Here is a 52,626-nt window from a genome sequence, read left to right as displayed (position 1 = left end):
CGATACCCAGCGGGCACGGCTGGTGGGAGTGAAGTGTTCGGCCCTCTGAAAAGTGCCGAGTACCAACGTTTCCTGGCCCGCTGATGCAGCCTGCATCTCGAGGGACGTGCTCATCGCGACCAGTAAGCGCTTGGTGCTTCGCGTAGCGATCTTGCCTGCGGCCGCGATGGCGTACGGCGATTCCATAGCGATCGCGGGAGTGCTCCAGGTGGGGAACGGGGGCATCACTTCGGCGGCGTCGGCCGGAAGCTCTTCGGTCGACGATGCGGCCGGGTACAGCTCGCCCACCCCGTACGTCGCACCGAGTCCGAGTGCGCGGCTGCGATGCAGCGCCGTGTCGACTCCGCTGGCGACGACCACCGCGCCCGTTCGTTCGACCTGGGCCGACACGGCGTGGGCGGTTCGCGCGGTGGACAGGCCGGGTCGTGTGGACACCATAGTTTCCGCGAGGATGATCACGTCCGGTTCGATGAGCGGGAGCAGTGTCATCGATTGCGGCCGACGACCGACGTCGTCGACGGCGATCACCTTACCGTCGCGCCGGGCCTTGTCGATCGCCGCGAGAGTACGAGCGGGGCTGTCCACGAGCGCCGCTTCGGTGACGACGACGATGTCGCGGCGGAGTTGCTCTTCGGTGGCGGAGTCGATGGCGGCGAGCGAGCCGACATCCATCGAGACGAGCATCGGCAGTCGCACCGCCTGCTCGAGTCGGGCCACTCCCCACGCCAGTGCGTCGAGTTCACGCTTGGCGTCCATTGCTCTGGCGGCGCGCTTGAGGGCGTCGGCCGAGGCGAGTGGGCCACCTTCGGGGCCACGTAGTTGAACTTCGATCGCTGCGAGCGCGCCGTTGTCCAATCGACAGACCGGGGCGAAATACGGCTGCACCGTCAACTCTCCCGTGTCCGTGTCGACTGTAGATCCTGCTTCGGCCAGCGCGAACGTCACACCACAGTTTGACACGAAAAGTCGACCCCCGTCCGGCGGGGGTTGGCTGGTCTTCAAACCTGATTTTCGTAGTTTCTTCTCGCTGAACCCATGGTGGACGACGAAGGTGTCACGGGGGTCGTCGCAACCATCTCGTTTGGGTAACTTTGTATAACGCTCCGATAACGAGACGCGAGCTCGTTCCGAATGCCGCCTCGACCCCACCGACTTCGTCGAACCGGGCCGAAAACCCATGATGCAGTTGACTTTCGGAATCGAAGCCGAATTACGTTACTACGGCGAACAACAAACGTACCGACCGTATTGTGACTTGTCACAGAGTTGAAATGAAACAATTCCGACATACGTTTCGTCACCCTAACGTCCCTCCTGGCTACCGGAGTTCCGGTGCCACCGGCTGCCCCGAGGGGGCTCCGGAGCCGCTTCTGGACTTGGAGGACCGATCGATGACGCTCAACCCGCCGACCCGCTCTCGTACACTCGCCGCCGTACTCGCCGCAGTAGCCATCACCGGGGCGACAGTCGGTGCCGCCAGCGCCAGTGCCGCCACCATCTCACCTGCAGGAACCGCCTTCACTGCACCCGGAACAATCGTCGTGAGCACGCCGGCCTCGTTCGGAGTGCCGGTGAGTTGCTCCATCAATCTCATCGGTGCCACCAGCGCCGACGGCTCCTCGGCTTCGATCACCGACGCCAAGATCAGCGGCTCCAACCGTCTGTGCAACCTGCCGCAGCTGAAGAACCTGCCCTGGACCCTCACCCCCACCAGCGCCACCACCGGCGAAGTGTCCAATGTGGGCTTCTCGCTGGTCGGTTACAACTGCGGCCCGGCCACCCTCGCCGGTTCGTTCGACAACATGACCAACACCCTCACCTCGACCAACCAGCCGATGTCCGGTAACTGCACGGTCAACAGCCTGTCCGTCCAGCCGAACCCGGCCTTCACCCTGTCCTGATTCTCGACCTCGTCCGACAAACAAACCGACATTCGAAGGAAACCACGTGAAGATCCGCAACAAGACTATCGTCACCATGGCGGCACTGGCCTCGTCCGTCGCACTGGCGACGATGGTGGCCGCCCCGGCCAACGCTGCCGACACGCTTCCCATCACGTTCCAGGCAGACACGACGACGATCATCGCCAAGACCGGTCAGCCGGTCGTGTTCCCGACTACCGACCTGGTCACCGACGTCGACCTGGTCGGCGGAACGGTTACCGGTTCGCTCGCCCTCCCGCAGGCATCGGCGAACCTCAAACTCGGCCCCGCAACGCTGGCCAATTTCACCATCTCGATCATCGACGCGACCCCGGTCTCCGGCACCCTCACCCAGGGCGGCCCCGCCGAAGCACCCACGTTGGATCTCGACGTTCAGCAGAGCTTCAAGATCCGGATCGACTCGGTGAAGCCCCTGGGCATCGACACCGGGTCGGCGGGCTCGGCGTCGGTCGACCTCATCCCCGCGGGCGCCAATTGCGTCACCGCCGAAACCACCGCCAACCTCACCGGTTCGCTCGATGCGATCGACCTGATCCAGAACAACCAGACCGACTCACATGTCAAGGGCACGTACACGATTCCGCAGTTCAAGAACTGTGGCGCGTTCACCTCGGTGCTCAATGCAATCATCGCCGGCCCGGGCAACACCCTCGACGTGCACCTGACCAACCCCGTCTTCGACGTCGGAACGCAGTCCGCGATCGCGGCCAAGGTTGCCAGCTAGAAGTACGCAGTAGACCCATCGTGGCGTCGACCGGTTCCGGATTCGGAATCGGTCGGCGCCTCACTTCCGTTCGTCGACGGGTCGGCACTCCAGAGAATCGTCCACGTACTGCGCGACGCGATTGCCGCCCAGTCCCTTGGCCTGATACATGGCCTTATCGGCGCGGCTCAGCAGATCGTTGATGTCGGCCTCGATTACCCGCGTCCCGACAGCCGCCTCTGCGATGCCCAACGAGGCGGTCAGTGGGGACCGATCCGTGTTGTCACACAGTCGGATTCGTAGCAGTTCGGATCGTTCGATCATCGAATCGAGACCGCCGACGCAGACGACCGCGAACTCTTCGCCGCCGAGTCGAACCGTGACAGCCGGCGCTGGGAAGACCTCGAGTATTCGGTTCGCGGTCAGTCGTATGACGGAATCTCCGTGCTCGTGTCCGTACCTGTCGTTGACCGCTTTGAAGTTGTCGATGTCGATCACGACCGCGGTCAAGGACGCGAGGGAACCGGATCGAAATTCGAGGTTGCCGATTGCCGCGTCGAATCCCCGCCGGTTCTGCATTCCGGTGAGGGGGTCGTAGAACGCGCCGGTTGCGTCGCGACGAAGCATCAAGAGAAAGGCGTGGCAGATCAGCGGGGCCGAGAACATCACCAGTATCAGCATCACGAGGTAGAGGTTGGTCTGCAGACGCTGCTCCGGGCCGTCCATCAGAGCCGAGACGTAGAGGGCAGCGGTGGTGACCAGCGCGAACATGTAGTGAGCCGTGAGCAGTTTGGGGCCGTGAAATCCCACGACATAGCTTCCCATGACTGTGAACAGGGCTGCCATGGGCAACACCATGGACGGTTCGTCGGTGGTGAGGAGAACAGCGGCAAGCAGAACGTCGGCGTACAGAACGAATGCAATGGACAGCTGCCAGCTCGGCCAGCCACCGAGCACCCAGGCCAGCCCCAACGGTGCCGTCGAGACAACGGTGACCCACAGGGGCCAGTTGCCGAGGCTACCGTCGGCGAGAGCCGGAATCGTCAGGGCGATCGCTGCAGCAACGCCGTACAGCCAACACCAGATTCCGATGAAAACCCTGGTGACGCGCAACGCGCGTTGAGATCGTGCGTATGCGACGTTCCACCCGTAGTCGACCGGAAGCGACCACCATTGGCGAAGACTGTTCACAATGCAGAGCAGCTTTCCTCGTATCCCGACCTGGAGCGACAAGTCAACCACAGACGAAACCACCTGGTCCGCAAAGTCGTGAACTTCCCGACCACGGGCTAACCGCGCATACCGTCGGCCAACTCGAGCACCCGGCCCGCATAGGTCGTGACGTACGCGTCGAGGGCTTGCTGGGACAGCTCGGGGCACCCGGCCCTACGGAAGAAGTGCTCGAGATCCACCAGCCGGGCCCCGAGTCCGACCCGCCGGCGGTCCAGCGCCTCCAGCTCCGCGACCAAGACCTCGAGTTCCTCGGCTTTTCGCATTACGTCATCCATCGGATCACCGTCCACTTCGCTGAAGCTGTGCACAGATTGGGCGGCGGAGCCGGGCTTCCCTCCCAGCCCCGCCGAGCGCAACTCTACGCCGAATCGAACATGTGTGCGAATCCAGCAAGCTCAGCGGTTTTGTACCACTCATACTGTGCACAATCAGCGGAGGTGGCCTACAGTCTGTGACATGCTCCAGATGAGGGGTCCGAACGGGGTTCGACCGCCAGGCTCGACACATCCTGTTCACGTGGCGCTCTTGGTAATCCTCACGATTACTATGGTCGCTCTGGTCATCCTTGCAATCCATGAAGGTCGCCTCTGACCTCGGACCTTCGTTACCGCTGACTCACGGCCGCACTTCGGGCACGATCGTCACCCGCGCCCCCGGGTCCGCGGCGAGTACCGCCGTCCGCAGCGCGCGCAGGTATTCCAGATATGCCGGGTACCCGCGCAGTTGTCGCGGGCCGATGGGCGTCACCGTTCCCGATGCCGGGTTGCGAACGTACTGCTCGATCTGTGAACGCGCCTGTGCACCATCGAGTCTCGTATCCGCGATGACCAGGAACCGCATCACCGTCTCGCGCTTCCTCCCCAAACCACGACGGTGCACTCCGAACCAGAGGCGAGTGCCGTCCGGACCGAGATACTCGATACCCCATCCACCGACGCTACGTTCGGCGGCGTCGACGACCATTCGGGCGAGATCCTGAACGGTCATCGTCGACGAAATATCGATGCACGCGTCTTGACGACGTGTGGTCATGTACTGCCAGCTTCCTGCAATTCCACCGAATAACTCCCCGACATTCGGTGCAGATCGGCGAATCCAACAGCTCACAGGGAGTTCGGCACGACGAATCGCGCAGGCAGCGGCGGCATCCGCTGCTGCGGCAACCTCGGCCACCACCCTCGGTCGCGAGGCCGCGTCGCCACACACCAGCTTCCACCGCGACTCGACTGCCGCAATGGAGAGTCGGGATGTTGTACAAATTTTAGAATTTGTACAACAGGATGACAAATCCGGTGTATTGTCCATTTCATAGTGATCGGCCTTACACGAGGAGTGACGATGACCGCATCGAACGTCGACAACCATGCGCTGGCACCGGTTGCCGAGTGGCACGACCGAAAGCGATACCTCTGGCTGATGGGATTGATCCCGCCCACGGCGGTGTTCATGGCCACCGGCCTGGTCTGGGCCTTCAACCAGCTCGGCTGGAACTCGGTGTCCCCGGTCTGGTGGTGGATCGGTGCGCTGCTCGTCTACGGATTGCTCCCAATCCTCGACCGCTTCTTCGGCCCCGACGGTGACAACCCGCCCGACGAGGTGATGAAAGCGCTGGAGGAAGACAAGTACTACCGGTACTGCACCTACGCCTACATTCCGTTTCAGCTCGCCAGCCTTGTGTTCGCCTGCTATCTCTGGTCGGCCGACAACCTGTCCTGGCTCGGAATCGACGGGGGTCTGGGACTGATCTCGAAGATCGGTCTGGCAATCAGCATCGGCGTGATGGGCGGCGTCGGTATCAACACCGCCCACGAGCTCGGCCACAAGAAGGACAGCCTCGAGCGCTGGTTGTCGAAAATCACACTGGCGCAGACGTTCTACGGCCACTTCTACATCGAACACAATCGCGGCCACCATGTTCGGGTCGCCACTCCCGAGGATCCGGCGAGCTCGAAGTTCGGCGAGTCGTTCTGGGCATTCTTGCCACGAAGCGTGTGGGGCAGCCTGAAGTCGTCCTGGGAACTCGAGAAGACTCGCATGGAACGACTGGGCAAGCGCACCTGGAGCCTCGAGAACGACGTACTCAACGCGTGGCTGATGTCGGTGGTTCTGTACGCGGTACTGATCGCGGTATTCGGTCCGATCGTGTTGCCGTTCTTGGTCATTCAGGCAATCTACGGATTCTCACTGCTCGAGACGGTCAACTACCTCGAGCACTACGGCCTGCAGCGCCAGAAGAAGGACAACGGCCGCTACGAGCGATGCACCCCCGAGCACAGCTGGAACTCCGATCACATCGTCACCGACATCTTCCTGTATCACCTTCAGCGGCACAGCGATCACCACGCCAATCCCACCCGCCGCTACCAGACCCTGCGCAGCATGGATGGAGCGCCCAACTTGCCGAGCGGGTACGCGAGCATGATCTCGCTGGCGTACTTCCCGCCCGTGTGGCGCAAGGTGATGGACCACCGCGTTCTCGATCACTACGACGGTGACATCACGAAGGTCAACATCGCGCCGTCCAAGCGGGAGAAGATCCTCGCCGCGCACGGAGCCAAGTGATGGCTGCCTTCGAGTGCCCGGTGTGCGAGTTCGTGTACGACGAGGCCAACGGCGCTCCGCGCGAGGGCTTCCCGGCCGGCACCGCATGGGCCGACGTACCGGACGATTGGCCGTGTCCCGACTGCGGTGTCCGCGAGAAAATCGACTTCAGGAGTAAGGCATGAAGCTCTACCGCTGCGTTCAGTGCGGTTTCGAGTACGACGAGGAACTGGGCTGGCCCGAGGACGGAATCGAGCCCGGCACACGCTGGGACGATATTCCCGACGACTGGTCGTGCCCCGATTGCGGCGCTGCCAAGGCCGATTTCGAGATGGTCGAGGTCGAACGCGGGTGAATACTGGGCAACCCGAGAACATCGTGATCGTCGGCACCGGCGCCACCGGGTACACCGCCGCCAAAGTGCTACGCGCCGAGGGCTTCACGGGTTCCATCACGCAGATCGGAAGTGAGCAGGAGGCCACCTACCGTCGTCCTGCGGTCTCCAAGGAGCTGCTGCTGGGCACCAAGTCGGTCGATCAGGTCCGGTTGGGTGCACCCATCGACGGCGTGGACGTCCGCGCGGGCGTCACGGCTGTCGCCGTCACCGACTCGGCCGTGCAGCTCGACGAGGGCGACCCGGTTCCGTACGACGCGTTGCTGCTCGCAACCGGTTCGCGGGCACGGCAACTCGACCTGCCGAGCTCGGCTCACGTGTTCACTCTCCGCACCGTCGCCGATGTCGCACCGCTGCATGCCGACATCGAGCGCACCGGATCACTGTTGGTGATCGGCGGCGGCTTGATCGGGTGCGAGGCGGCGGCAGCAGCCCGATCGCTCGGTGCCGAGGTGACAGTGCTCGAGGCAGCATCGGCTCCGCTGAACCGGATCGCACCTGCCGCGATATCGCAGATGTATCGAGACCTGCATGCGGACAACGGCATCGAGATGCACACCGACGTCATCGTGACGACCCTCGAGGAGCGCGGCGAAATCCTGGTGGTCACCTCTGCGGACGGCCGCTCATGGTCCGCCGGCACCGTTCTGGTATCCGTCGGCGCGGTCCCCAACACCGAGCTCGCCGCGCAACTCGGTCTCGAGATCGGCTCCGGCATTCTGGTCGACGCGGGGATGCGCACCTCGACACCGACCGTCTACGCCGCGGGAGACGTCGCCGAAGTGCCCAACACGATCCTCGGCGGCACCTATCGGAGTGAGCACTGGAACGGTGCCGTCGATCAGGCCACTCGGGCCGCACGGTCCATTCTCGGTCTCGATGTCGGCAGTCTCGATGTGCCGTGGGGCTGGTCCACTCAGCACGGCGTCAACCTGCAGTTCGCGGGGTGGACCGGTGTCGACGACGAGTACGTCGTGGTTCGCGGCTCCATCGAGGACCGCCGCTTCACCGCCTGTGCGCTGCGCGGCGACACCCTCGTCGGGGCGATCGGTGTGGGCTACCCCAAGGACATCCGACAGATCAGATCCCTCATCGCGCACGGAGACCGCGTAGACCGGGAACTCCTCGGAGAAGATTGGCTGGATCAGCCGCATGCGGTCGTTCGATAGAGTCGTGTTCATGCCCGCAGCCGAACAGACATCGACCCCCGGTCGATACCGTGAAGCCGCGTCCACCCTTGCCCGCGATACCGCACTCGATGCGTTGCGCGAGTTGTTGCACGAGCGCAACTGGCGCAACGTCACGATGAGCCACATCGCCAAGGCGGCAGGGCTGAGCAGACAGAGCCTGTACAACGAGTTCGGTTCACGGCGCGGCGTCGCCCAGGGGTACGCCATCAGATTGACGGACCTCTTCGTCGCCATGTGCGAAACGGCGCTGTATCAACACGAGAACGACGCATCGGCCGCTCTGCGCCAGGGCTTCTCGTCGTTCTTCGAGCTCAGCGCTCTCGATCCCCTCGTGCGATCACTGCACGGTGGCGACGCACCGGAGGATCTTCTGCGTCTGATCACCACCGACAGCGAAGTACTCATCGACCGCGCGGGTGAGCGTCTGGCGGAGACATTTCAGCGCGGGTGGGTGGGCGCTAGCCCACGACAGGCCGACGTCGTCAGCAAGGCCATCGTGCGCCTGGCCCTGAGCTACATTCCAGAGCCGCCCGATGACATCACCGCAGCAGCCGATGATCTGGCGCTGCTACTCACGCCGTTCATCGACTCCATCACCGCCGACAGCTGACCTCGACGTCCACAGTTCGCCCTGGCCCGTACTCCCTCCGCCGCTGCTCCGCCGCCGCTGCTCCGCCGCCCCCCGATTCTGGCAAACGCGCGCGCGTTTGCCAGGTGCGCGCAAAATAGGCCCGGATCGGTGGCGAAACCGCACGCGTCTGACGAATGCGCGCGCGTTTGCCGACGCACAGCCGGATCAGTCGACGTCCACACGGCTACGCGGTGGGCCAGTGGGGGCACTTCTCCCGCCGTCGCGCAGCGCGACCACTGTCCATCCCGCTCCGACCAACGACAAGGCCAATACAGCTCCAATTGCGATCATGCGATAACAATGGACTGCTTTCGTGGTGAATAGTGCAGTCCAGTGTGCAAGAGTGGCCTGTATGGATCCTTTCGACGCAACGGCGATCTCGGCCCCGGAGTTGGCAGCGCGGATCGGCCCGTCGACGCTGCGGAACAGATCCGGCGGTCCGCTCTACCTCGAGATCGCCGACGAGTTGCGGCGGTTGATCGAGAACGGCGAGGTGTCGGCTCAGACGCGGTTGCCCGCCGAGCGGGCGCTGTCGATCAGTCTCGATGTCAGTCGGGTCACGGTGGCGTCGGCATACAAGCATCTACGCGAGGGCGGGTGGATCAGTGCCCAGCGCGGTTCGGGCACATACGTTTCGTCTACCCGTTCGCTGCCGTCATGGGGTTCGCTTGCGGGCGATCGGGAGACTGCAAACTTGGAGTTCGTCAACGCCTCCCCCTCTGCATCGCCCCTACTGTCCGATGCGTACGGTGTTGCGGCGGAAGAGATTCGAGACCGTTTCACCTTAGGCGGCTATGCTCCGTCAGGTCTGTTCGAGCTTCGCGAATCCGTTGCCGCGTACTACCGAGGGCGCGGAGTACCGACCATTGCCGACAACATTCTCGTCACCTCCGGTGCCACCGATGCCATCCACGCGGTGTTGGCGACATTCACCGAGCCCGGTGCCCGAGTATTGGTCGAGCACCCGACGTATCCGGGTGTCGTCGAACTCGTTCATTCACTGGGCGGCCGATGCATCCCGGTGGCCATCGACCCGGACGACACCGACGAATTCGTGACATCGGCAGACCGAGCCGCTCGGCAGAGCGCTCCCACGCTGGCGTACTTCATGCCCGATTTCTCCAATCCATCCGGTGCTCGACTCCCCCTTCGCACTCGCCGGCAACTGTCGGCCACCATGCATCGCCATGCAGTACTGACCATCGTCGACGAGGTAGCAGCGGACTTGTGCCTCGACGGGTCGCCCGACGTCGAACCCTTCGGCGCGGCAACCCCGGACGTTGCGACGGTGACGATCGGTTCGACGAGCAAGACCGTGTGGGGAGGGCTGCGAGTCGGCTGGGTTCGAGCCGAGGCAGGTCTGTTGGCGAGAATCGCCGCAACCTATGCGCGACGCCAACTTTCGGTGTCCGTCATCGATCAGTTGGCCGCGACGGAGTTGCTGGGCCGATACGACGAGGTGCGTCGGGTGCGCGCAAACACGTCGAGAATCGCACGCGATCACACCGTCGCGCTGATACGAGATCGATTGCCTGATTGGCGCTTTCGCGTTCCGGACGGAGGCCTGGCATTGTGGTGTTCCCTTCCCGACGGCACCCGATCGAGTGCACTCGTCGCCGAAGCCCATTCGCACGGTTTACTGCTGGCACCCGGATTGCGATTCGGAACGGGATACGCCTTCGACGATCATCAGCGCATTCCCTTCACCCGTTCACTGCCCGACATCACCTCAGCCGTAGAGATCCTTGCTCGCCTGAGTTCGGCGGGTACGCCGACACCATCGATCGCGTCGAACAGACCCGCAGCGGTGGTCTGAGCCCCGACGCCGCAGGGCCTTCCCCGGTCTCGCGTCTACCCCCGCCCCCGCAAACGCGCGCGCGTTTGCGAGACGCTCGCGAATTGGTCACCTGTTCGCTAGCTGAAACGCGCGCACCTGCCGAATGCACGCGCGTTTGTGCCACCGACGCCCAACCTGCGATGTCCGAAGACCTCAGCGAACCGACTTCTTTTCGTAGATCGCCATCGCCCAGACGTACCCCGCCAGAGTGATCACTGCGCACCAGGCAAGTGCCAGTGGCAGATTCGCGCCCAGCGGCTCCCCCGCCAACAGTCCGCGCAGGGTTTCGACGAACGGCGTGAACGGTTGATAGTCGGCGAACCATCGCAATCCCGACGGCATCGTGTCGGTCGGGACGAACCCGCTTCCCAGAAAAGGTAACAGCAGCAACAGCATCGGCAGATTGCTCGCGGTTTCCACCGACTTCGACGCCATTCCCATCGCCACCGCGAGCCAACTGATTGCAAACGCAATGAGCACCACCATCGAGCCGGCCAAGATCCATTGCAGCAAAACTACATTCGGGCGAAAGCCCACAGCGACTCCCACTACCAGCACAACCACCACTCCGAGAACAGCCTGCACCGTATTGCCGAGAACGTGGCCGGCCAGAACCGCAGCCCGCGAGATCGCCATCGTTCGGAACCTCGCGGTGATGCCTTCGGTCATGTCCATTGCGACGGTGGTTGCCGTCCCACCGGCTGTGCCGGCGATCGTCATGGCGAGGATGCCAGGCATCACATACGGCAGATACGCAGTGCGTCCACCTCCGGAATCCACACCGGGAAGCCCTGCGCCGAGCGTTCCCCCGAACACGAAGACGAACAACATCAGAAACACCACGGGTGCTCCGACGACGAACATCGTCAGACCCGGATACCGCACGATGTGCAGCAGATTTCGGCGGAGCATCGTGATCGAGTCGCCGACCGTATACGTGATCGTTGTGGTCATGACGCTTCCTTGCTGTCGGTCCGCCCGGTCAGTGCCATGAACACGTCATCGAGGTCGGGGGTATGGATACTCAGGTCGTCGGCCTCAACGCCGGCGGAGCCAAGTCGATCCAACACCGCCTGCAGTGTTCGGACGCTTCCATCCGTGGGTACCGACAGCGCAAGGCTGTCAGCGTCGACCACCGCATCACCGAATGCGCGGGTTGCGTCGTCGAACGCTGCGACATCGGCGAAGCACAATCGGATGTGGCCGCCAGGTATGCGACGCTTCAGCTCGTCCGGGGTACCGTCGGCGACGATCCGGCCGCCGTCGAGTACTGCGACACGATCTGCGAGTTCGTCTGCCTCGTCGAGATATTGGGTGGTGAGCAGCACTGTGGTGCCGTCCGATACGAGGGATCGGACGATGTCCCACATGGTGCGTCGGCTTCGTGGGTCGAGACCGGTGGTCGGCTCGTCGAGAAAGATCACGCGTGGTGGAGCGACGAGACTCATCGCGAGATCGAGCCGGCGTCGCATACCACCCGAGTACGTGGACAACGGCTTTCGACCGGCCTCGACGAGATCGAACTGCTCGAGCAACTCCGTCACCCGCGGTGTGGATCGCGAGCCGAGATGACGCAGTCTGGCCATCAACATCAGGTTCTCCTCGCCCGTCAGGAGGTTGTCGACCGCCGAGAACTGACCGGTGAGACCGATTGCTGCACGAACGCCGTCAGGATTTTCGACGACGTCGCAGCCTGCGACTGTTGCCGAACCACCCTCCGGCCGAACGAGAGTGGACAGAATATGGACGGTCGTGGTCTTGCCTGCCCCGTTGGATCCCAGCAGAGCAGTAACGGTGCCGGCGTCGACGGCGAGGTCGACACCGTCGAGTACACGTTTGTCGCCGAAAGACTTTCGCAGTCCGCGGACGTGAATCGCAGATGTATTCATGGGGTGCCTGTCCTTCTCAGCTGTGCCGGACGGCAATGTCGCCGTATCGCGTTCGAGCGCGAATCGTCACGCTTTCCTCCGTCTCGTCGGGTGCGCCTTCGGGCGTGAGTTCGTTGCGAACGTGACCGTCCTTGGACGACAGATCGAGCCACGCGGGCACGCCGCGCCGAACACCGACGGTGACCTGCCCGTATCCGCTCTCGACTTGGATTGCGCCACCGGTCACTTCGTGGAGAGTGATGCTGCCGTATGCGGTCTTCGCACTCACTCCGCCGAGTGACCTCTCGACATCGAGATCGCCGTAGGAGAGCTTGGCATCCAGTTCGGTGCCCGACTCCCGCACCATGATCGAGCCGTGCGACGCCTTGAGCGCCGCATCACCGACGACCGTTCCGAGTCGAATCTGGCCGTGGTCAGCGGTGATATCGATACTGCCCAGTGCAGTACCGACGGTCGCGTTACCGTGCCCGGCGCGCACCCACAGGTCCACTGCCGAATCCACTTCCACCGGGCCCATCGAACTCTTGATCCGCACGGCACCGAGATCGCCCACGGTGCGTAGGCTGCCGGCTGCAACCTCCGCAGTGACTCGAGATCCCTGCGGTAGTTCGACTTTCACCTCGACGGACTCTGTCGGTCCGAAAAAGCTGATACGCGCCTTGGGGCCGATGACGGTGAGGCGTTCACCGTCGAAGTCGACCTTGGTGTTCTCGGCTCCCTTACGATCGACGGCTTTGGACGGGTTGGTGGGAGTGACGGTCACGACGGTGTCAGTGCGTTCTGTCGCAACGACTTCGATGCTGCCGACCTGCAGATCGATGGCCAGGTCGATCGGCGTCGGGGTAGCGAATTCGGGCATGGCGATGCCTCCTATGGGCATGGTTGTGAAACCCTGCTCGGTGCAGAGCTACTGAGAAGCTTTGGCAGAAGGGGGGATCAGCGCGCCCAGCCGGCGAAGTTGTCACCGGTACGAACCGTTCGTTGCGCAGCACGGCGCTGTTTGGGTTGAAGAGCAGTGGCGACGGCCCGCACCAACCAGGTGTTCACCGACATACCGTCCGACGCCGCGGCCTCGTCCACCCGCGATTTGAGCGCGTCCGGCAGTCGAAGAGTGGTGCGGGATGTGCTCGTATCGTCGAGTTCGATGCTGGGAGGAGTTTGTTCGTCGTCTTCCGGTTCCGAGACAGGTGCAGCCACGACGAATTCGATCTCACGTCCGCGGAGCCTGATGTCCACGGAACCAGGGGCAAGGTCGCGGTTGATGTCTCCTACCGCGGCCGACAGCACGTCGAGCATCACCAGACGCGTCGCCGCATCCATGCCGTCGACGAGTCTTTCAGCAGCGGCACGAGTGTTCTCGTCTCCGGTTGCTGCCGACTCGACCAACCGACGTTGGAGATCGTTGACGTACTGCCCAAGTTCCATGGTTCAACAATGACACCACAGTGGTGTCCCGTCAAGGCCAAATGGTGTCACGATGGTGTACGGCGGGCTTTACCGCAGCCTGTGGCACCCTCGCACCGCGTGGCCTCAGGGCCGAAGGGACTGGACGATTGCCGCGATACGACGCTCGCGGGTCTCGTCACGTTTCGCGTCAGCGACGGACCTTGCATGCTCTTTTCGCGTAGACGGTGCCAGCGCATCGAATGCTGCTCGGACAGCGAGATCCGCGTCCAAAGCTGTCGCCAGCGCCGGCGGTACCTCGATCACCTGCGGGAGCCGAGGGACGCAACCTGCTCGTCACTGAGCACGATCGCTGCCGCCGGGCCCCGCGATTCGAGGACCGTCGATACCCGCAGAACCGTTGCTGCCATGCGGGCAGGCTATCGGGCACGGGTGCGATCGGTGTCCACAATTCGCGTCGAGAGGCGGGATTCCGTCATCGGCCTCGAATAAAGGACAGCCAGCGCACCTGGCCGACAGTAATCAGACCTCGGCTTCCACGATCCGCTTGATTGCCGCCAGAGTACGAGGGATGCCGTCGAGGGCCGCCTGGCTACGAGTGTCGATTTCCTTCTGCGCGTCGTCGCCGAACTTGCGATGAAAGTGGGCGATGCCGCCGGGTAGAAAGTTCCAATTCTCGGTCAGGCGTGTGCCACCGTCCACCGACTCGAGGGTGTAGCCCCAGCGGACGAAGTTGTCGCCCACCACCCAAGCGAACTCACGGCCGGGTTCGGCTACAGCCACCGTCGACACGGTCTCCCATGTCCGACCCGGCACCACGTTTCGGCCGGTGAACGTCGATCCGACGCCGCCGCCATTGGCTTCGTTCCACCAGCATTCCTGGCAGATCGGACTCCATTCGCCCGTTCGGGTGATGTCGGAGACGACGGCGTACACGTCGTCGACCGACGCAGCGACGACGGTGGATTCGGAGAACTCGAGTGCGGTCATCTCACCATTGTCCCTTTGGGCCCCACGAAGCTGTGAGCAGAGTCGCTGCCCACAGCAGAACACCTGGTGTGCAACCGAATTCGGACTCACACTCGACTCATGAGCGAATCACCTCGAATGTTCCCGCCCGAACTTCGCAACCAACTTCTACGGCACCGAGTCCTGGTGCTCGACGGCCCCCTCGACGACGACAACGGCACCGTCCTCACCACTCACCTGCTGACGTTGGCAGCCGAGAATCCCTCCGCCGACATTGCACTGTGGATTCACTCCCCGGGAGGCTCGGTTCCCGCGATGCTCGCCATCCGGGACGTGATGCACCTCGTCCCCTGCGATGTCTCGACACTGGCGCTCGGGTTGGCCTGCAGCGCTGGTCAATTCCTCCTGTCCTCGGGTACACGCGGAAAGCGGTACGCTCTGCCGCACTCGAGGATCTTGATGCATCAGGGCTCCGCCGGCATCGGAGGGTCGGCCGTCGAAGTGGAGGTGCAGGCCAACGATCTGCGGCACACCCGCGATACCGTTCTCGGTCTCATCGCCGACGACACGGGGCAGACGCGCGAGCAGATCTTCGACGACTCCCTGCACGATCGCTGGTTCACCGCGGAGGCCGCACGTGAGTACGGGTTCGTCGACGCAATCGTCGACTCGTTCGATCAGGTCATGCCTGCGCGACGGGTGTCCTTCGGAATGGAGATGGCCCGATGAGCTCGTACACGATTCCCAATGTGATCACGCGAGATTCCCGCGGCGAACGCGTCGTCGACGTCTATTCGCACCTGCTCAGCGAGCGCATTGTTTATCTCGGCACCGGCATAGACGCCGGTGTGGCGAATGCAATGATCGCGCAACTGCTGCACTTGGAGGCCGACTCCCCCGACCAAGAGATTTCGATGTACATCAACTGCGAGGGCGGTGACACGGCCGCGATGCTGGCCGTCTACGACACGATGCAGTTCATCGGATCACCTGTTGCCACAACGTGTGTAGGCCAAGCCGTTGCAGCTGGTGCAGTGCTACTCGCCGCCGGGGCACCGGGGCGACGCTCTGCGCTGACCCACAGTCGGGTGGTGTTGCATCAACCTGCGGCGCAGGGACGCGGCACCATTCCCGATCTCATTCTGGCTGCCGACGAGGTCGTGCGCGTTCGGGCCGAGATGGAATCGATCCTCGCAAAACACACGGGACGCGACGTCGAGAAGCTTCGCCATGACACCGACCGCGATCTTGTGTTGACGGCCTCTGCCGCCCGCGAGTACGGCGTCGTCGACCAGGTACTCGAGGGTCGTCAGGCAGCCATCAACGTCGCATCTCCTCGCGACAGGTCGTGATGCGCCAGGCGTGAGATGTCCGCCATCGACGTGCCCAACGCACCGACGACGGCCGCAAGGATTTCGCTCGACGGGTCCTTGCGGCCGCGTTCGAGCTCCGACAAGTACTGCGGCGCAATGCCTGCGCGTGCAGCGGTATCGGCCAGAGTGTCGCCACGGGCGTGTCTGCGCTCGCGCAACCTTCGACCGACAACCTCGCGCCACAACGGTTCCACTGCGCGCGCTGCTCGACGTTCATCGATTCGTATGACCTCGCCCATGATCGGAGCCTAGGCCTCGATTCCGTGAAGGGTCGTCGATTCTGCTCAGAGCAGAGAGCCTGGTAGCACGAACGTCTTCGCAAAGCGCTTCTGCCAGGGCGTTTCCATGGCTCGACGCGAGTAACGTCGCCGGACGTAGTCGATGGCCGCGCCGCCGGGCACACCGTCGAGCGCGACGAGACACGCCAGTGCCGTGCCAGTGCGTCCGACGCCGCCTGTGCACGCAATCTCGACTCTCTCGGTTGCGCAGCGTCGCAATGCTTCTCGTAGTACGACCTCGAGGTCATTCGAGCTGGACGGGAGCCAGAAGTCGGGCCACCGAACCCACCGGCTGTCCCAGTCGAACTCGCCAGGATCCCTGCCCTGCAGGTAGACCCCGAGATCTGGCGAAGGTCCGTCCGGCATCGGGTCACGCAAGGCGCGTCCACGAACTACGCTGCCCGACGGCAACTGCAGCACGCCCGGGCTGTGTTCGTCCCACATTCGGTGCCGAGGGTCGGCAGTCACCTGCGTGCACCCGGCTTCGTCCACTCGATCGTGTGTCGAAACCCTATGCGGTGTTGCATCTTCGCACCCGGTAACAACTTGTCGACCATGTCCTTGATCTCGTCGAAACCCACCACGGGGTCCTTGACCGGGAACGGTGCAGGCGGTGCTGTCACCGGACTCGGCCACGGGCGGTGGAGAAATCCGATCAACGGATTGGTCACGATGGAGACGGCATCCCACAACAGATCTCGTACGCTTCGCGGTGGCGCAAGCCCGACGATGAGCACGCGTCCGCCCGGCGCGAGAATTCGTTCGACATGGCGCAAGGCATCGTCGATATCGAGGTGATGCAGGACGGCGACCAAGGTCACGAGATCGATGGAATCGTCTGCCCAGGAGTCGAGTTGGCGATCTGAAATCGACACATTGTGCACGTCGGCAGAGGTGATCTCTGCGATACGGCGCATCTCCGAATCGCGATCCGCCCCGGAGACCTGGTCGAAGTGCGGAGCCAGCGCACGCACCAGACCGCCTCGACCACAGCCCATGTCGACTGCACAGCCACGCCGGTCCGGCAGATTCGCCAGAATCCAACTGTGAAAGTAGTCGTTGTGACTCCATGGGTGTCGCTCGTTCAGCTCACGAACCCACTGGGCCCCTCTGCCTCCGATAAAGGACGTTCCCATTCGTCTCAGCACCACGGGATCCAGTATCCACGAAGCACGCCCGCGACGGCTGGATGAACGACGTCAACTGGCCAGCTTCACGATCAAGTTTCCACGATGGTCACCTGCCAGGAGTTCGTCCAGCGCAGTCATCGTTCGGCTCAGCGGCCCCTCCAGCACAGTGTGTGGAAAGGTGATCGCGCCCTGCGAGAACGAGGGGATGTAGTGGCCGATCCAAGCCCGGATCTGTTCGGGGGTATGCATGGTCGTGAACGGCCGGATCTGAATTTCCTTGACGATCGCGGTCATGATGTCCAAACGCGGATGTCCGCCGTGACCGCCGCCGATCTGTCCGGCGAGCGCCCCGCACAGCGCGAATCGCGCGCCGAACGCTGCGTGTCGGACGGCAGTCTCGAACTGCGTGCCGCCGATGGTGTCGAAGAAGACGGTGATGCCCTCCGGTGCGAGTTCACCGAGACGAGCGTCGAGATCCTCGTTCTTGTAGTCGATCGCCGCATCGAAGCCGAGCTGCTCGGTGAGGTAAGCGCATTTGTCCGGACCACCCGCGATACCGATCACCAACGCGGCGCCCTGCGCCCTGGCGATCTGTCCCGCGATCGACCCCACTCCACCTGCCGCGCCGCTGACCAGAACCACATCGCCCGTGCCAACTCCTACGATGTCGACCATGCCATGAAACGACGTGACACCTTGATTGAGCATGTACTCGGGGCCGGGGAACACTCCGTCGGGAACGGGAAATATCGCGTTCGACGCGATCGCGGTCAGGTCCCTCCACCCCTGGTTGTGCTGCACGACGGTTCCGAGCGCTATCTCCGATCGGGATTCCACGACCCGCCCGATCGCCGGCCCGTACAGGGGAGCACCGACCTCGAAGGCCGACAGCGGGAGACCCGGGTTCTCGAACATCAGGTCGGCATTCACAGCCACGATCTGTTGAAAAATGTTCTCTACGAGCACTTCTCCATCCGCGATAGGCCGCTGATCCGCGACTCGAACTTCCAGCAGCTCGGACGGCCGCTGACCCACATCGGTGCGGTGCGCGCGCAGAACTACCGCTGCAGTTTCGGTCGAATTCATCTCTGTTCCTCTCGACGGCGTGCGAGACCCGGTCTTCCAGGTGCGATGCCGACGGTAGGAACAGATGCGGACAGCTTCGGTCCTCTTGACCGATGGCCCGAATCACGTTGACGCCAACCACGCATCCAAGGCCTGTTGGACGCGTGATGGAGCTTCGAGCGGACTCAGGTGCCCCACGCCCGGAAGAGTGATCACCTGCGATCGCCCCGGCAACAACCGTCGCAGTCGATATGCCTGTTCGACGGGAATCCAGGGGTCTTGTTGACCCCATCCGATGGACGTGTCGCAGCGGACTAGGGGAAGTGCGTCGACGATCGGTTGCGTGTCCTCGGGCCGCAGTTCGGCGATCTGTCGGTAGAAAGCAGGCTGACCCTCGTCGGATATCCAGGGTTCGGTCAACATCGCCACGGCATCTCTGTGTAGTCGGTGATGTGATGCTCCTGCAATGTATTCGGAGACCAACGCCTTGTGCAGGGAAGCCGGCAACGCAGCGAAGACCTCACTGTTGTCCGCCACGAGCCTGAAGAATTCGGATCCCCACGGGTCCAGAGTCACCACGTCCCACAGGAACAAACTGCCGTAGTCGCGTCCGTGTATCAGGTGGGTGCCCAGGGCGACTGCACCGCCGATATCGTGCGCGACGACGAAGGGCTGCTCCAACTTCCAGTGGTCGAGCAACATCGCGAACCGTGACATCTGCGTGGCCAGGTCGGTCCGCACCCGAGATCCCCGTGCGGAGCGGCCGTATCCGGGCATGTCCCACAGGTAGACCCGATGCCCGACGCCGACGTGGCGGGCGGCCTGCGCCCAGACCTGCGCCGACCATGGAGTTCCATGGCAGAACACAACGTCAGCGGATGGCACGTCCACGTCGGGAGTCAGCTCGTAGGTCGCTACCGAATCGCCGCCCACGGACACGAAGACGGGCGCTGGTAGATCGAATCTGTCGATCGTCATGGCGATGAACGTAATACTTCAGGTTGACCTGAAGTCAACGTGAGAGCATCGGCGGGTGAAGATCGGAGAAGTTGCGCGGGCGCTCGACGTTCCGACCCATGTCCTGAGACATTGGGACGACGCCGGTGTTGTTGTGCCCGAACGCCTACCGTCGGGCCACCGTGACTACAGCGAGGAACATGTACGACGACTGCGGGTGTTGCGAGCCTGTCAAGGTGTTGGAATCAGCTTGGCCGATATTCGCCTGATACTTCATCGAGACGAGCCCGAACGAACCGCAGTCATCGAAGAACAACTGGCCCGAATACGACGGCAACAAGCCCAACTCGACGATGCCGAGCGCTTCCTCGAGCACGTCGTCTCGTGTACACATGATCTGCTCACCCGATGCGCGCAGTGCAGCGAGTACTCGACAGTGTCGATTCGATCGAAGTGAGACGGTGACATCATGAGCGGACCCGATTCATTCTCGGCGGTGGGTCCGTCCACTCGTGCATGGGTGAGTCGACACCTGAACGCCGGTGAACGAATCATCGAATCCGACACGCTATCCGGCGGTATCACTGCAGAGATGTGGAAGCTGACCGTCTCGACCAAAGTTGGATTCAGTCGCAACCTGGTGTTGCGTACCTACACGGATCCAGCCGAACTGCGCCATGCAGAGGATCGCTTGATGCGGGAAAGTGCAGCCCTGACAATGCTTTCGGGCTCGGCCGTGCAGGTCCCCGAACTGGTGGCATTCGATCCCACTGCTGCTCATTGTGAGTACCCGTCGCTCCTGATGACCCATCTGCCGGGTTCGACGGTTCTCTCCGACCCGGGCGTGGCCGAGCGGGTTCCGCTTCTCGCTCGGCAACTCGTCGAAATTCATGCGGTGAAGGCCGAACGCAGACCCCGTGAGTATCAGGCGATGACGACTGCAGAGTCCGTCGTGGTGCCCGTTGGGGCCGACGCGGAAGTATGGTCCGCCGCGATCGACGTACTACGCGGGCCTGTACCGACATACGAAGGACGAGTCCTGCATCGAGACTTCCAACCCGGGAACGTTCTGTTCGACGTATCGCAGAACGCCACGCCTCGAATCACCGGAGTTGTCGACTGGGCGGGGGCATCGTGGGGTCCGGCGGACCTCGACGTAGCGCACTGCTCGACCAACCTGGCTCTGCTGCACGGGCCACAGTGGGGACAGCGGTTCGCCTCTGCCTACGAAGAGGCCGGCGGCGTGTTCTCCGAAAGCGCACAAGCGCGGCACTACTGGCGCGTGCGCGACGCGCTGGCCTGCTCTGAGGAGTTGCAGTTGTGGGCTGCCCCGTGGCGCGAAGCGGGCCGCACCGACTTGATGGCACACGTTGTGGAGGATCGATTGGACGCGTACATCTCGACGCTGATGGACGCGCGTGGTCAGTGAGCTTCCAACACCTCCGCGAGTCTCTTCAGGTCTTCGGCGACAATTTCGAGATCGCGCTCGAATTCTTCGTCGCTCAGCTCGATCTGGCGGACCGTGAACAGTATTTCCGCACCATTCGGATGACTCAGTACCCGTACGGGATTGTTCACAACGGTCCCGGACGGCAAGGTGACGTCATGATCGAGAACGCCGAGGTCGTTGTGTGGCACGAAGCGGACTGTCACCTGCCCCATCGGCGATTCAGCGAGAAGTCGGTCGCCCTCGATGGTCACGGGACTGTTCGCCAATCCTGCTGCCCATCTCGGGAGGTTCGCCGGGTTCGCCGCGAACTCGTACACCTCCTCGGGTGTGCGCCTTATGACTCGACTGACGTGTCGACTTGCTACAGCGGGTTCGTGGTTCATACCAGTGACGCTACGTACGAGGAGCTTTCGCCGCGCGAGAATTGCGCCACCAGCATCCTCACCTGAGGAAGACCGGATCAGATCCACGCATACGTCGGAAACGATCAACCACCGGTCACCCAGGCGAGATTCCCGCTGTCGACATCGGCGATGACCTGGTCGAGCCATTCAGCGTCGTGGGCGAGCTTCGAGCGCATGTAGTGAGCTTCGATCATGTGCAGCCGGGGCACGTCGGTCTTGCTCAGCACATCGTCCAGTCGAGCAACTCCGGCCCGGACCGCTGAGGCTCGCGCGGACAGCAACTCGCGGGCGTCCTCTTTGTCGAGAATGCCGACATACGCAAGTGCAGTCGTGAATGCGTGTCCGTTCGTGAGTTCCGAATCCATGACTTGTCGAATCACGTTCTGCCTGAGTGCTTCCACACCCTCGGGAGTTATTTCGACGGTTGGAGGCGTTCGAGAGTCGTCGTTTCGAATCCAGCCTTCCGCGCGGAGCCGCTCGATCAGCGTGTAGACAGTGCCGTTTCGCACGGTCATGTGCGCGTGACGAGACCGAAGCTCGGTGAAGATCGCGTACGAGTGCCGGGGTTCTTCGACGAGCAACCCGAGGATCGGTAGGACCAGCGGATTCAGCAGAGCATTGGTCGGCACAGATCCAGAATAGACACAATGACCGTATACGGCTACCGTTCTCGAGGAATTGACCGTATACGGCTAAGGGGAACCGATGATCTTCGGCATATGGCCCGGCGTGGTGAACGCGGATTTGGTGACATTTCAGTCTGTCGACGCCCCGCCCGAGCGGCCGGATGAAACACTGGCTGCGTTGACCGAGCTGCAGGGACGTGCCGAGCGATTCTATATCAGATGTTTCCGCCATTTCGGCTCCGGCGTAGGCGATTTCGCAAATATCGAAGCTACTCCTACGAACCCCGCTGTGTATGCCGGCGGTGGGCGACAAATCGACCTCGTCTGTAGCTACCAATCCCCCGAGCCGGACGCCGAAGGGTTCGCGCGGTTCGTGCGGAAGGCAGTGAACGACGTGCACGCTTGGGGCGGTGGCAAGGTTCAGATCGGCGAGGAGCTGAATATGCCTGCACCGCTCGATGGCGGTAGCCCCGGCTGCTTCGAGGCCGTCTCCGCAGCGGTGGCAGCCGCTGTGGACGAGCGCGCGCGGACAGGTGCCGATGTCCTCATCGGTGTGAACGCAGCCGGGCTTGCCGATGACCACTTCTGGCAACGCCTTGCAGGCTCGCTGACTCCAGCCCTGGTTGCTCAGCTCGACTACCTGGGACTCGATTTCTTCCCCGATGTCTTCCATCCGGTTCCACTGCACGAGATTTCGGACGCGACAACCTATCTCGTACGCACAGCACGACATCGCGCTACTGTCGCCGGCTTCTCCTCTGCCCTCCCGTTTCACGTCACCGAAACCGGGTGGCCGACAGGAGCGGGCCGGCACGAAGCCACACAAGCGCAGATCCTCGAACTGGTTGCCGAGGCAGTCGTCAACGCGAACTGCGATGTTACGGTCTACGAAGTCTTCGGCCTGAGGGACATCGTCACCGACGACCGATGGCAGAACGAGTGGGGCGTACTTCGCGACGACTACACCCGAAAACCCGGGTTCGACGCACTCTGCCGCCTGTTCGCACGCCACCGCTGAGGCCTACTCGGCAAGGGCCGAGCTGTTGTATCGCGGCGTTCGCATCCGGATCTGGAAGTCGAGCCGAGCCGCGACTATCACTGAGCCAGAATCACCTCGAGCGCACCTGCCGATTCCAGACGATGCACGCACCTTGTCATTCGTGTTGTCGCACCACGCGTACGACCATTTCCTCGTTGGGTTCCGATGGACTGAAGTGAAGTACGAGGACTGGGCGGCGCGTTCGGTGCTCGACAAAGCGCGCCGACTCGACCCGTGAAAGTTCGATACTCCACCAGGGTTGCTCCCCGCCGCCCTGGGATGACGACGGGGAACCCTCGAACCTAGACGAGCGACGCCGACAGACCTCCGTCCAGGATGTAGTGGCTTCCGGTGATCCACGACGCCCGGTCGGAGGCGAGGAACAGCGTCACTTCCGCGATGTCCTCGGGAGTGCCCAGCCGTCCCTGCTTGGCGGCGACGAGGTCACCGAACGGAATCTGCGTCGCAGCTTCGAAGTCCGGGACCAATCGATCGACCATTGCGGTATCGGCAAATCCGGGGCACACCGCGTTCACTCGCACTCCCGATGCACGCATCTCGATGGCCGCGACGCGGGTGAGCTGAATGACCGCAGCTTTTGTCGCGCAGTAGGACCCGAGCAACGCTGTGCCACCGACGCCGGCGAGCGAGGCGATGTTGACGATGTTGCCCTTCGACTCGACCAGCGCACCGATCGCGGCCTTCATCACCAGGAACGTGCCCTTGACGTTGACGGAGTAGATCTTGTCGAAGCTCTCCGTCGACTGCTGGAGCAGCGGCGACGACACTTCGATTCCCGCGTTGTTGACGACGATGTCGAGTCCACCGAGAATCTCCACGGCCTGTGCCACCGCGCTCTGCACCTGACTCTCGTCGGACACATCGCAGTTCGCGATGCCGGCGGCACCGATCTCTTCGGCCGTCTTCGCTGCTGCGCCTTCGTCGATGTCGCTGACGACGACGCGTGCACCGCGCTCGATGAACATCTGGGAGATGGCTTTTCCGATACCTGCACCGGATCCGGTCACGAATACTCGCTTACCCTCGAACTCGGTCATACTGTGCTTCCTTTCGATGAGGAGTGGGACATGGTGCTGCGCACTTCGGTCTTCAGAATCTTCCCCACCTTGGAGCGGGGAAGATCGGTCCATATCTGAATCTGCTTGGGAGCCTTGACACTTCCGATCAGCGCCTTCACATGGGCAATCAGATCCTCGACGGAGGCATCGCGACCCGATCGCAGAAGAACTGCGGCGGTGACGCGTTCACCCCATTTGTCGTCGGGTAGTCCGACAACGGCGCATTCCTTCACCGACGGATGCGACAGCAGGGCTTGCTCCACCTCGGCCGAGTACACGTTGAATCCGCCGGTGATGATCATGTCCTTGGCACGGTCTACGACGTACAGATAACCGTCGCCGTCGAGGTACCCGATGTCACCGGTGTGGTGCCAGCCGTGTGCACCGACTTCGGCGGTGGCGTCGGGATTCTCGTGATACCCCTGCATCACCAAGGGCCCGCGAACCACAATCTCTCCGCGCTCGCCGCGCTCGGTCAATCCACCATCGTCGTTCATGATCGCCACCGTCGTCAGGGGCGTCGGCTTGCCTGCCGAACTCAGTCGCTCGGTGGCGATCGATCCGTCGCTGCGGAAGTGATCGGCCGGAGCGAGTGTTGCGATCATGTTCGGTGCCTCTGTCTGGCCGAAGAGCTGACCGAGAACCGGCCCGATCCGGGTCAGTGCCTCCTCCAGTCGTGTCGGCGACATCGGCGCGGCTCCATACCAGAGGCACCTCAGCGACGACAGATCCGTGACGTCGAGGTCCGGATGATCGAGCACACCGTAGATCACCGTCGGCGGCAGAAACGCGTGGGTGATCCCGTGTTGTTCGATGAGGGACAGGAACTTCCCGATGTCCGGATTGCCCATGACAACCACATGTCCGCCGAGACTGAGGATGGGAAACGTCAGCACGCCGGCAGAATGAGTCAGCGGCGCAAGAGCCAGGTACCGAGGCCGATCCCCAAAGGGATAGCTCATGAGTGCTGTTGCCGTGGAGGTCATCATGTTCTCCTCGGTCAGCCTCACCCCCTTGGGTTTTCCCGTCGTACCGCCGGTGCCGGCGATCATGCACAACCCGTCCGCCGATCGTCTCTCGGCAACAGAATCCGAGCCGTGTTCGACGAGCCATCGCTCGTACGAGACTGCCCATGGCACGTCGCCGTCCAGACAGACGAGCCATTCCAGCCGAGGCAGCAGATCGCGAATGCGACCGACGAGATCCGCGAAGGCTTTCTGAAAGAACAGGAATCGACAGCCGAACAGGTCGAACAGTTGCCGGTTCTCATCGGCTTCGTTGCGTGGATTGATAGGGCACCACACCGCCCCCGCCCGCGAGATCGCGAATACGCAGGTCAGCGCGAGCGGGTCGTTGGCAGAGAGCACCGCGACCCGATCACCTGCCTCGATCCCGTTGTGCTGCAACGCAGCGGCGATGGTCACCGTGTCGTCGTACACCTGCCCGTAGTTTCGGGTGGTGTCACCGATGGTGAGACACGGTGCATCTCGCCCGAGAGAGACTCCTTTGTCGAGATAGTCGGACAGCCGCATCGGCCCTGTCCTCAGCTGTGTGCGGTGACGATGGGTTCGAGAACCAGCCCGAACGCGCGAAGCACGCCGAGCAGTTCCCGATGTCCGAATGCTTGGCAGCTCGAGGCGAATCCGACCTTCTTCGGCGGTCCCTGCAGCAGATGCGCCGCCGCATAGGCGTTGAGCAGGGCCGTCTGCTTGTAATTGCAGTTGCCGTGGATGACGGTGTGCACACGACCGAGTGGCCCCGACGCGTAGACAGAGTCGAGTGAGGTGTTGATGCGAGGGTTCTCCCGTGGGGGCGTCTCGCTGCGCACCGACGACGACACCGTGTCGATGATCTGGTACTTCTCCGCATCGGATTTGCCTTCCATCTGAGCCAGTGCGGCAGAGATGATTTGGGGTACCGCGAGCATCAACGGCTTGTTGATGACACCGCCGAGGGCGCGGGCGTTCGCTACCCGAGGGTCGTTCTTGAACCACACCGGATGGGATGTCCCACCCCAGGGAAGCGCCAGGCCCAGATCGTGTTGGCCGGGCACAACGACCTGCATGACGCCGTCGTCCGGCCATTCGACGTACTCGTTCTGCTCCAGGTAGTAGGCCTTGGAGAACGCGGCGTTGGTCAGGATCGTGTTCGTCGACGCGACCGTCGGGTGTCCCTTCCAGAAGACCTCGATGTCGAGTGTGTCCAGCCCCGGCGTCTCGAGGCAGATGTTGGCTGCGATCTCACCGATGCTGTACATCTGCGCCAAACCTGGTGTGAGCACGAGGTTTCGGGATGCGAACTCGGCTCCGTACTTGGCCTCGGCATCGATCATCCAGTCCTGCTCACCGGTGGTGTCGGTGTAGTGCGCACCGATCTCGATGCACGCCTGAGCAACTTCGTGTCCGTATCGCGAGAACGGTCCGACTGTGTTGAGGACGATCTCGGCACCGCGAAACGCCTCGGCAAGGGCCTGCGCAGTGTGTTCCACCTCGACGACGTCGTGTTCGACGGTCTCGATTCCCGGAACCACGTCGAGAATGCCCTTGACCCGGCCTTCGTCACGTCCGGCGGCCAGGAACGGAATGTTGTACTCGCGCAGGTATTCACAGATCAGTCGGCCGGTGTATCCCGACGCTCCGTAGACGACGACGCGCTTGTCGGTTGGCATGAAAAGTCCTCTCGTGATCGGCCCGTCCGCACGGCGGACCGAGATGGGGTCGAGACTTCGGGCACCGGAGGGGACGTAGGGAACATCCGCCCTTCTGACGTGTGCCGTGGCTCACACTAAGATAGAATTTGTACAGACGTCAAGCTTTTTCTTGACGACTGCCCAGGATTTGCGCGACGCCGAAGTTCGCCGTTCGGCCGTCGGGCATACACTGGTGACGACCACGCGCGGAAAGGACACGGACCATGACCCAGACCGCTGATCCGCGCGCGCGTATCGAAGAGCGCGCCCGCAACAAGTTCGAGTCCAAGCGGACCGAGCTGGCCGAGGCGACGCTGCACACACTGGCCGAATTGGGTTATGCGCGCACGTCACTGCGGGAGATCGCACAGAATTCCGAGTACTCACACGGCGTGCTGCACTACTACTTCACCGACAAACTCGACCTGATCACGCACGCCGTTCGCCAGTACGAGGCCATCTGCGTCACTCGTTACGACGAAGTCGTGGCAAACGCGGTCGATGCCACCGGCCTGTACGCGGACTTCGAGGCGAAGTACTTCGCCACTCTGGCAGCGGACGCCGGCATCCATCGGCTCTGGTACGACCTGCGGAATCAAGCGTTGTTCGACGGCTCGTTCCGTAGCGACGTGCTCGAGATCGAAGAGCGTCGTGAGGACATGATCTGGCGCGTCGTATCTCGATACTGCGAACTTCGCGGCACCACTCCTGCGCTCGACAAAGCCTCCGCCTACATCCTGCTCGACGGCATTTTCCAGCGCGCACTCCTGCATCATCTGGCAGGCAATGCAGCGGAGATCGCCGCCGCGCATGGCCAGCTACATGCCGCGTTCGCGTTACTGGATTGCTCGACGCCTCAGTAGGTTCCCGGCCGAGTGCCCGTGTAGATGCCCGGCACTCGAAAGCGCAGGGGCGCTTCGTCGTATTCCTCCAGGGCGTGTGCTGTCCACCCGGCAATGCGCGCGAATGCGAACAGCATCTCCGGCGTGTCTGCCCTGAGCCCGTAGGCGAGGGTGAACGTGGCGAGAGCGAAGTCCGAGTTGGGGAAAGTATCGAAGCGATTGCTCACCTGCTCGATGACGACGTCGGCCGCAGCGATCACGGAGGGGTCGGCACCGTGGGCAGGTACTCTGAGCAGCCTGAGCAGCTCCTCGGCGCGAGGGTCGCGATCGGTGTAGATGACGTGCCCGAATCCTGGTATCTGCGCTCCCGACCTCAATTGTGTTGCAAGAGCGGCTATCGGATCATCGATCGCTGTCGACAGGAATCGAGACACGGGGTCGGCAGCGGAACCGTGCAGGGGGCCGTCGATGCACCCCAGTCCTGCAGCAACAACCGAATACAGATTCGCCCGGGTACTTGCCGCCACCCGGACTCCGAGGGTCGAGGCGGCCAGCCCGTGATCGGCCATCAGCACCAGCGCGGCCTGTAGCGGCACCAGCCCGCGCAGATCGGATGCACCGGTCTTCACCGAGTTCCAGATTGCCTCTGCCACAGTCAGTGTCAGGGATGCGTCGCCGAGTGCCGCCGCCACAGTGGCCAACAGATGACCTGCCTCCTGCACCACCGAGGTGAAACCGATGTCGAATCGCAGCGGGCGGTAGGTCGACGCCACGTCGACGACAATGCGTATCCGATCGATCACGCGACAATCCGGTGCCACCAGCCTCAACGCTTCCCGACATCGTTGCACCACAATCGAATCGGCATGAAATCGCACATCGTCCAGCAGTTCACCCGTCCAGACGAAGTGTGCGACCGACTCGAACGAGCACGCACTGAGCTCCACCGCATCACGCCCCCGGTAGTACAGATGCTCGCCCTCGATCAATGTGGTCTGGGTGCGAATACGTTCCACTGCACCGATATCGGTGCGGCGAGCCGTGTCGCGGCCGGCGAGCGATTCCACCTCGTCGACGTCGAACACGCTCCCCCGCACTCCGGGCAACCGGGTGCTGGTCAGCAACCCGCGGCTGACGTAGGCGTACACCGTTTCCGGTTTGATGCCCAGCCGAGCCGCCGCCTGGGCGGTGGTCAGCAGATTTCGGCCGTCGGTCGGTGCCATGTACACCTTTCACATTGATCCGATCAACATTGACAACAATCAACAGTAACGCGGATCGTAGGGGTTGACCAGCACGAAGGAGATCAATCATGACCGTTCTCGAAGCCCCACGCGGGCTGCACAACGTCGTCGTCACCACCACGTCGATCGGAGACGTGCGGGGCGACGAGGGTTTCTACCACTACCGCCAGTACTCGGCGATCGACCTGGCCCTGACGGGCACGTTCGAAGACGCTTGGTTCTTGATGGTCGAAGGCCGGCTGCCGAGCGACACCGAACGCGCCGAGTTCCTGCGCACGGTGGCACCTCTGCGAGTGCTGCCCGATGACGTCGCGGCGGCCGTGAAGACGGTGGCGCATTCAGGACCCGAGCGGCCCCTCTTCGCACTGCGGACGGTGCTGTCGGGGTTGGCCGGCGCGATACCCCTGTACGAGGCGTCGGAGTCCGACAAGCGGACGACAGCACTGCGCCTGTGTGCGATGACTCCGACGATTTTGGCTGCGGTGCACAGGCTTCGGGGCGGCTTGGAGCCCGTCGAGCCGCGTGCGGATTTGACGACCGCTCAGAACTGGCTTTTCATGATCACCGGAGAAGTACCCGACAACGACCGTGCCCGGGCCGTCGACCGCTACCTCACTGCAACGATCGATCACGGATTCAACGCCTCGACGTTCACTGCGCGAGTTGTCGCTTCGACGGGGTCGGACATCGCGTCCGCGGTGTGCGCCGCGATCGGGGCGTTTGCCGGTCCGTTGCACGGAGGTGCGCCGGATCGCGCCCTCGACGGGCTGGACGAGATTGCCGACATCGACTCCGCCGATGAGTGGGCGCGCTCCAAAATTGCTGCAGGCGAGCGCATCATGGGCTTCGGTCATCCAGTGTATCGAACCGATGACCCCCGATCGGTGATGCTGCGCGAGACTGCGCAGGAGATGGGCGGAGAGCTCATCGACAAGGCTGTGCAGGTCGAGAAGGTCATCGCTGCTGCTCTCGCCGATCTGAAGCCGGATCGCAAGCTGTACGCCAATGTCGAGTACTACGCGGGCGTCGTCATGGAACTGTGCGGAATACCGCGTTCCATGTTCACCCCCACGTTCGCATGCAGTCGAATGGTGGGGTGGTGCGCCAACATCGTCGAGCAGTCCCACGACAGCAAGATCATTCGCCCGATCGCCCGCTACGACGGTCCAGCGCCTTCGGCAGTGGTGCGGATAGGTGCCGCCCAGGGCACTTGAGCACTCCACTGTGGCGGAGCCGCATCACGTCACAACTGCGCGCGCATGGCAGGAAAGGTGTTGGCCGTGAACCCGTTCCGTTGGTAGATGCCCAGCCCGGACGGTGTCGCCATCAGCTCGGCTCGCGCAATCCCGGTCTCACGAGCCCAGGCCATCACCGCCTCGAACGCCCCGCGGCCGAATCCGTTCCCTCGCGCATCAGGGGCAGTGCATACGTTGCTGATCAAGACATCGCGCCCGTCCGGTGACAGCGGTGAGGGTGCGGCATCTCGAACGGCACCCATTGCGCAGGCCACGACCGCTCCGTTGTGGTCGACCACGAAAATGCCGTAGTCGGCATCGTCCAATCGTGCGACGAACCAGTCGAACGCGTGTGTGCGCCAGAGTTGGCCGTCGGCGTTACTGCCCATCGATCGAAACATCTCGGCCCGCAACTCGACGAGCGCGTCGACGTCGCCGATACGTGCCCGCCGGACCGTCGCACCTACCTCACCCATGATGCTCACCTCATCCCGTTGCAACACCTGTCCCCGATATCTCGTGCATCGCAGCACCTCGCCTCAGCCTGGTGCGCACCGGCTCACCTGATCGGAGCGATCGATCAATGAATACCGCCGTCAACGCTATCGACGCGCGTCGCGAGATCCGGGTATTCGACGATGAGTCCCGACGCGTCGTACCGTAGATTTGCGGAATACTCGAATTGTGGGGCTGTGTAGGCGCATGCAAACGATGACGCGCTGATTACTGGAAATGAATAGGCTTGATCGAGTACCTCCACCCTGCGCTCCGTTGCGCGGACGTACACCGCCTGCACTTCGTGTGTGCCAGGGATTGCCGAGAGCCTATGAACGGGAATCGTGTTGGTGACGATAGACGCTTCGAGATCGATGTCGGTACATGCTGAGAGGTCAGCTCGTTCTTCACCGTCGACGAACCATGTACCGTGCTCATCGCGGACGAGTTCCATGATCCAGGTTGTGCCACGGGTTCGCGTCTCGATGCTTGCCTCACGCGTTTCCCAATGTTTGTCGACGACCACGCGGTAGCTGACCGCATAGCTCGTGGTTCCTTCCACCACGACGCTGTTGCCCCAGATTCGGGTCGTACCGTCTGCTGAGCCCCTTGCGAAGTACGCCACCTCGAAGCCGTCCCGCAGTCCACGGTGCCGCCACGCTGCAGTCGCAGGCAGATGGAGGAGATGATGGTTCTCGATCGCCATGTCGGACTCCGTATCGATGCGCAAGTTTGGAGGTCGAGACTACCCGGCCAGCTCCGGCGACCGTTGCGGTCAGTCCGCACTCGGACTCTCGCGATGACGTTGCCGAATGATGATCAGCAGACCGATGAACAGGGGCCACGGCAGACGCTACCGGCGAATTCTCGATCGCGTCGCAGACAAGTGGTCGCTTCTGGTGATTGCATTGCTGGAGGAGCAGACGTTTCGATTCGGAGAGCTCCGACGAGAAATCGACGGCATCAGCACCCGCATGCCGACGGTGACATTGCGTAACCTCGAGCGCGACGGGCTGATCGACCGGCGGATGTATCCGAAATCCCTCCGCGTGTCGAGTACCGACTGTCGGAACTGGGCCGAACGTTGCTGGGCACCATCCAAGCTCTCGTCGAATGGACCGAACAGAACAACATCGAATAGCCCGAGCCCGTGAGGTATTCGACGACGCGTCGGTTTCGTCCCCCAGTCAGAGCAACTCGTCGGTCGCCGAGGCGGTCCACTGAGCTCGTTTCAACGCCGAACAGACTGGCACGCAACAAGAACAGCGACTCCCCCTATACCGGCGACGAGACTGTACGCGATCGTGAATTCGTGCAGGATCGTGAGAGAAAGAACCGCCCCCGTCACTGCAATCAGGATCGATTGACTCATCGACTCCGAGATCTGCAAAGCAGAGCTGTTGGTCCCCTGTTCTTCCTCGGTGGACTCGGCGAGAACGGTGGCGGTGATGCGTGGGTACGCCATTCCCATTCCCGCTCCCATGACGACGCATCCGGCCACCAGTGCAGCTACCGGTATCGCACCGGCGATGAACAGCAACGCAGAGACCGGTCCGATCAGTACGAACACCGCCGCTTTTGGCACGATGACCAAACCATTGCTGCGGCCGGAGGTTCTGCCCTGCAGCCACGCACCTGCGATCCATCCGAGGGCCCCGAGTGCGACGATCAGGCCTGAGCGACTGGGACTGTAGTCGAGCTGGCGTTGGAGGTAGAGCGGCAGATAGATGTCCGTCGCCGCGACGGTCGCTCCGAGCAGTCCGCGCAGCGCCGTCAGCCGCGGTATGCCTGGCCGGATCCTGAACGTGCCCTGGGGAAGAAGCCGCGTTGCGGATATCCCGATCAGCACAACGGCGCACACGGTGCCCGGGACGAGAACACCGATTTCCTGCTGGCTTGCCTGGTGCAGAGCGAGCACACCTGCCGCCGCAACGACAGCCCACACTCCCCGGCTGCCGAATACGGCTGTGTCGGTGCGCAACCGGATCGAACCGCGGACCATGATCAGTAGAGACGTCAACGACGCTGCAGATCCGATCAGAACCAGCGCGAACACCGATCGCCAGCCGACGAACTCGACGACTACACCGGTGACCAATGGTCCCGCAATACCGGGCAGGAGCCACGCTGCCGTCAACAGGCCGAATACGCGCGGGTGCAGTCCGGCAGGGACGAACTGTGCGATGACGACGTACATCACGACGGAGTCGATTCCGCCGCCGATCCCCTGCAGAAGCCGACCCGTTACGAACACTTCCATCGTGGGTGCCACGACGCAGAGTGCGATACCGACGAGAAACGCGAATCCGCCCACCGCCAGCGGCATCACGACTCCGCGACGGTCCGCCCAGTTCCCACCGATGGTCATCCCTATCAATGCTGCGGTGAGCGTCGATGCGTATGCGAGCGAGTACCAGCGTTCGGCATCGAGATCATGGGCAATGACCGGGAGCGCAGTGGTGATGGCGAACGACTCGAACGCAACACAGGTCATCATGCCCAGCAGCGCGAGAATCAATGGCCGGTGCTGCCCGCGGAGCACACTCATCGGCCGAGCTGCGTTGTCGGTCATGGGCGTTGGTCACCGACGAGAAGTACGACTTTGCCTCGACCGTGTCCGGTTTCCACATCGCGATGTGCGTCGGCTGCGTTGTCGAGCGGGTATGTCTCTCTCACTGTGACGTCCAGGTCGCCGGAGGCGCACAGATCGATCAATTCCTGCAGTCGCACGGCAGACCTGTCGCTCGAGATCCAGCGACAGTCGAGCTCTCTCGCCAGGGCCATGTCGACGATCGTGCCGATTCGAGATCGGTCGGGCAGTAGATCGACTGCGGTACGAAGGTTCTCGTGACCGGCAGTGTCGAGCACCAAGTCGATTCCATCCGGCGCCTCGACCCTGATTCGTTCGAGCTGGCCGTCGCCGTAGGAAACCGGTGTCGCCCCCATCCCCTCGACGTACCGGTGGTTGTCCGGGCTTGCGGTACCGACGACACGCAGGCCACGGTGGCGTGCCAATTGCACCGCCATCGAACCCACTCCACCCGCGGCACCGTGTACCAGCAGGGTTTCGCCTGGGCGTGCCCCCAACCGCTGCAGCGCAGTGTGCGCTGTCTGGCCGGACGCCGACAGCGCCCCCGCGGCGCGCCACGAGACAGTGGCCGGCTTTCGGACGATATGACTGACGGGGACCGTGACGTACTCCGCGTAGCAGCCGAGAACACGGAACCCGAGAACCGCATCGCCGACGGCCACGTCGTGCACGTTCGGGCCGAGCGCCTCGACGGTTCCCGAGAATTCGTTGCCGAGAATCTGCGGAAACTCGATCGTCGAGCCCGGAGGCACCCAACCTCCGCGAATTGCCGCATCCGTCAACTGAACTCCGGCTGCCTGCACTCTCACCAGCACTTCGCCAGGGGACGGTGTCGGCCGTGGAAGCGTCCTGGTTGTCAGCACCGATGCCGGTCCGTGTTCGTCGATCGCAGCAGCGCGCATCGTGGCACTCATCGGTCGACCACCGACCCCTTCGCGAGCCGAGGGACGCTTTGGCTGAGATCTCCTGTGGCACGCACAGAGTCGACCATGACCGTCGGTACGGAGCTGATGCCGAGGTCGGCTGCACGACGAAGATCATTGTCGATATCACTCGAGTACTCCTTGGATTCTGCGAGTCGGGTGATCGCGTCCTCATCCAGACCTACCCGACGACCGATCGAGCGCAGAACAGTCCAGCTTCCGATGTAGTCGTTGAGCTCGAAATGGCTCGAGTACAGGGCATCCCACGCCTCGAATCGGTTCAGCCCACTAGCCGCGACGAGTTTGAGAAGGCGGTGCGCATCACGCGAGTCGACCGTCAACGAGCGGTCGATATCGATGGTGAGAATCTCGGATGCGCCACCTCGAACGATCCTCCGACTCTGCGTCGTCCAGCGTTCGGCGTCGAAACCCCAGGAAGACAGAGCAGTATCTCGGACTGTCATTCCGGGCTGGGCGGGACCGTCGGGTTCGAGCAGAAGGCTCCTGTATTCGACCTTCGTGTCGGTACCGAGTTGATCGAGTGCCCGACCGAGCTGTCGGTGTCCGATCCAGCACCAGGGGCACCGAACGTCGGCCCACATCGTGATCGTTGTTGTCATTTGTCTCTCCTGCCATTGCCGTCGAGTGCGATGTACAGTGCACTTCATCAAGTGCACTTGACGTCAAGGCGACCGAGAATCAGGACGAATTCATGACGCAACTCGATACCGATGCCGTGTGGCTCAAGCCCGGTCAGGTCGCCGAACGTGCCGGCGTCGCGGTGTCCGCCCTGCACTATTACGAGCAGGTGGGATTGATCTCGAGTCGGCGCACCAGCGGGAACCGGCGCGAGTACCGCAGAGATGTACTGCGCGTCATCGCATTCATCAGAACTGCCCAACGCCTCGGCGTGTCCCTCGACAAGATCAAGGAGGCCTTGGATCAACTGCCGGAGCAGACGATTCCGAACAAACGCGATTGGATGCGAATTTCTCGACAGTGGCGCGACGACCTGACGGCACGAATCGATGAGCTCACTGCACTACGAGACAACTTCTCGAACTGCATCGGATGCGGATGCCTGTCACTCACGTCGTGTCCGTACTCGAATCCGAATGATGTTCTAGGACAACAGGGTGCTGGTGCTCGACGACTCGATGGAGAGAGGCATTCGTCCAGATCTCACACCCGCAGGGAGTCCTCACTCTTCTCGTGACCCTGAAAAACCCCGTGCATGGTCAGGGACCAATCAATGGGGCTTTCTGGCCTCGATCAGAAACCGACTCGAACGTGCAACGAATGGTCCCTCACTCAGCATTTGGTCGTGCAGTTCGCGCAACCGATCGCGATATTGCTCGACGGTGAAGCCTGGAACCATCCAGATGACCTTGCGCAAAAAGTAGACGACAGCACCGATGTCGTTGAACTCGGTTCGTAGTGACTCGAACCGGATATCCACCACATCGAGTCCAGCGGCACGCGCGGCAGCGCTCTCGTCCTCGTAGTGACGAGCGCGCCGAATCTCATCGGGTTGGCGGCCCAGAAAGAACTCGACGAGCTCGAAGACGCTCGCGTGCCCCACGTGCTGAGCGAAGTAGGTTCCGCCCGAGCGTAGAACGCGAGTAATTTCCTCCCACCACACAGTGGCAGGGTGTCTGCTCGTCACCAGATCGAACGCACCGTCAGCAAAAGGCAGCGGCGGCTCGTCGGGGTCGGCCACGACCACCGCCCCGCGCGGATGCAGCAGTGCAGTCGCTTGTGCGACGTTCGGTGGCCATGATTCGGTCGCCACCATTACCGGTGGGAAAGATGATGCTCCCGCCAGGACCTCTCCCCCACCTGTCTGAATATCGAGTGCAGCCTCGGCCATCGCGAGGCGTTCGCCCATGAGCCGCTGATAGCCCCATGTCGGCCGCTCTTCGGTCGCGCGACCATGAAGCCATGAGAAATCCCAGCCGTCAACCGAAACGGAGTCCGCTTCGGCCACCATCTCTTCGAACGACCGGGTCACGGTTTCCAGACTGTCAGACTGCAAGCGGTGTCTTCCACGCATTTATGCAACGGTCACCGATCGAAATGGTCACAAGGTCTTGATCTTGGCGAAAGGGTAGCCACCGATCACCACGGCGACGAAGACATAGGCTGCCAGCGCGGCCAACTCCCACGTCGTTCTTTCGCGCCGGAGGTCGAGGAACAACCACACCAGCGGAGCCAGCAGCAGAATGGCAGCGACGATGCCGCAAACTACGAAGAGCCTGTTCGCCCGTGCGCGGAGGTGCGGCGTGGTCTTCACCCGGTCCGGTACGTCATGGCCGTAGTAGTCCGAATGGAGAACTTTGCCTCGCATCCCGACCGACGAGCCGTAGCCGAACGCGACTATTCCCGCGATCAGCCCAAGTGCGAGTGCAGTGTTCACGACTACCACGATGCCAGGTCTCGACCGGCCATCTTCGACGGCCGGGTCAGTGACCGCCGATCGAGCGGCCGGCGACGAACCTGACCAGCGGAGGTCCCGACCTCAGCCGTGGCGACGCGGCCGAACGCTAGACTGCGCAAATATGGGCAGGCGGAAGGTAAAGAGAACCCTGGCCGTTGGCCTCGCACTCGTCGGGTGGACCGCCTTCGCCGGCATCTATGCGACGTTCGGTAGGTTCGCGGTGTCCGACACCAGCTGCGACGGAGGTACGTTGCGGCCGTCCACGTTCGGGATTGTGTATCTCATAATCGTTGCTTCGGTGTGGATGGTTCCCTTCATGGCGCTCGCCATCCGAAACCGATCAGTTGCGGCGGTTGTGCTCGTCGTGGTCGCGGCGATCGTGGCGGCGGGAGTTGTCACTACTACCCTCGCCAACCCCGGCGAATTCTGTTTCTGAGCGATGGCCCATCAGAACGGCGCAACCCGTGTTGATCCGCTGATGCCGAGATTTTTATGGACAGATCAATACACTATCGCTAGCCTTCACTCATGGGTCGAATATCGGAGTTCGATCGCCGCGAGGTGGTCGATGCGGCGTTGCATCAGTTCTGGGCTCACGGCTTCAACGCAACCAGCACCGAGACCTTGTGCCGGGTAACCGGATTGGGTCGCAGCAGCCTCTATCACGCGTTCGGAAACAAGGTCGGCCTGTACGAAGAGTGCATGTCGACCTACCTCGCCGACGCCGACGAGTCCGTCGACGCCGTACTCACTCACGAGCGGGTCACGGTGCTCGAGCGCATAGCCATACTCTTCGACGACTTGATCGACAGCGAGATGACTCGACGTACATCCGGTGGGCCCTCGGGCTGCTTTTCCGTCAACACAGCACTCGAGGCCGCCGATGACCCCCAACTTGCCGTGCCGCATCGGCAGGTGACGGACAACTTGCACAAACGACTGGAGATCCTTGCCGATCACCTCCGCGCGGGTCAGGCCGGCGGTGATATCTCCGTATCTTTGACACCGAGCGCGCAGGCAGAAGTCGTCAACGGCGCGGTGGTGGGAATCCGCGTCGCGTCGAGGGTGGGCTCGCAGCGAGAAGCCCTTCGCGCCATCGCAGACGGAGCCATGATGGTCCTGACCCCCTGATTTCGACCGGCACAAGCGACCGTCTTCGCACGGCCCAATTTTGTACTGATCGATACACAACGAAAGGTGTTGACCATGAGCAACATCGAACAAGCTGTGCCCGCAATCGCAGCGCGGGTCGACGCACCGAGGGTTCCGTTCACTGTCTACATACTTGCGTTCACCATTCTGGCGTTCACCACCAGCGAGTTCATGGTGTCCGGCTTGATGAACGACCTGGCACGAGATCTCCCCGCCACTGTCCCCGCCATCGGCTACCTGATCGCCATCTACGCCTTGTCGATGGTCGTGCTCGCACCGCCGTCGTCGATTCTCTTGTCGAAGGTTCGTCCCAAAACTGCACTGCTGGTCGTCTCGACCGTCTTCATCATTGGCGAGCTGACCGCGACCATGGCACCCAACTATGCGGTCATCGTCATCGGTCGCATCGTCACAGGCGCGGCAGCAGGCACCGCATACGGAGTCACCATCTCGATTGCCGCGCGGGCGGTGCCAGACCGCGCTCGCGGACGTGCAATTGGAATCGTCATGGGCGGCAATACCATCGGAACCATCGTCGGCCTTCCTGTAGCCAGCTTTCTCGGCAATGCTTTCGGCTGGCGATTGGCGTTCGCCTTCGTTGCGCTGCTGGCTACCGTTGCACTCGTGGCCGCGGTGGTGTGTGTACCCGGACTGGACCCGGGACCGCCGACGAGACTTCGATCCGAGTTGGCGACGTTGAAGAACCGAAGCCTGTGGCTCGCCTACTCCACCAGCGGGCTGTTGATCGGATCCGTGTTCTCGATCTTCAGCTATTTTTCCCCGATACTCACCCAACGAGCAGGCTTCGATCAGAGCACGGTTCCGATCATCCTGGCAGGATATGGGCTGGCGTGTGCCATCGGTATCACCGTGGTCACCCGCCTGTCCGACTCTTATCCCCTGACAGTTGCCGGCGTCGGTTCACTGATCGTGCTCTCGTCCGGACTGGTGTTCCTTGTCGGTGACACCGATCCCATCCTGGTACTCATCGGCGCAGCGGCGTTGGGACTGGCAGGAGTGAGCCTCAATCCTGCCTTCGCCGTTCGGGTCATGCGAGTCGGCGGTACGTCGTTCGCGGTCAACACCGTTCACACGTCCATCATCTGCTTCGGCATCTTTCTCGGTGCCACACTCGGCGGGCTCGTCATCGACACGTCGGGGTCCGTCCACTCCGTGTACTACCTGTCATTGGCACTCGCAGCTGCAGGGGCGATCACACTGCTCCCGAAATATCGCACTGTCCGAGAAGAGCTTCGGACACGGGCTCGATCGGCGGGCCGGAGGTCATGAGTAGGGTTCTCGTCATCAGTGCCAGTCCACGCCGAGACGGTAACTCTCACATCCTCGCCGACGCGGCCATGATCGGCGCGCACGAGAGCGGCCATCGAGTCGACCACGTATTTCTGTCCGACCACGTCGAGAAGATGCTGGAGAATTGTCGAGAATGTCGCCAGATCCGCGGCGGGAGTTGCCAACTCGACGACAACTACGACACGCTACTTTTCGATCACATCATTCCGGCCGACGGAATCATCTACGCTATGCCGCTGCATTTCTACGGAATGCCCGGGCGGCTGAAAACGATGTTCGATCGACTGTTCTGCTACATCTCGAAGAGCGCACCGCACTCGGACGACGTCGTCCGCGGACTCCAGAACAAGAAGATCGGTGTGCTGATTTCCTGCGAAGAAAGCTACCTGGGAGCCACGGTCGGCGTCGTCACCCAAATGCAAGAACTCACCAGATACTTCAACCAGGACCTGGCCGGAGTCGTCATCGGGCATGCAAACAGTCGCGGAGAAGTCACCGAAGACCCAAGCAAGCCAACAGAATCTGCCGCGAGACTTGGATCCCAACTGTTCTACACCCGTGTCACCGACTACCGTGTGGACACGGTCCGCCCCAACAAGGTGTGGTGATCGCTGGCCAGTACACCGTCACCGACTGGCGTTCCATGGTCGCATCGCCCGATGTGAACGTGATCAGCGAGTACTGTTCCCCCGCAGAATAATCCAAAACCCGGCAACGAACAAGAACCCACATGCAACTCCGACTCCGGAATTGTCCCAGCTGAACGCCGTCGTACCGACGACAAGGTCACTGTCTACATAGTGCTCGCACAATGCCACCGGAACCGGCAACCATGCCCAGTGCGCGTCGTACAGCGGACCGGGGAACCGCACGCACAATTCCTCCGCGCCGCCGATGAATCCCCACCTCGCGAAGGCTCCGAACGATGCGATCCACCCGATCAACGACACCGCTGCGATGGCAGCGATGACCGGTGACGCGATTCTTCCCATCTCAGCCTCCGTTCCTCCTTCTCCTGGAGAACTCGACCGAAGCCGTTCGACCTGTCATTTGCATTGTGCCCCTTCCTCAGTTCGAGAGAATGGCCTCCGTCGTGACCACCGTTGCGAATTCTCCGTGCAGGTTTGTCGCAGTCATGGCCGACAGCGTCGCAGCTGGAACAGTGGTCCCGTCGAGTGCGACGCGATCGAAGGTGTGAGTCGCGTCGATGACGAAATAGGTGTCGTAACCGAGGTTCCCGGCCATACGAGCGGTGGTCTCGCAGCAGTGGTTGGTGGTGATCCCGCAGATCACCACCTGATCGATATCCTCACCGCGAAGCCAGGCGTCGAGATCCGGCGTGCCGTAGAAGCTCGAGTTGACGCGCTTGCTGACCAACAGGTCCGGCGTCCCATCGATGACATCCTTGAACGCATGCCCCACACCGGTCGGAGACAACGGAGACTGTGGGTTCTCGGAGTCATGCCTCACGAACACGATCGGCCATGCTTTCGATCTCCACAAACGAACGAGTGCAGCAATATTGCTCTCGCACAGTGGGTTGTCACGTGGACCCCAGAACTCCGAATCGTCGAACCCGGCCTGTACGTCGATGACGATCAGTGCGGGCCGTTCGAGTCGTATCGATGGAGCGTCCATACCGTCCAGACTAGCCGCGAACAACCGCGGAGACCATGATGCCGGGTGGCCCCTTACCCACCCTCGTTCCCGTTCGATCAGCACACGGTAGTGCACTATGCGCGATGCACCTTGCTGCGTGAATTGTACTGAGCTGCAATGTGACCGGGTGAATGCCCGGAACGCTGCTCACCACGCAGGAGAAAGGCCGGAAGACCGCCGACCTGCGGTACGTGCTCGCCTCGAAACGAAAACTACCTACTACCCGGCATATGGTGAACTACTCGATCAAGTCGAACTCCCAGTTGACGCGTTGGATCTCCAGGTCCACCAGCCGGATCTGTTTGGCGATTTCATCTGCAGCAGAACGTAACTCGGCCACCGGCAGAGCTGCTACGTAGACCAGCTCCGACCGCAGTTGACGCGGGCCGTACCTGTGCTCCTGATCGCGGCCCGACGCCGCATCCGCTGCGGCCGAGATCGTCCTGTGCCGCATACGCAACACGTCGCGGGAGGCGAGCGCATCGGTGATGGTTCCGTCCCGCATCGTCGCGGCGCTGTTGGTCCGATTGATCCTGCGGATGAGTACTTCGAGTCGATCGAGTGCAGATGCGTACTCCGACAACAGAATCGATGCAACTTCGGCCGGTGATTCACCGTCCTGGTGGCGGGCATTGGCCAGAATCCGAACTTTCAGATGTTCGGAGCGCTTGATCAGTTCCCCTCGTTCAGCAAGGGCCTCGGCAAGCTTCATGATGTGCACCTCGGCGTGCCGGAACCGGAGGTGGGATGACTACGGGCGCTCATGCGCCTTTCGACGTGTCGAATGTGTTCATAAGACAACAAGTACCACAGTTCACCGAGATGCGGAAGAGCTTGTGCGGGTGGTCGATCGATGGATCACTACCGAAGATCCAGAAGTAGTCGCTTCAACAAGCCTGCGAGCTGCGTTCGCTCATCCGGATTCAATGATCTCAGCAGAGCCTCCTCGTTGGCCACGTGCGCTGGTAGTGCGGCGTCCACTGCGGCAACTCCGGCCGGCGTCAACTGCACGATGACCACCCGACGGTTGGTGGGGTCGATTTCTCGTTCGATCAGTCCTTTCTCGGTCAACCGGTTCAAACGGTGCGTGACAGCACCCGACGTCACCATCGCGCTGTCCAACAACTGTCCGACAGTGAGGCGATGCGGAGCCCCGGCGCGTCGGAGCGTCGCGATCAGGTCGAATTCACCTGACTGCAAACCGAATTCGATCAGCACTGCCTGCGTGCGTTTGTCCAGAACCGACGCTGCACGACCGATACGGCCGATGACCGCCATGGGGCTGACATCGACGTCGGGCCGCTCGGCGTGCCACTGCTGGACTATCCGGTCCACTGCATCGAGAGCTTCGTCCACCATCGGTCGGCCATCCTTCAATATTTCAGAGCTCAATTGTTTGACATTCTGTCATGCCAACCTTACCGTTCAACACTAGATAGTTCAGCGTTAAGATGTTACAGACAACCCTTGGAGATGAGCCGACGATGCGGACACCTCGTATACAGGTGCAACCAACCGATGCTCGACGCCTCCCGCGTGACATCGCGCCGTCGACTTTTGGTTTGACGGCCGCTGCCGCACTTGCCCCCATCCTTTGGGGCACGACCTACCTGGTGACCACCGAACTCCTGCCACGGGATCGACCGATGACGGCCAGCGTGCTTCGCGCAGTCCCCGCCGGGCTACTTCTCCTGCTCATCGCTCCAGGAATTCCAATCAAGGGATGGCGGCTGAAGACCGCGACCCTCGGCGTATTGAACATCGGCTTGTTCTTTCCGATGCTGTTCGTGGCGGCGTATCGACTACCCGGAGGGATTGCCGCAGTCGTGGGGTCCGCGCAGCCGCTCGTCATCATCGCGATGTCAACTGCGTTCGGTTGGGGCCGCACACGTCCCGTACAGATCGGATGGGCCGTCGTCGCCGTTGCCGGGATCGCGCTGACGGCCACATCGGGCACAATCGGACTCGATCCACTCGGTCTGGCCGCTGCAGTAATCGGCACTGCCAGCATGGCGACCGGCATCGTACTCACCAGGCGCTGGGGTGTGCCGCCGAACACGATTCCGCTCAATTCCACTGCGTGGCAATTACTTGTCGGTGGCGTGGTGATCTTGCCGTTGATCCCGATCGTCGACGACGGCCCCTTGTCCATCGATGCACAAGCAGTCATCGGTTACGCATGGCTTTCGATGATCGGAGGTGCGATGGCATACGCGCTCTGGTTCCGCGGCGCACGCACTCTGCCCTCCGCAAGCATCTCCCTTCTCGGCATCCTCAGTCCATTGACCGCGGCCGCACTCGGTTGGATCGTGTTGGGACAAAACATGACAGGACTGCAATGCGCAGGTTTCGGCATCGCACTAATCGGTTCGATAGCCGGACAGTTCGCCACGGCCCGACCGCCGCGATCGTCGAACTATTCTCGATACCAACGGAATTCCTTTTTCAGCTCCAGAAACAAGTAGTGCATATGAATCGCGGCACGTATTCGGGGACCGCGTCCAGCGCAACCTGAAGGCCGCCCCAAAAAACGACCGATCAGTCCGTGTCGGATCCCTGGTCACAGCTGCCGCGAACTATCGTGGCCTTCATGACGTCGTCCAGCTTCGTGTCACAACGCATCGAATCTGGACCGCGCATGCATGGCGCGAACGAGACGTACACCACAGGCACACGCGCACACGATGTTCCGAGTGCTCGGGTCGAGTCTGTGCGATCCGAGCAGATGCATCGGTTCGGTCGTCGATGGCTGGCGGGGTCGGTAATCGCAGCGTGTATCGCCATCGCAGCGCATGCGTACTTCCTCGGATGGAGAGGTCCTTTCGGGCTCTTCGGCAACGGAATCGACACCATCGTCTACCGCCACGGTGGCGACGTCGTCCTACTCGGTCAGCCGCTCTACGAGTTCGCCCTGTTCGATATCGGCCTCCCCTTCACCTATCCGCCGTTCGCGGCATTGGTCTTCACCCCGCTGGCGCTGCTCACCGTGACGACGGCTGTGACACTGCTGCAGGCGATCAATGTGCTGTTGGTCTACGCGACGGTTGTCCTGAGCTGGCGTGCTCTCGGATACCGGAGCGGCGGAATGTATCTGGTCAGCGCGCCGATGGCGATCGCATTCACCTGGCTCGAGCCCGTGCGCATGACCATCTGGCTCGGGCAGATCAACCTGCTGTTGCTCGTGTTGGTTCTGTTCGATCTGAGCCGAGGCGAGGGTAGCCGTCTGCGCGGTGTCGGTGTGGGCGTTGCCGCGGGGCTCAAGCTGACTCCCGCGTTCTTCGTCCTCTATCTGCTGGCCATCAGACAGTGGCGTGCAGCGGTCACCGCGAGTGCCGCCTTCCTGGTCACCGTTGCAGCAGGATTCCTGATCATCCCGTCCGATTCGTGGAAGTTCTGGACCGCGACGATGGTCGACTCCGAACGGATCGGAGCACTCGCGTCGCCGGCGAACCAGTCGATCCACGGCGCACTGGCTCGGCTGTGGCCGGGCCACACGCCACCGTTCATGGTCTGGTTCCTCGTTGCGGCTGCCGTTGCCGCCGTCGCCCTGTGGACAGCCGCACGCGCTCACAAATCGGGTAAGACGTTGCTGGCGTTGGTGATCTGCGGGCTCGCAACCCCCATGGTCTCGCCCTTCGCGTGGGGCCATCACTGGGTGTGGTGCGTACCGTTGACGGTCGTCGCCCTCGACTACGCCATTCGGAATCGCACCTGGTGGAGCTGGCTGGCACCGGTAGCGGTTGCCTCGCCAATGATCGCCTGGTACTTCACCGACTACCGCGGCATCAAGGCAATCGGAATCTTCATGTTCGAGGGATCCCCTGCATTCGAGGCCGCGGTTCAATTCACCTATCCAGCAGTATTTCTCGCAACCATGGTTGTCACACTGCTCTCCTCGTTCCGCCGTGCAGCCCGATGAGTAGGTGCCCAGTACCGAAGCGATGCTGAGTAGCCTGAGTGCCCGAATCACAGTCGAATTGGACGGGTGTCGACGCGTCGCAGGATTGGGGGTTCTCCGGGAGTTACCGATATCCGCACAAGACATCCTCACCAGATCGGCAATGACGTGAACAGATCGTGGAAGGCCCCGCTTGCATTGCTGATCCTCCTCACTTCATCGTGCAGCTCTTTCGAGCCCGGCAAGCCTATGTCCATGGACGAGGATGACGCGTCGAACAAGGTCGACGAAATTGCTTTCACGATCCCCGATGGCTTCGTGTTCACTGAGGGCGTCGTATTCGCAGAGTTCGTGGGCCACCCCGCGTGGTCGGCTCGATTCGACGCATCGACAGAACTGGACGGGCCGGCCGTCACTGCGGCCAACCCGTCCTACCCCCCGTTGCTTCCGGTCTCGTGCGGTGCCGCAACGAGGACCAGCTGGACCTCACTGGGCTTCACCTGCGAAGCCGAGACGATGTCCACGTCGCGCCCGGCTCCGAGATCGGGGGACCCCGTCTCTGTCACGTTCACCAGAGGTGCGCGCGGGTCGTCTCTGTTCATCTACTGCGAAGGCCACTGACCCCGAAATCGTGTGCAGTTGACCGCGCTCAGCGCGGCTGGCTGCACCGGATTCGGTTGACCGTGGCGATGATTTCGGCGACAACCTGCTCCAGTCGCTCCGTCAGATCCAACCAGGTGTACCGAAGCACCGTCCAACTCTGCGAGAGGGCATTCTGACGGGTCCGATCACGTTGAAATGCGTCATGATCGGTGTGGAAGGCCCAACCGTCGATCTCGATCGCCACCATTTCCACAATGAACGCGATGTCGAGTTCGTATCCGCCCCAGCGATAGTTGGCCACCCAGCCAGAAACCGCGCGGGCTCGGAGTTCGCGCACTAGGAGCCGCTCGCCTTCCGAGCGAGCGCCGGTCTCGGCCGCCTTCAGTAACCGCTCGGCCTTCTGAGCGCCGGTTCGACCCGGATTTCGCGCGTGCGCACGCTTCAATCTTTCCAAGTCGGTGTGCCGCTGCAGCGCCCGGTCCATGATGTGCGCCTTACCGACCGCCGCTTCCAGAACCGAAAGTTCGAGCGAGGTGACTCTGAGTCCACGGCGCACGATGATGTCTCTGCTGTGCACGTCACGTCGGCGAAGCCTGCAGCCCTCGGCACGGCTTCGACCGCGCCGCGGGCCGGTGACCTCGATGACGCTGGGCGGTTCGGAAATTACCCCGTGCCAAAAGGCTGCAGCTTCGCCACTGAGCATCGCGCTCGTTCCCGCGGCCCATACCGCCGACCGGATTCGCGCGTCGGTCGTGAATGGGCGGTCCGCAACGAAGTACACGCCTCGGTGAACCTTCATCCATGCACCCGCGCGAACCAATCGGTCGACAGCATCGGCGCTCAGGCCGCATGCGCCTGCTTGTGCGCGGGTGATCACACCGTCGTGTTGCGCCAACCAATCATCGAGCATGCCGACTTGGACGTTGGACGCGTCGAGGCGGTTCCACATGGATCCTCTCTGCACGACTGTCGAATCCGCACATATCCCGCTACGATGCTCGATACATCAGACCGGATGGTCTCGAACGTGGAGGACTCGGAATGCCGTACGTCGGCTTGTTGGTGATGTTGTTGTGGGTGTTCTGCCTGATCGACGTGATCACCGCTGACGACGGCGGGGTGCGATACCTCCCCAAGATCGTTTGGCTGCTGCTGGTGGTGTTCTTGCCGCTGGCAGGATCGCTGGCTTGGCTGTTCGCGGGACGTCCCGTAGGCGGTGGAATCTGGGGAGGGCCCGGCGGGGGCTCCGGCTACCGACGGGCCGGCAACTCCGCTTTTCCGGAGTACGAGACGCGCCCCGGCCGTCAGGCTGCTCAGAATCCCGAGGCCGACGCCGAATTTCTCCGTCGCTGCCGGGAACGAGCAGAGGAGCAGCGTCGACTCGAACGTGAGCGTCGCAAACGCGATCTGGGATTGTGATCAGCGTTGCTGAATCGACGGCGACTCGATGCTGCCCCATCGCGAGGGCGGCAAGACTATCAGACGCGCCTTGCCGATGACATCGTCCAGCGGAACTGTGCCACCCAATTCGTCGCGGGCGTGAGATCTGGAATCGGCTGAGCCACTTCGATTGTCACCCATCATCCAGAAGTTGCCGGGCGGAACGGTCACCGGACCGAAGCAGCGGCCGGATTGCGGCGCGGTATCGCAGGTGAGCGTGTTCTCGACGAACGGGAAGTCCATGACGACGTACGGCTCGTCGAGTGGCCGTCCGTCGACCTCGACGCGGCCCTGCGCGTCGCAGCACTGCACGGTTTGCCCACCGGTCGCGATGATTCGTTTGACGAGATCGTTCTCGTCGGGCGCGACCAGCCCCGCCCACGACCCTGCGTCCTGCAGTGCCTTGGCTATCGGGGTGGTCGACCGCGTCGAGCTGTAGCCCACGTTCCACGACGAGGTCGGTGCCTTGAACACCACCACATCACCGGGCTGGGGGTCACCGAAGCGAAAGGTGATCTTGTCCACCGCGATTCGATCGCCCGTACATCCTGGACATCCATGCAGCGTGGGCTCCATGGACTGGGACGGGATCAAGTACACCCGACCGACGAACGTCTGAAGCAAGACACTCAGCACCAGCGCGACGACGAGGAGGACTGCTGTCTCACGCAACCAAGACGGGATCTTGCGTCGCCGACTGTCGAGTGCGTTCGCCATCCTGGAAGTCTAGAGCCCTCCATCGCGTATCGTACCGAGCATGTTGTTTCCAGGCCTCGTTGTGCCGGTCGCACTCCCGGTCATTGTCATAACCCGGGCGCACAATCGACGCCTGGCGCGGTGAGGTGGTGTCGACGGACAACGGTAGCCACACCGCGAGCGACGACGATCTGCGACGCCGCATACAACTGCAAACCGAGTACGACGCCGGAGTCGTAAACCCCGCTCCACATCGGGCCGCGTCCCCGAGTCCGGCGGACCCGGTTGTCGAACAATGGGGCCGAATTGCCAAGTGGCTCAACGACAACCTCTCGTCCGTCTCGAATGCCGGTGCCACAGACGAACAGATTCAGGACGCAATGCGCGCAACCGGCGGCCTGTGGCCCGAGGAATTGACTTCGTTCTTTCGTCTCGTCAACGGCTTTCCCCGCGAGAATTGGGTATCGATCTTTCCCATGCACGAGTTGTTCGACCTCGACCGCGCGGTCGAGGAACGTCAGCTCGAACTCGACATCTGGGGTGAGATCGATGCCGAGATGGGTGCCGAGCCTCGGTTCGGTACGTCAGCTGGAGACTACGTCGGAACCTACTTGCCGGAATTCATTCCGTTCGCAGGAGCAGACGGGTATCTGCTGTTCGTCGACGCTCGGTCAGGCCCTCTCCGTGGGTGCGTCACAGAGTTTCAGAAGGTCGATGCCGACGGTGCAGGCCCCAAGTGGCCGTCGTTGAGCGCGATGTTGACGGACTTGGCAGACAGCCTCGGCAACGGCACAGCCTTCGACGGTCATACTCCCGCCGTCGTCGACGGCCAGTTGCGTTGGCAACACACAATGAGTCGATGAAAAGCGCCGGAGTGTCTGTCATCGCTCTCGTGATGATGGTCTGTGCCTGCGCGCCAGCCGAAGTCGAGGAGCCCCGGCTTCCCGTCGCCTCGGTTCGGTCGACACAATTCGCTACTCCCCCGCCGCCGATCACCGATGCCGTTCCCACCGCACAGCAACTGACGAAGCTTCTCGCCGCAAGCCTCGACTACTCCGTGCGAGAAGAGGATCGGGCACGACTGTTCGACGGACCCAGCGAACACAACGTGTCGCTCGCACGCGCGTGGGGCGCTCAGCCCGATCCGCAACATATCGAATTCACGACGGTCGAACCCACCGGCCCGGATGCCGTCAACGCGAGTGGGCAAGGGCACTTCAGAAATAGCGAGCCCTATCCGGTCGGTCCGATTCCCTTCGTCCGTTGGGACAACGTGTGGAAGGTTTCCCGCACCTTCGCCTGCGGATTCGTAACAGCTTTCGACAGCCCCGACGCCTGCGCGTGAGTCGGAAGAAGCCGGCACAACATCTATCGTTCACCCTCGAGGTCAAGGGCTTTCCAGTCACTCATGTCCCGAAGCATCTGTCGGTCGTGTGTGGAGACCACCACCGCCGCGTCGGTTGCGTGCAATGCCTCGGTCAATTCGTCCACCAATGCGATGGACAGGTGATTCGTCGGCTCGTCGAGCAACAGGACGTGTGGTCGGCGGGACAGTGCGAGCGCCAGATCGAGTCGACGTTGTTGGCCCATCGAGAGTTCCCCGATTCGCTTGCTCGTCTCCCTCGATCGCAGCAGCCCCAGCGAAGACAACGAGACAGCCACGCCGCTACAGGATCGAAAGTATTGTCCTGCCGAGCATTCCGGTGGAAGCGCAGACTCTTGTCGCAACAGCACCACTCGTGCAGCACGAGAAGCCCGAACCTGCCCGGCCGTAGGAACCAGCTCACCCGCCAGCACGGACAGCAGTGTGGACTTTCCCGACCCGTTGGGGCCGGTCACCACGTGTTTGACGCCGGCCTCCAGATTCAGCGACACCGGCCCGTTCAGTCGACCTTCGACTGCGACATCATCCGCAATCAGCAGGGAAGGACCGGATGCGGCAGCGATCTCCGGAAACCTCAGCCGCTGAGGGGGTTCCGGAACGGGCAGCAGCTGAGATTCGAGATCTTGCTGCCTGCGGTGCACGTTCCGAACGAGTCCACCGGCTCGCGTGGCACGTTGATGCTTGTTCGTGCCCTTGTCGGGCCTCCAACTGCCCACCAGCCTGTTCTGCGCCCTGCTCAGATCCTCGCGTAGTTTGGCCGTCTCCGCCGACTGTTGTCGGTGCTCCTGCTCCCACCTGACCAACTCGGCAGCACGCCCCGCGCGGTAGCTGTCGTATCCGTCCCCGTACATGCGGGGGCGACCGTCCGGCGTCGGGTCGAGGTCCAGAATCTGTTGCGCTACATCGGAGATCAGTGCTCGGTCGTGAGAAACGACCACGACACCACCTGCGCGAGACCGAAGTCGTTCTGTCAGATAATCGAGGCCTGCTCGGTCGAGGTGGTTGGTCGGTTCATCGAGTAACAGGAAGTCATGATTTCCTCCGAGCAGGCATGCAAGCCGCACCCGATAGCGTTGTCCGACCGACAGTTCGGTCAGTATCCGAGATCTGTCACTCACCGCGCCGAGGCCGTCGAGAGCGACGTCCACCCGCCGTTCGGCGTCCCAGGCATCCAGGGCCTCGACGCGCTCGAGTGCAACGGAGTACTTCTCTTCGGCTCCAGCGACACCAGAGACAAGGTCTTCCGATGCCGCGTCGAGGTTCGCCAATGCAGTCAGGGAATCGGCCATGGACTCTCGAAGTACCTCTCCGACAGTGCGTTCGTCGGTGGTGAGCATCTCCTGCTCGGCAACACCGACCGTCCCGACGCGTGAGACGTTCCCGGAGTCCGGACTCAACCTCTCGGCCAATATGTGCAACAGGGTGGACTTGCCGCGACCGTTCTCACCCACGATTGCCCACCGGGATGCGGGGGTCACGGCGATGTCGATGCCGCTCAGTACAGGTGAGCCGCCGAAGGCGACCGAGATGTTCGAGGCGATGAGCTGCGCGTCGGAGCGCGCAGAAACTACTGCTGAATGTGGCATTGAATCTCCAAAGAGCAAGCGCGCCAGTATATCTGCGCGCGAGTGGACGGAAGGGCCAAGAGGGCCCTGGAACGACGGCACGGCCGAACGCTCAGGCGCTCGACTCGAACCGTGTAATCCGTCACTGGAAGATCAAATGCATGCCGCGACGGTAGCAAGCAGCACCGACGACGCGCCATCCGTTTTCGGACGTACGTCCCGAATCGGGTGCACTGGACCGCGGTGAGCGCGGTCGAATGCACCCGATTTACTCAGGAACTTCGGAATCCGGCCGATAGGACCCATCGAGTCGGCTCCGGAGACGACGGATCGTCCTCCATCCCGTAGGCGTCGTCATCGTGCTGGCGATCAAACCGAAAACGATGCCCTGAGACAGCGCCGACCATTGATCAGGACTGTCTCCGAACAGCGGCCACTTGTACACGACACCAAGCACCACGAAGAAGACCACCGCACGCATCGCTTCACCGCCTCACCACTCGACCCGGACAAATTCGACCGCTCGGTATATTCTTACCGTACCGACTGCACAACAGGAGGATCGACGTGTCGAACCAGCGAACGTTTCGCCAGTACGTGATGACCGGCCCGATGAGCAAGAAGAGCGGCGCTACTCGCAGCGACTACATCAACGCTCTCGCACTGGCTCCCGCGGTTGCCGTCGGTTTTCTGCTGGCTCAACTGGTGGTCAGTTTCGGTTCGATTCCCCTCGACATCGCCGTCGGATGCCTGGGCGGCGCAATCACCGGATTCCTGTACCTCTACTTCGCGTACCGGGTCGACTGCCAGCGGACCTAGGTGACCGTTCAGCACGATACATTCGGGCCGATGAGATAGGAGGAAGCCGATATGCGATACGAGTATTCGACAACGACCGAGGCCCTCCGCAGCGAGCGACCGACCGTGCTGGCCGAGTCACCCGATCTGAACAGAACGGGGAAGGCGGTTGTGTGGCTGTCCAACATCCGCGTCTATTCTTTCGGCCTCATGTTCTCCGTGTCGGTGCTGACCCGCGAACTCGACGTCGATCTCGTTCTGGGCGAACCTGATTTCGCTCACCAACCGGATACGACGGCGTCTGTGTTGTTCGGTATCGAGTTCGCGGACGGTCGAACCGTGGCGCTCGATCGTCCAGCTCCCGACAGGGTTCTGATGGAAGTCCGAGATTCATTTTCAGGGGCGGGTTCTTTGCAGGCCAGCGTGCTCCTCGTTCCGATCCCGCCGTCGGGTCCTCGACGATTCGTTACTGCAATCCCGAGGCTCGATGTATCCGAGGCAGTCGTCACTCTCGACGGCGATCACATCGCGGCGGTGTCGGAACAAGTCGAGCGGCTGTGGACAGGTACGCAAGCTCCCAATGGGTTGGGTGGAGCAGGACTACGCGGCGGGGGATGGTTCAACCGTCTGGACTGACTGCGGCGACCGGATCGGTGTCACCGTCGATCCGATCTAGACTCACCTCGTGAATCCAGACGGCGAATCTTCGGGCGGCATCATCGCCCAGACGTTGCGTGACGAGATTCTGTCCGGTCGTCGCGTCGGCGGCGAGCGGCTGGTCGAGGAGTCCATTGCCAAGGCCTTCGGCGTGTCCCGGGTCCCGGTGCGCGAAGCACTCGCTCAGCTCCAGGCCGAAGGTTTCGTCACCATCGTTCGCTATCGAGGCGCGACGGTGTCGACCACGCTGCACAAGGAGAACAAGGAACTCCTCGAAGTTCGTCATGGGCTCGAGGTGTTGGCCGCTCAGCTCGCCGCCAAGAACCGGGGCGGCCCGGTGGTGGACGAACTCACCGCAGTGGTCGACCTGGCCCGGGCACAGTCGCCCACCTCGGAGACGGCTCCACCGTTTCACGACCTGGTCGCGATCGCAGCAGGCAACGATCAACTGCGCGAGATGCTGGCCGGGGTGAATCGCCGGGTGGCGTGGGGTCTCGGGCACGATCCGGGCGCGTCCGTCCACGATCACGCTGCCTTGGCTGCGGCTATCCTCAACGGCTCCCCGGTGCAGGCCGGATTTCTGATGGACGAGCATCTCCGACGCGACGAGACCAACGCCCCGGGCGAGGCTTGAACCGCAAAGTCGTATACGATTCAAGGGATATATCCAGTCCTTAACATGTTCGTAGCGGGAGATAACTGAAATGACACACTTTTTGTATACAAATTAGGCAGTCGTTTCGGAGAGTTACCAGAGGCGACTCACCGGAAAACATCCGTTGCCGGTGCCTGCCAGCCCGCTGGAGCACACCATGTCTGCCTCTACCTCGGAATCCGTCCCACCTACCCCCATCCCCCCGAACGGACCCACCC

The 52,626-nt window shown here is 62.3% G+C and carries 65 protein-coding genes and 1 pseudogene (1 of these 66 only partly in view); 30 read left to right on the top strand and 36 right to left on the bottom strand.

Annotated features, from left to right (window positions below; genetic code table 11):
- Positions 1–945, bottom strand: partial view of a DICT sensory domain-containing protein gene (locus CH275_RS18445; protein ID WP_094679748.1) — the 5' portion only. 270 nt of this gene lie to the left of the window's left edge; only the first 945 of its 1,215 coding nucleotides appear in the window; the start codon lies at positions 943–945; its stop codon lies beyond the left edge, outside the window.
- A 446-nt stretch (positions 946–1,391) separates the two neighbouring features.
- Between CH275_RS18445 and praA the strand changes: the two genes are divergently transcribed.
- Both praA and CH275_RS18435 read left to right on the top strand, forming a co-directional pair.
- Positions 1,392–1,901, top strand: coding sequence for an alkane oxidation protein activator PraA (gene praA, locus CH275_RS18440; protein ID WP_094679747.1), 510 nt, complete (start codon positions 1,392–1,394; stop codon positions 1,899–1,901).
- A 46-nt stretch (positions 1,902–1,947) separates the two neighbouring features.
- Positions 1,948–2,667: a hypothetical protein gene (locus tag CH275_RS18435; protein ID WP_094679746.1), complete on the top strand. Its 720-nt coding sequence runs from the start codon at positions 1,948–1,950 to the stop codon at positions 2,665–2,667.
- 60 nt (positions 2,668–2,727) lie between these two features.
- On the opposite strand, the gene CH275_RS18430 is transcribed toward CH275_RS18435, so the two are convergent.
- From CH275_RS18430 to CH275_RS18420, 3 genes are all read right to left on the bottom strand, one after another.
- Positions 2,728–3,837: a GGDEF domain-containing protein gene (locus tag CH275_RS18430; RefSeq protein WP_143546817.1), complete on the bottom strand. Its 1,110-nt coding sequence runs from the start codon at positions 3,835–3,837 to the stop codon at positions 2,728–2,730.
- A 98-nt stretch (positions 3,838–3,935) separates the two neighbouring features.
- On the bottom strand, positions 3,936–4,154 hold the full coding sequence (locus CH275_RS18425; RefSeq protein ID WP_143546816.1) for a hypothetical protein: 219 nt from the start codon (positions 4,152–4,154) through the stop codon (positions 3,936–3,938).
- 340 nt (positions 4,155–4,494) lie between these two features.
- A complete protein-coding gene (locus CH275_RS18420; RefSeq protein WP_143546815.1) occupies positions 4,495–4,911 on the bottom strand; it encodes a hypothetical protein in 417 nt (138 codons plus the stop codon).
- Between the two features lie 306 nt (positions 4,912–5,217).
- Between CH275_RS18420 and CH275_RS18415 the strand changes: the two genes are divergently transcribed.
- The 5 genes from CH275_RS18415 to CH275_RS18395 are packed head-to-tail and all read left to right on the top strand — an operon-like array spanning position 5,218 to position 8,614.
- Complete coding sequence (locus CH275_RS18415; protein WP_094679742.1) at positions 5,218–6,441, top strand: alkane 1-monooxygenase; 1,224 nt, start codon at positions 5,218–5,220, stop codon at positions 6,439–6,441.
- Positions 6,441–6,605, top strand: coding sequence for a rubredoxin (locus CH275_RS18410; protein ID WP_094679741.1), 165 nt, complete (start codon positions 6,441–6,443; stop codon positions 6,603–6,605). Before CH275_RS18415 ends, CH275_RS18410 begins: the two co-directional genes overlap by 1 nt.
- Positions 6,602–6,775, top strand: coding sequence for a rubredoxin (locus CH275_RS18405; protein ID WP_027495558.1), 174 nt, complete (start codon positions 6,602–6,604; stop codon positions 6,773–6,775). Before CH275_RS18410 ends, CH275_RS18405 begins: the two co-directional genes overlap by 4 nt.
- Positions 6,772–7,983, top strand: coding sequence for an NAD(P)/FAD-dependent oxidoreductase (locus CH275_RS18400; protein WP_094679740.1), 1,212 nt, complete (start codon positions 6,772–6,774; stop codon positions 7,981–7,983). Before CH275_RS18405 ends, CH275_RS18400 begins: the two co-directional genes overlap by 4 nt.
- 10 nt (positions 7,984–7,993) lie before the next feature.
- Entirely contained in the window at positions 7,994–8,614 is a 621-nt protein-coding gene (locus CH275_RS18395; RefSeq protein WP_094679845.1) for a TetR/AcrR family transcriptional regulator, read from the top strand.
- A 186-nt stretch (positions 8,615–8,800) separates the two neighbouring features.
- Here the strand turns inward: CH275_RS18395 and CH275_RS30075 are convergent, their stop codons facing one another.
- The gene (locus CH275_RS30075) at positions 8,801–8,926 is read right to left on the bottom strand and encodes a hypothetical protein (protein ID WP_256991109.1); all 126 of its coding nucleotides are present in this window, start codon (positions 8,924–8,926) and stop codon (positions 8,801–8,803) included.
- 61 nt (positions 8,927–8,987) lie between these two features.
- Here CH275_RS30075 and yczR point away from each other — a divergent pair, with 61 nt between their 5' ends.
- On the top strand, positions 8,988–10,451 hold the full coding sequence (yczR, locus tag CH275_RS18390) for a MocR-like transcription factor YczR (protein ID WP_094679844.1): 1,464 nt from the start codon (positions 8,988–8,990) through the stop codon (positions 10,449–10,451).
- A 174-nt stretch (positions 10,452–10,625) separates the two neighbouring features.
- On the opposite strand, the gene CH275_RS18385 is transcribed toward yczR, so the two are convergent.
- From CH275_RS18385 to CH275_RS18360, 6 genes are all read right to left on the bottom strand, one after another.
- Complete coding sequence (locus CH275_RS18385; protein WP_094679739.1) at positions 10,626–11,426, bottom strand: ABC transporter permease; 801 nt, start codon at positions 11,424–11,426, stop codon at positions 10,626–10,628.
- Positions 11,423–12,361: an ATP-binding cassette domain-containing protein gene (locus tag CH275_RS18380; RefSeq protein ID WP_094679738.1), complete on the bottom strand. Its 939-nt coding sequence runs from the start codon at positions 12,359–12,361 to the stop codon at positions 11,423–11,425. The genes CH275_RS18385 and CH275_RS18380 overlap by 4 nt, the downstream gene beginning before the upstream one ends.
- A gap of 16 nt (positions 12,362–12,377) precedes the next feature.
- Positions 12,378–13,220 carry a DUF4097 family beta strand repeat-containing protein gene (locus tag CH275_RS18375; protein ID WP_094679843.1) on the bottom strand — a complete coding sequence of 281 codons (843 nt, stop codon included), beginning with the start codon at positions 13,218–13,220 and terminating at the stop codon, positions 12,378–12,380.
- Positions 13,221–13,297: 77 nt separating this feature from the next.
- Positions 13,298–13,786 (bottom strand): hypothetical protein, encoded by a 489-nt coding sequence (locus CH275_RS18370; RefSeq protein ID WP_032376149.1) that lies wholly within the window; start codon positions 13,784–13,786, stop codon positions 13,298–13,300.
- 105 nt (positions 13,787–13,891) lie between these two features.
- Entirely contained in the window at positions 13,892–14,071 is a 180-nt protein-coding gene (locus CH275_RS30070; protein ID WP_094679737.1) for a YdeI/OmpD-associated family protein, read from the bottom strand.
- A gap of 216 nt (positions 14,072–14,287) precedes the next feature.
- Positions 14,288–14,755 carry an SRPBCC family protein gene (locus tag CH275_RS18360; RefSeq protein WP_094679736.1) on the bottom strand — a complete coding sequence of 156 codons (468 nt, stop codon included), beginning with the start codon at positions 14,753–14,755 and terminating at the stop codon, positions 14,288–14,290.
- 99 nt (positions 14,756–14,854) lie between these two features.
- Here CH275_RS18360 and CH275_RS18355 point away from each other — a divergent pair, with 99 nt between their 5' ends.
- Positions 14,855–15,463, top strand: coding sequence for a ClpP family protease (locus CH275_RS18355; RefSeq protein WP_094679735.1), 609 nt, complete (start codon positions 14,855–14,857; stop codon positions 15,461–15,463).
- Positions 15,460–16,086: a ClpP family protease gene (locus CH275_RS18350; RefSeq protein WP_094679734.1), complete on the top strand. Its 627-nt coding sequence runs from the start codon at positions 15,460–15,462 to the stop codon at positions 16,084–16,086. Before CH275_RS18355 ends, CH275_RS18350 begins: the two co-directional genes overlap by 4 nt.
- On the opposite strand, the gene CH275_RS18345 is transcribed toward CH275_RS18350, so the two are convergent.
- From CH275_RS18345 to CH275_RS18325, 5 genes are all read right to left on the bottom strand, one after another.
- The gene (locus tag CH275_RS18345) at positions 16,044–16,346 is read right to left on the bottom strand and encodes a helix-turn-helix domain-containing protein (protein ID WP_256991108.1); all 303 of its coding nucleotides are present in this window, start codon (positions 16,344–16,346) and stop codon (positions 16,044–16,046) included. The genes CH275_RS18350 and CH275_RS18345 overlap by 43 nt on opposite strands.
- A 45-nt stretch (positions 16,347–16,391) precedes the next feature.
- Positions 16,392–16,829, bottom strand: a complete 438-nt coding sequence (locus tag CH275_RS18340; protein WP_094679841.1) for a protein-tyrosine phosphatase family protein — start codon at positions 16,827–16,829, stop codon at positions 16,392–16,394.
- Between the two features lie 20 nt (positions 16,830–16,849).
- Positions 16,850–17,521: a class I SAM-dependent methyltransferase gene (locus tag CH275_RS18335; protein WP_094679733.1), complete on the bottom strand. Its 672-nt coding sequence runs from the start codon at positions 17,519–17,521 to the stop codon at positions 16,850–16,852.
- 63 nt (positions 17,522–17,584) lie between these two features.
- Entirely contained in the window at positions 17,585–18,601 is a 1,017-nt protein-coding gene (locus tag CH275_RS18330) for an MDR family NADP-dependent oxidoreductase (RefSeq protein WP_094679732.1), read from the bottom strand.
- A 102-nt stretch (positions 18,602–18,703) separates the two neighbouring features.
- Positions 18,704–19,558: an alpha/beta fold hydrolase gene (locus CH275_RS18325; protein WP_094679731.1), complete on the bottom strand. Its 855-nt coding sequence runs from the start codon at positions 19,556–19,558 to the stop codon at positions 18,704–18,706.
- Between the two features lie 55 nt (positions 19,559–19,613).
- Between CH275_RS18325 and CH275_RS18320 the strand changes: the two genes are divergently transcribed.
- Together CH275_RS18320 and CH275_RS18315 are read left to right on the top strand one after the other, a co-directional pair.
- The gene (locus CH275_RS18320; RefSeq protein ID WP_094679730.1) at positions 19,614–19,994 is read left to right on the top strand and encodes a MerR family transcriptional regulator; all 381 of its coding nucleotides are present in this window, start codon (positions 19,614–19,616) and stop codon (positions 19,992–19,994) included.
- A gap of 12 nt (positions 19,995–20,006) precedes the next feature.
- Positions 20,007–20,966, top strand: coding sequence for a phosphotransferase family protein (locus CH275_RS18315; RefSeq protein WP_094679729.1), 960 nt, complete (start codon positions 20,007–20,009; stop codon positions 20,964–20,966).
- Here CH275_RS18315 and CH275_RS18310 read toward each other — a convergent pair.
- Together CH275_RS18310 and CH275_RS18305 are read right to left on the bottom strand one after the other, a co-directional pair.
- Positions 20,960–21,370 (bottom strand): polyketide cyclase, encoded by a 411-nt coding sequence (locus CH275_RS18310; RefSeq protein WP_094679728.1) that lies wholly within the window; start codon positions 21,368–21,370, stop codon positions 20,960–20,962. The genes CH275_RS18315 and CH275_RS18310 overlap by 7 nt on opposite strands.
- Before the next feature lie 104 nt (positions 21,371–21,474).
- Positions 21,475–22,020 (bottom strand): PadR family transcriptional regulator, encoded by a 546-nt coding sequence (locus tag CH275_RS18305; protein ID WP_094679727.1) that lies wholly within the window; start codon positions 22,018–22,020, stop codon positions 21,475–21,477.
- A gap of 76 nt (positions 22,021–22,096) precedes the next feature.
- Between CH275_RS18305 and CH275_RS18300 the strand changes: the two genes are divergently transcribed.
- Positions 22,097–23,035 (top strand): hypothetical protein, encoded by a 939-nt coding sequence (locus CH275_RS18300; RefSeq protein ID WP_094679726.1) that lies wholly within the window; start codon positions 22,097–22,099, stop codon positions 23,033–23,035.
- A 323-nt stretch (positions 23,036–23,358) separates the two neighbouring features.
- Here the strand turns inward: CH275_RS18300 and CH275_RS18290 are convergent, their stop codons facing one another.
- Genes CH275_RS18290 through CH275_RS18280 form a run of 3 tightly spaced genes read right to left on the bottom strand, consistent with a single transcriptional unit; the run spans position 23,359 to position 26,803 of the window.
- The gene (locus CH275_RS18290; RefSeq protein WP_032396155.1) at positions 23,359–24,114 is read right to left on the bottom strand and encodes an SDR family NAD(P)-dependent oxidoreductase; all 756 of its coding nucleotides are present in this window, start codon (positions 24,112–24,114) and stop codon (positions 23,359–23,361) included.
- Positions 24,111–25,667, bottom strand: a complete 1,557-nt coding sequence (locus tag CH275_RS18285) for an acyl-CoA synthetase (protein WP_094679724.1) — start codon at positions 25,665–25,667, stop codon at positions 24,111–24,113. Before CH275_RS18285 ends, CH275_RS18290 begins: the two co-directional genes overlap by 4 nt.
- A gap of 11 nt (positions 25,668–25,678) precedes the next feature.
- Positions 25,679–26,803: a DUF5938 domain-containing protein gene (locus CH275_RS18280; protein WP_094679723.1), complete on the bottom strand. Its 1,125-nt coding sequence runs from the start codon at positions 26,801–26,803 to the stop codon at positions 25,679–25,681.
- A gap of 245 nt (positions 26,804–27,048) precedes the next feature.
- On the opposite strand from CH275_RS18280, the gene CH275_RS18275 reads away from it, so the two are divergent.
- Positions 27,049–27,687 (top strand): TetR/AcrR family transcriptional regulator, encoded by a 639-nt coding sequence (locus tag CH275_RS18275; RefSeq protein ID WP_094679722.1) that lies wholly within the window; start codon positions 27,049–27,051, stop codon positions 27,685–27,687.
- On the opposite strand, the gene CH275_RS18270 is transcribed toward CH275_RS18275, so the two are convergent.
- Positions 27,681–28,889, bottom strand: coding sequence for a citrate synthase (locus tag CH275_RS18270; RefSeq protein ID WP_094679721.1), 1,209 nt, complete (start codon positions 28,887–28,889; stop codon positions 27,681–27,683). The two genes, CH275_RS18275 and CH275_RS18270, sit on opposite strands and share 7 nt — an antisense overlap.
- Positions 28,890–28,978: 89 nt before the next feature.
- On the opposite strand from CH275_RS18270, the gene CH275_RS18265 reads away from it, so the two are divergent.
- Positions 28,979–30,124 carry a citrate/2-methylcitrate synthase gene (locus CH275_RS18265; protein ID WP_094679720.1) on the top strand — a complete coding sequence of 382 codons (1,146 nt, stop codon included), beginning with the start codon at positions 28,979–28,981 and terminating at the stop codon, positions 30,122–30,124.
- Between the two features lie 29 nt (positions 30,125–30,153).
- Here the strand turns inward: CH275_RS18265 and CH275_RS18260 are convergent, their stop codons facing one another.
- Together CH275_RS18260 and CH275_RS18255 are read right to left on the bottom strand one after the other, a co-directional pair.
- Positions 30,154–30,621 carry a GNAT family N-acetyltransferase gene (locus tag CH275_RS18260; RefSeq protein ID WP_094679840.1) on the bottom strand — a complete coding sequence of 156 codons (468 nt, stop codon included), beginning with the start codon at positions 30,619–30,621 and terminating at the stop codon, positions 30,154–30,156.
- A gap of 104 nt (positions 30,622–30,725) precedes the next feature.
- Entirely contained in the window at positions 30,726–31,346 is a 621-nt protein-coding gene (locus tag CH275_RS18255) for a putative glycolipid-binding domain-containing protein (RefSeq protein ID WP_094679719.1), read from the bottom strand.
- 106 nt (positions 31,347–31,452) lie between these two features.
- On the opposite strand from CH275_RS18255, the pseudogene CH275_RS18250 reads away from it, so the two are divergent.
- Positions 31,453–31,781 (top strand): annotated as a pseudogene (locus tag CH275_RS18250) (winged helix-turn-helix transcriptional regulator).
- 90 nt (positions 31,782–31,871) lie between these two features.
- Here CH275_RS18250 and CH275_RS18245 read toward each other — a convergent pair.
- Genes CH275_RS18245 through CH275_RS18235 form a run of 3 tightly spaced genes read right to left on the bottom strand, consistent with a single transcriptional unit; the run spans position 31,872 to position 34,773 of the window.
- Complete coding sequence (locus tag CH275_RS18245; RefSeq protein WP_218828807.1) at positions 31,872–33,212, bottom strand: MFS transporter; 1,341 nt, start codon at positions 33,210–33,212, stop codon at positions 31,872–31,874.
- Positions 33,209–34,144 carry an NADP-dependent oxidoreductase gene (locus CH275_RS18240; RefSeq protein ID WP_218828806.1) on the bottom strand — a complete coding sequence of 312 codons (936 nt, stop codon included), beginning with the start codon at positions 34,142–34,144 and terminating at the stop codon, positions 33,209–33,211. Before CH275_RS18240 ends, CH275_RS18245 begins: the two co-directional genes overlap by 4 nt.
- A complete protein-coding gene (locus CH275_RS18235; RefSeq protein WP_179276213.1) occupies positions 34,141–34,773 on the bottom strand; it encodes a DsbA family oxidoreductase in 633 nt (210 codons plus the stop codon). Before CH275_RS18235 ends, CH275_RS18240 begins: the two co-directional genes overlap by 4 nt.
- A 92-nt stretch (positions 34,774–34,865) precedes the next feature.
- Here CH275_RS18235 and soxR point away from each other — a divergent pair, with 92 nt between their 5' ends.
- A complete protein-coding gene (soxR, locus tag CH275_RS18230) occupies positions 34,866–35,369 on the top strand; it encodes a redox-sensitive transcriptional activator SoxR (protein ID WP_094679717.1) in 504 nt (167 codons plus the stop codon).
- Between the two features lie 33 nt (positions 35,370–35,402).
- Here soxR and CH275_RS18225 read toward each other — a convergent pair whose 3' ends face one another.
- The gene (locus CH275_RS18225; protein ID WP_094679837.1) at positions 35,403–36,164 is read right to left on the bottom strand and encodes a class I SAM-dependent methyltransferase; all 762 of its coding nucleotides are present in this window, start codon (positions 36,162–36,164) and stop codon (positions 35,403–35,405) included.
- A gap of 69 nt (positions 36,165–36,233) precedes the next feature.
- A complete protein-coding gene (locus CH275_RS18220; RefSeq protein WP_094679716.1) occupies positions 36,234–36,569 on the bottom strand; it encodes a hypothetical protein in 336 nt (111 codons plus the stop codon).
- Positions 36,570–36,711: 142 nt separating this feature from the next.
- Between CH275_RS18220 and CH275_RS18215 the strand changes: the two genes are divergently transcribed.
- The 4 genes from CH275_RS18215 to CH275_RS18200 all read left to right on the top strand — a co-directional run bounded on the left by CH275_RS18215 (position 36,712) and on the right by CH275_RS18200 (position 39,661).
- On the top strand, positions 36,712–37,026 hold the full coding sequence (locus CH275_RS18215) for a hypothetical protein (RefSeq protein WP_094679715.1): 315 nt from the start codon (positions 36,712–36,714) through the stop codon (positions 37,024–37,026).
- A gap of 92 nt (positions 37,027–37,118) precedes the next feature.
- Positions 37,119–37,721, top strand: a complete 603-nt coding sequence (locus tag CH275_RS18210; protein ID WP_094679714.1) for a TetR/AcrR family transcriptional regulator — start codon at positions 37,119–37,121, stop codon at positions 37,719–37,721.
- A gap of 75 nt (positions 37,722–37,796) precedes the next feature.
- Complete coding sequence (locus CH275_RS18205) at positions 37,797–39,032, top strand: MFS transporter (protein ID WP_094679713.1); 1,236 nt, start codon at positions 37,797–37,799, stop codon at positions 39,030–39,032.
- A complete protein-coding gene (locus CH275_RS18200; protein WP_094679712.1) occupies positions 39,029–39,661 on the top strand; it encodes a flavodoxin family protein in 633 nt (210 codons plus the stop codon). The genes CH275_RS18205 and CH275_RS18200 overlap by 4 nt, the downstream gene beginning before the upstream one ends.
- 63 nt (positions 39,662–39,724) lie before the next feature.
- Here CH275_RS18200 and CH275_RS18195 read toward each other — a convergent pair whose 3' ends face one another.
- From CH275_RS18195 to CH275_RS18180, 4 genes are all read right to left on the bottom strand, one after another.
- Positions 39,725–40,045: a hypothetical protein gene (locus tag CH275_RS18195; RefSeq protein WP_094679711.1), complete on the bottom strand. Its 321-nt coding sequence runs from the start codon at positions 40,043–40,045 to the stop codon at positions 39,725–39,727.
- Between the two features lie 76 nt (positions 40,046–40,121).
- Positions 40,122–40,691 carry a cysteine hydrolase family protein gene (locus CH275_RS18190; protein ID WP_094679710.1) on the bottom strand — a complete coding sequence of 190 codons (570 nt, stop codon included), beginning with the start codon at positions 40,689–40,691 and terminating at the stop codon, positions 40,122–40,124.
- Between the two features lie 259 nt (positions 40,692–40,950).
- Entirely contained in the window at positions 40,951–41,424 is a 474-nt protein-coding gene (locus CH275_RS18185; RefSeq protein WP_094679836.1) for a DIP1984 family protein, read from the bottom strand.
- Positions 41,425–41,573: 149 nt separating this feature from the next.
- Positions 41,574–42,071: a MarR family winged helix-turn-helix transcriptional regulator gene (locus CH275_RS18180; RefSeq protein WP_094679709.1), complete on the bottom strand. Its 498-nt coding sequence runs from the start codon at positions 42,069–42,071 to the stop codon at positions 41,574–41,576.
- Between the two features lie 203 nt (positions 42,072–42,274).
- Here CH275_RS18180 and CH275_RS18175 point away from each other — a divergent pair, with 203 nt between their 5' ends.
- From CH275_RS18175 to CH275_RS18165, 3 genes are all read left to right on the top strand, one after another.
- Entirely contained in the window at positions 42,275–43,177 is a 903-nt protein-coding gene (locus tag CH275_RS18175) for a DMT family transporter (RefSeq protein WP_256991107.1), read from the top strand.
- 125 nt (positions 43,178–43,302) lie between these two features.
- Positions 43,303–44,631, top strand: a complete 1,329-nt coding sequence (locus CH275_RS18170; RefSeq protein ID WP_256991106.1) for a glycosyltransferase 87 family protein — start codon at positions 43,303–43,305, stop codon at positions 44,629–44,631.
- Positions 44,632–44,865: 234 nt separating this feature from the next.
- On the top strand, positions 44,866–45,231 hold the full coding sequence (locus CH275_RS18165) for a hypothetical protein (RefSeq protein ID WP_094679707.1): 366 nt from the start codon (positions 44,866–44,868) through the stop codon (positions 45,229–45,231).
- 28 nt (positions 45,232–45,259) lie between these two features.
- On the opposite strand, the gene CH275_RS18160 is transcribed toward CH275_RS18165, so the two are convergent.
- Complete coding sequence (locus CH275_RS18160) at positions 45,260–46,162, bottom strand: type IV toxin-antitoxin system AbiEi family antitoxin domain-containing protein (protein ID WP_306436954.1); 903 nt, start codon at positions 46,160–46,162, stop codon at positions 45,260–45,262.
- Between the two features lie 92 nt (positions 46,163–46,254).
- Between CH275_RS18160 and CH275_RS18155 the strand changes: the two genes are divergently transcribed.
- Positions 46,255–46,632, top strand: a complete 378-nt coding sequence (locus tag CH275_RS18155; protein WP_094679706.1) for a PLD nuclease N-terminal domain-containing protein — start codon at positions 46,255–46,257, stop codon at positions 46,630–46,632.
- On the opposite strand, the gene lepB is transcribed toward CH275_RS18155, so the two are convergent.
- The gene (lepB, locus tag CH275_RS18150; protein ID WP_094679705.1) at positions 46,633–47,370 is read right to left on the bottom strand and encodes a signal peptidase I; all 738 of its coding nucleotides are present in this window, start codon (positions 47,368–47,370) and stop codon (positions 46,633–46,635) included. It lies immediately after the preceding gene.
- A 128-nt stretch (positions 47,371–47,498) separates the two neighbouring features.
- Here lepB and CH275_RS18145 point away from each other — a divergent pair, with 128 nt between their 5' ends.
- Both CH275_RS18145 and CH275_RS18140 read left to right on the top strand, forming a co-directional pair.
- Positions 47,499–48,212, top strand: coding sequence for an SMI1/KNR4 family protein (locus tag CH275_RS18145; protein ID WP_143546813.1), 714 nt, complete (start codon positions 47,499–47,501; stop codon positions 48,210–48,212).
- A complete protein-coding gene (locus CH275_RS18140) occupies positions 48,209–48,694 on the top strand; it encodes a hypothetical protein (RefSeq protein WP_094679703.1) in 486 nt (161 codons plus the stop codon). Before CH275_RS18145 ends, CH275_RS18140 begins: the two co-directional genes overlap by 4 nt.
- Before the next feature lie 23 nt (positions 48,695–48,717).
- Here CH275_RS18140 and CH275_RS18135 read toward each other — a convergent pair whose 3' ends face one another.
- Positions 48,718–50,319 (bottom strand): ABC-F family ATP-binding cassette domain-containing protein, encoded by a 1,602-nt coding sequence (locus CH275_RS18135; protein ID WP_094679702.1) that lies wholly within the window; start codon positions 50,317–50,319, stop codon positions 48,718–48,720.
- Positions 50,320–50,865: 546 nt separating this feature from the next.
- Between CH275_RS18135 and CH275_RS18125 the strand changes: the two genes are divergently transcribed.
- The 3 genes from CH275_RS18125 to CH275_RS18115 are packed head-to-tail and all read left to right on the top strand — an operon-like array spanning position 50,866 to position 52,387.
- Positions 50,866–51,117 carry a hypothetical protein gene (locus CH275_RS18125; protein WP_094679700.1) on the top strand — a complete coding sequence of 84 codons (252 nt, stop codon included), beginning with the start codon at positions 50,866–50,868 and terminating at the stop codon, positions 51,115–51,117.
- Positions 51,118–51,168: 51 nt separating this feature from the next.
- Positions 51,169–51,732: a hypothetical protein gene (locus tag CH275_RS18120; RefSeq protein ID WP_094679699.1), complete on the top strand. Its 564-nt coding sequence runs from the start codon at positions 51,169–51,171 to the stop codon at positions 51,730–51,732.
- Positions 51,733–51,781: 49 nt separating this feature from the next.
- Positions 51,782–52,387: a GntR family transcriptional regulator gene (locus CH275_RS18115; RefSeq protein ID WP_094679698.1), complete on the top strand. Its 606-nt coding sequence runs from the start codon at positions 51,782–51,784 to the stop codon at positions 52,385–52,387.
- The last annotated feature ends 239 nt before the right edge of the window (positions 52,388–52,626 follow it).

The organism is Rhodococcus sp. 06-235-1A, assembly GCF_002258785.1.
Lineage (GTDB): Bacteria > Actinomycetota > Actinomycetes > Mycobacteriales > Mycobacteriaceae > Rhodococcoides.
This window is presented reverse-complemented; position numbering and strand designations above follow the sequence as displayed.

What these genes read in the sequence shown, in the direction of transcription:
- CH275_RS18180 (WP_094679709.1), bottom strand. Translation starts at nt 42,071, where the DNA reads ATGGTGGACGAAGCTCTCGATGCAGTGGACCGGATAGTCCAGCAGTGG.
- CH275_RS18370 (WP_032376149.1), bottom strand. Translation starts at nt 13,786, where the DNA reads ATGGAACTTGGGCAGTACGTCAACGATCTCCAACGTCGGTTGGTCGAG.
- CH275_RS18200 (WP_094679712.1), top strand. Translation starts at nt 39,029, where the DNA reads ATGAGTAGGGTTCTCGTCATCAGTGCCAGTCCACGCCGAGACGGTAAC.
- praA (WP_094679747.1), top strand. Translation starts at nt 1,392, where the DNA reads ATGACGCTCAACCCGCCGACCCGCTCTCGTACACTCGCCGCCGTACTC.
- CH275_RS18410 (WP_094679741.1), top strand. Translation starts at nt 6,441, where the DNA reads ATGGCTGCCTTCGAGTGCCCGGTGTGCGAGTTCGTGTACGACGAGGCC.
- lepB (WP_094679705.1), bottom strand. Translation starts at nt 47,370, where the DNA reads ATGGCGAACGCACTCGACAGTCGGCGACGCAAGATCCCGTCTTGGTTG.
- CH275_RS18185 (WP_094679836.1), bottom strand. Translation starts at nt 41,424, where the DNA reads ATGAAGCTTGCCGAGGCCCTTGCTGAACGAGGGGAACTGATCAAGCGC.
- CH275_RS18270 (WP_094679721.1), bottom strand. Translation starts at nt 28,889, where the DNA reads ATGGCACCGACCGACGGCCGAAATCTGCTGACCACCGCCCAGGCGGCG.
- CH275_RS18215 (WP_094679715.1), top strand. Translation starts at nt 36,712, where the DNA reads ATGGGCAGGCGGAAGGTAAAGAGAACCCTGGCCGTTGGCCTCGCACTC.
- CH275_RS18190 (WP_094679710.1), bottom strand. Translation starts at nt 40,691, where the DNA reads ATGGACGCTCCATCGATACGACTCGAACGGCCCGCACTGATCGTCATC.
- CH275_RS18285 (WP_094679724.1), bottom strand. Translation starts at nt 25,667, where the DNA reads ATGCGGCTGTCCGACTATCTCGACAAAGGAGTCTCTCTCGGGCGAGAT.
- CH275_RS18280 (WP_094679723.1), bottom strand. Translation starts at nt 26,803, where the DNA reads ATGCCAACCGACAAGCGCGTCGTCGTCTACGGAGCGTCGGGATACACC.
- yczR (WP_094679844.1), top strand. Translation starts at nt 8,988, where the DNA reads ATGGATCCTTTCGACGCAACGGCGATCTCGGCCCCGGAGTTGGCAGCG.
- CH275_RS18170 (WP_256991106.1), top strand. Translation starts at nt 43,303, where the DNA reads ATGACGTCGTCCAGCTTCGTGTCACAACGCATCGAATCTGGACCGCGC.
- CH275_RS18335 (WP_094679733.1), bottom strand. Translation starts at nt 17,521, where the DNA reads ATGGGAACGTCCTTTATCGGAGGCAGAGGGGCCCAGTGGGTTCGTGAG.
- CH275_RS18120 (WP_094679699.1), top strand. Translation starts at nt 51,169, where the DNA reads ATGCGATACGAGTATTCGACAACGACCGAGGCCCTCCGCAGCGAGCGA.
- CH275_RS18195 (WP_094679711.1), bottom strand. Translation starts at nt 40,045, where the DNA reads ATGGGAAGAATCGCGTCACCGGTCATCGCTGCCATCGCAGCGGTGTCG.
- CH275_RS18205 (WP_094679713.1), top strand. Translation starts at nt 37,797, where the DNA reads ATGAGCAACATCGAACAAGCTGTGCCCGCAATCGCAGCGCGGGTCGAC.
- CH275_RS18330 (WP_094679732.1), bottom strand. Translation starts at nt 18,601, where the DNA reads ATGAATTCGACCGAAACTGCAGCGGTAGTTCTGCGCGCGCACCGCACC.
- soxR (WP_094679717.1), top strand. Translation starts at nt 34,866, where the DNA reads ATGACGCAACTCGATACCGATGCCGTGTGGCTCAAGCCCGGTCAGGTC.
- CH275_RS18375 (WP_094679843.1), bottom strand. Translation starts at nt 13,220, where the DNA reads ATGCCCGAATTCGCTACCCCGACGCCGATCGACCTGGCCATCGATCTG.
- CH275_RS18210 (WP_094679714.1), top strand. Translation starts at nt 37,119, where the DNA reads ATGGGTCGAATATCGGAGTTCGATCGCCGCGAGGTGGTCGATGCGGCG.
- CH275_RS18310 (WP_094679728.1), bottom strand. Translation starts at nt 21,370, where the DNA reads ATGAACCACGAACCCGCTGTAGCAAGTCGACACGTCAGTCGAGTCATA.
- CH275_RS18385 (WP_094679739.1), bottom strand. Translation starts at nt 11,426, where the DNA reads ATGACCACAACGATCACGTATACGGTCGGCGACTCGATCACGATGCTC.
- CH275_RS18425 (WP_143546816.1), bottom strand. Translation starts at nt 4,154, where the DNA reads ATGGATGACGTAATGCGAAAAGCCGAGGAACTCGAGGTCTTGGTCGCG.
- CH275_RS18315 (WP_094679729.1), top strand. Translation starts at nt 20,007, where the DNA reads ATGAGCGGACCCGATTCATTCTCGGCGGTGGGTCCGTCCACTCGTGCA.
- CH275_RS18160 (WP_306436954.1), bottom strand. Translation starts at nt 46,162, where the DNA reads ATGTGGAACCGCCTCGACGCGTCCAACGTCCAAGTCGGCATGCTCGAT.
- CH275_RS18380 (WP_094679738.1), bottom strand. Translation starts at nt 12,361, where the DNA reads ATGAATACATCTGCGATTCACGTCCGCGGACTGCGAAAGTCTTTCGGC.
- CH275_RS18395 (WP_094679845.1), top strand. Translation starts at nt 7,994, where the DNA reads ATGCCCGCAGCCGAACAGACATCGACCCCCGGTCGATACCGTGAAGCC.
- CH275_RS18350 (WP_094679734.1), top strand. Translation starts at nt 15,460, where the DNA reads ATGAGCTCGTACACGATTCCCAATGTGATCACGCGAGATTCCCGCGGC.
- CH275_RS18155 (WP_094679706.1), top strand. Translation starts at nt 46,255, where the DNA reads ATGCCGTACGTCGGCTTGTTGGTGATGTTGTTGTGGGTGTTCTGCCTG.
- CH275_RS18345 (WP_256991108.1), bottom strand. Translation starts at nt 16,346, where the DNA reads ATGGGCGAGGTCATACGAATCGATGAACGTCGAGCAGCGCGCGCAGTG.
- CH275_RS18240 (WP_218828806.1), bottom strand. Translation starts at nt 34,144, where the DNA reads ATGAGTGCCACGATGCGCGCTGCTGCGATCGACGAACACGGACCGGCA.
- CH275_RS18355 (WP_094679735.1), top strand. Translation starts at nt 14,855, where the DNA reads ATGAGCGAATCACCTCGAATGTTCCCGCCCGAACTTCGCAACCAACTT.
- CH275_RS18420 (WP_143546815.1), bottom strand. Translation starts at nt 4,911, where the DNA reads ATGACCACACGTCGTCAAGACGCGTGCATCGATATTTCGTCGACGATG.
- CH275_RS18135 (WP_094679702.1), bottom strand. Translation starts at nt 50,319, where the DNA reads ATGCCACATTCAGCAGTAGTTTCTGCGCGCTCCGACGCGCAGCTCATC.
- CH275_RS18255 (WP_094679719.1), bottom strand. Translation starts at nt 31,346, where the DNA reads ATGGCGATCGAGAACCATCATCTCCTCCATCTGCCTGCGACTGCAGCG.
- CH275_RS18360 (WP_094679736.1), bottom strand. Translation starts at nt 14,755, where the DNA reads ATGACCGCACTCGAGTTCTCCGAATCCACCGTCGTCGCTGCGTCGGTC.
- CH275_RS18165 (WP_094679707.1), top strand. Translation starts at nt 44,866, where the DNA reads ATGGACGAGGATGACGCGTCGAACAAGGTCGACGAAATTGCTTTCACG.
- CH275_RS18275 (WP_094679722.1), top strand. Translation starts at nt 27,049, where the DNA reads ATGACCCAGACCGCTGATCCGCGCGCGCGTATCGAAGAGCGCGCCCGC.
- CH275_RS18140 (WP_094679703.1), top strand. Translation starts at nt 48,209, where the DNA reads ATGAAAAGCGCCGGAGTGTCTGTCATCGCTCTCGTGATGATGGTCTGT.
- CH275_RS18290 (WP_032396155.1), bottom strand. Translation starts at nt 24,114, where the DNA reads ATGACCGAGTTCGAGGGTAAGCGAGTATTCGTGACCGGATCCGGTGCA.
- CH275_RS18235 (WP_179276213.1), bottom strand. Translation starts at nt 34,773, where the DNA reads ATGACAACAACGATCACGATGTGGGCCGACGTTCGGTGCCCCTGGTGC.
- CH275_RS18260 (WP_094679840.1), bottom strand. Translation starts at nt 30,621, where the DNA reads ATGGGTGAGGTAGGTGCGACGGTCCGGCGGGCACGTATCGGCGACGTC.
- CH275_RS18300 (WP_094679726.1), top strand. Translation starts at nt 22,097, where the DNA reads ATGATCTTCGGCATATGGCCCGGCGTGGTGAACGCGGATTTGGTGACA.
- CH275_RS18265 (WP_094679720.1), top strand. Translation starts at nt 28,979, where the DNA reads ATGACCGTTCTCGAAGCCCCACGCGGGCTGCACAACGTCGTCGTCACC.
- CH275_RS30075 (WP_256991109.1), bottom strand. Translation starts at nt 8,926, where the DNA reads ATGATCGCAATTGGAGCTGTATTGGCCTTGTCGTTGGTCGGAGCGGGA.
- CH275_RS18415 (WP_094679742.1), top strand. Translation starts at nt 5,218, where the DNA reads ATGACCGCATCGAACGTCGACAACCATGCGCTGGCACCGGTTGCCGAG.
- CH275_RS18325 (WP_094679731.1), bottom strand. Translation starts at nt 19,558, where the DNA reads ATGACGATCGACAGATTCGATCTACCAGCGCCCGTCTTCGTGTCCGTG.
- CH275_RS18245 (WP_218828807.1), bottom strand. Translation starts at nt 33,212, where the DNA reads ATGACCGACAACGCAGCTCGGCCGATGAGTGTGCTCCGCGGGCAGCAC.
- CH275_RS18340 (WP_094679841.1), bottom strand. Translation starts at nt 16,829, where the DNA reads ATGTGGGACGAACACAGCCCGGGCGTGCTGCAGTTGCCGTCGGGCAGC.
- CH275_RS18405 (WP_027495558.1), top strand. Translation starts at nt 6,602, where the DNA reads ATGAAGCTCTACCGCTGCGTTCAGTGCGGTTTCGAGTACGACGAGGAA.